General features: G+C 73.1%; 51 protein-coding genes (1 of these 51 running past the window's edge). 29 read left to right on the forward strand and 22 right to left on the reverse strand.

Features of this window, described 5'->3' with window-relative positions; all coding sequences use genetic code 11:
* Positions 1-65 precede the first annotated feature (65 nt).
* Positions 66-659 (reverse strand): hypothetical protein, encoded by a 594-nt coding sequence (locus AB0J71_RS07345; RefSeq protein WP_364413254.1) that lies wholly within the window; start codon positions 657-659, stop codon positions 66-68.
* Positions 660-832: 173 nt separating this feature from the next.
* Positions 833-1,360, reverse strand: coding sequence for a hypothetical protein (locus tag AB0J71_RS07350; RefSeq protein ID WP_352324199.1), 528 nt, complete (start codon positions 1,358-1,360; stop codon positions 833-835).
* Positions 1,361-1,592: 232 nt separating this feature from the next.
* On the opposite strand from AB0J71_RS07350, the gene AB0J71_RS07355 reads away from it, so the two are divergent.
* The gene (locus AB0J71_RS07355) at positions 1,593-3,068 is read left to right on the forward strand and encodes an alpha/beta fold hydrolase (protein WP_364413256.1); all 1,476 of its coding nucleotides are present in this window, start codon (positions 1,593-1,595) and stop codon (positions 3,066-3,068) included.
* A gap of 190 nt (positions 3,069-3,258) precedes the next feature.
* Here AB0J71_RS07355 and AB0J71_RS07360 read toward each other — a convergent pair whose 3' ends face one another.
* A complete protein-coding gene (locus tag AB0J71_RS07360; protein ID WP_352324201.1) occupies positions 3,259-3,825 on the reverse strand; it encodes a histidine phosphatase family protein in 567 nt (188 codons plus the stop codon).
* 346 nt (positions 3,826-4,171) lie between these two features.
* Between AB0J71_RS07360 and AB0J71_RS07365 the strand changes: the two genes are divergently transcribed.
* Together AB0J71_RS07365 and AB0J71_RS07370 are read left to right on the forward strand one after the other, a co-directional pair.
* On the forward strand, positions 4,172-4,924 hold the full coding sequence (locus AB0J71_RS07365; RefSeq protein ID WP_352324202.1) for a peptidylprolyl isomerase: 753 nt from the start codon (positions 4,172-4,174) through the stop codon (positions 4,922-4,924).
* Between the two features lie 145 nt (positions 4,925-5,069).
* Positions 5,070-5,825, forward strand: coding sequence for a PASTA domain-containing protein (locus tag AB0J71_RS07370; protein WP_364413258.1), 756 nt, complete (start codon positions 5,070-5,072; stop codon positions 5,823-5,825).
* 224 nt (positions 5,826-6,049) lie between these two features.
* Here AB0J71_RS07370 and AB0J71_RS07375 read toward each other — a convergent pair whose 3' ends face one another.
* Both AB0J71_RS07375 and AB0J71_RS07380 read right to left on the reverse strand, forming a co-directional pair.
* On the reverse strand, positions 6,050-6,412 hold the full coding sequence (locus AB0J71_RS07375; RefSeq protein ID WP_352324204.1) for a DUF1622 domain-containing protein: 363 nt from the start codon (positions 6,410-6,412) through the stop codon (positions 6,050-6,052).
* A gap of 433 nt (positions 6,413-6,845) precedes the next feature.
* Positions 6,846-7,454 (reverse strand): TetR/AcrR family transcriptional regulator, encoded by a 609-nt coding sequence (locus AB0J71_RS07380; protein ID WP_364413260.1) that lies wholly within the window; start codon positions 7,452-7,454, stop codon positions 6,846-6,848.
* Between the two features lie 270 nt (positions 7,455-7,724).
* Between AB0J71_RS07380 and AB0J71_RS07385 the strand changes: the two genes are divergently transcribed.
* On the forward strand, positions 7,725-8,087 hold the full coding sequence (locus AB0J71_RS07385) for an STAS domain-containing protein (RefSeq protein ID WP_352324207.1): 363 nt from the start codon (positions 7,725-7,727) through the stop codon (positions 8,085-8,087).
* 54 nt (positions 8,088-8,141) lie between these two features.
* Here the strand turns inward: AB0J71_RS07385 and AB0J71_RS07390 are convergent, their stop codons facing one another.
* The gene (locus AB0J71_RS07390) at positions 8,142-8,522 is read right to left on the reverse strand and encodes an STAS domain-containing protein (RefSeq protein WP_364413262.1); all 381 of its coding nucleotides are present in this window, start codon (positions 8,520-8,522) and stop codon (positions 8,142-8,144) included.
* A 343-nt stretch (positions 8,523-8,865) separates the two neighbouring features.
* Between AB0J71_RS07390 and AB0J71_RS07395 the strand changes: the two genes are divergently transcribed.
* The 3 genes from AB0J71_RS07395 to AB0J71_RS07405 all read left to right on the forward strand — a co-directional run bounded on the left by AB0J71_RS07395 (position 8,866) and on the right by AB0J71_RS07405 (position 12,584).
* Positions 8,866-9,312: an ATP-binding protein gene (locus AB0J71_RS07395; protein WP_352324209.1), complete on the forward strand. Its 447-nt coding sequence runs from the start codon at positions 8,866-8,868 to the stop codon at positions 9,310-9,312.
* 156 nt (positions 9,313-9,468) lie between these two features.
* Positions 9,469-10,314, forward strand: a complete 846-nt coding sequence (locus AB0J71_RS07400; RefSeq protein ID WP_364413264.1) for an SDR family oxidoreductase — start codon at positions 9,469-9,471, stop codon at positions 10,312-10,314.
* 77 nt (positions 10,315-10,391) lie between these two features.
* Positions 10,392-12,584 (forward strand): SpoIIE family protein phosphatase, encoded by a 2,193-nt coding sequence (locus AB0J71_RS07405; RefSeq protein WP_364413266.1) that lies wholly within the window; start codon positions 10,392-10,394, stop codon positions 12,582-12,584.
* A gap of 75 nt (positions 12,585-12,659) precedes the next feature.
* Here AB0J71_RS07405 and AB0J71_RS07410 read toward each other — a convergent pair whose 3' ends face one another.
* A complete protein-coding gene (locus AB0J71_RS07410) occupies positions 12,660-13,370 on the reverse strand; it encodes an NAD(P)-binding domain-containing protein (RefSeq protein WP_352330333.1) in 711 nt (236 codons plus the stop codon).
* A gap of 290 nt (positions 13,371-13,660) precedes the next feature.
* Here AB0J71_RS07410 and AB0J71_RS07415 point away from each other — a divergent pair, with 290 nt between their 5' ends.
* Positions 13,661-14,203: a carboxymuconolactone decarboxylase family protein gene (locus tag AB0J71_RS07415; RefSeq protein WP_364413268.1), complete on the forward strand. Its 543-nt coding sequence runs from the start codon at positions 13,661-13,663 to the stop codon at positions 14,201-14,203.
* Positions 14,204-14,227: 24 nt separating this feature from the next.
* On the opposite strand, the gene AB0J71_RS07420 is transcribed toward AB0J71_RS07415, so the two are convergent.
* Positions 14,228-14,620, reverse strand: coding sequence for a nuclear transport factor 2 family protein (locus AB0J71_RS07420; RefSeq protein ID WP_352330337.1), 393 nt, complete (start codon positions 14,618-14,620; stop codon positions 14,228-14,230).
* A 139-nt stretch (positions 14,621-14,759) separates the two neighbouring features.
* Between AB0J71_RS07420 and AB0J71_RS07425 the strand changes: the two genes are divergently transcribed.
* Positions 14,760-15,332: a carboxymuconolactone decarboxylase family protein gene (locus AB0J71_RS07425; protein WP_364413270.1), complete on the forward strand. Its 573-nt coding sequence runs from the start codon at positions 14,760-14,762 to the stop codon at positions 15,330-15,332.
* Positions 15,332-16,867 carry an NAD(P)-binding domain-containing protein gene (locus AB0J71_RS07430; protein WP_364413272.1) on the forward strand — a complete coding sequence of 512 codons (1,536 nt, stop codon included), beginning with the start codon at positions 15,332-15,334 and terminating at the stop codon, positions 16,865-16,867. The genes AB0J71_RS07425 and AB0J71_RS07430 overlap by 1 nt, the downstream gene beginning before the upstream one ends.
* 59 nt (positions 16,868-16,926) lie before the next feature.
* Here AB0J71_RS07430 and AB0J71_RS07435 read toward each other — a convergent pair whose 3' ends face one another.
* Positions 16,927-18,069 carry a glutamate--cysteine ligase gene (locus AB0J71_RS07435; protein ID WP_364413274.1) on the reverse strand — a complete coding sequence of 381 codons (1,143 nt, stop codon included), beginning with the start codon at positions 18,067-18,069 and terminating at the stop codon, positions 16,927-16,929.
* A gap of 185 nt (positions 18,070-18,254) precedes the next feature.
* On the opposite strand from AB0J71_RS07435, the gene AB0J71_RS07440 reads away from it, so the two are divergent.
* Positions 18,255-19,526: a cytochrome P450 gene (locus tag AB0J71_RS07440; RefSeq protein ID WP_352330495.1), complete on the forward strand. Its 1,272-nt coding sequence runs from the start codon at positions 18,255-18,257 to the stop codon at positions 19,524-19,526.
* Positions 19,527-19,551: 25 nt separating this feature from the next.
* Here the strand turns inward: AB0J71_RS07440 and AB0J71_RS07445 are convergent, their stop codons facing one another.
* Positions 19,552-20,403 carry a DUF72 domain-containing protein gene (locus AB0J71_RS07445; protein ID WP_364413276.1) on the reverse strand — a complete coding sequence of 284 codons (852 nt, stop codon included), beginning with the start codon at positions 20,401-20,403 and terminating at the stop codon, positions 19,552-19,554.
* A gap of 78 nt (positions 20,404-20,481) precedes the next feature.
* Here AB0J71_RS07445 and AB0J71_RS07450 point away from each other — a divergent pair, with 78 nt between their 5' ends.
* Positions 20,482-21,339: an NAD(+)/NADH kinase gene (locus AB0J71_RS07450; RefSeq protein ID WP_364389647.1), complete on the forward strand. Its 858-nt coding sequence runs from the start codon at positions 20,482-20,484 to the stop codon at positions 21,337-21,339.
* Between the two features lie 6 nt (positions 21,340-21,345).
* Here AB0J71_RS07450 and AB0J71_RS07455 read toward each other — a convergent pair whose 3' ends face one another.
* Positions 21,346-22,659: a YibE/F family protein gene (locus tag AB0J71_RS07455; protein WP_364413278.1), complete on the reverse strand. Its 1,314-nt coding sequence runs from the start codon at positions 22,657-22,659 to the stop codon at positions 21,346-21,348.
* Positions 22,660-22,729: 70 nt separating this feature from the next.
* Between AB0J71_RS07455 and AB0J71_RS07460 the strand changes: the two genes are divergently transcribed.
* A complete protein-coding gene (locus tag AB0J71_RS07460) occupies positions 22,730-23,443 on the forward strand; it encodes a DUF72 domain-containing protein (protein ID WP_364413280.1) in 714 nt (237 codons plus the stop codon).
* Entirely contained in the window at positions 23,443-24,411 is a 969-nt protein-coding gene (locus AB0J71_RS07465; protein WP_352328873.1) for a magnesium transporter CorA family protein, read from the forward strand. Before AB0J71_RS07460 ends, AB0J71_RS07465 begins: the two co-directional genes overlap by 1 nt.
* Positions 24,412-24,428: 17 nt before the next feature.
* Here the strand turns inward: AB0J71_RS07465 and AB0J71_RS07470 are convergent, their stop codons facing one another.
* Entirely contained in the window at positions 24,429-25,031 is a 603-nt protein-coding gene (locus AB0J71_RS07470) for a His/Gly/Thr/Pro-type tRNA ligase C-terminal domain-containing protein (protein WP_364413282.1), read from the reverse strand.
* Between the two features lie 563 nt (positions 25,032-25,594).
* Between AB0J71_RS07470 and AB0J71_RS07475 the strand changes: the two genes are divergently transcribed.
* Positions 25,595-26,569, forward strand: coding sequence for a LuxR C-terminal-related transcriptional regulator (locus tag AB0J71_RS07475; RefSeq protein WP_352328875.1), 975 nt, complete (start codon positions 25,595-25,597; stop codon positions 26,567-26,569).
* Here AB0J71_RS07475 and AB0J71_RS07480 read toward each other — a convergent pair.
* Positions 26,523-27,023: an ATP-binding protein gene (locus AB0J71_RS07480; protein WP_352328877.1), complete on the reverse strand. Its 501-nt coding sequence runs from the start codon at positions 27,021-27,023 to the stop codon at positions 26,523-26,525. The two genes, AB0J71_RS07475 and AB0J71_RS07480, sit on opposite strands and share 47 nt — an antisense overlap.
* 206 nt (positions 27,024-27,229) lie before the next feature.
* On the opposite strand from AB0J71_RS07480, the gene AB0J71_RS07485 reads away from it, so the two are divergent.
* From AB0J71_RS07485 to AB0J71_RS07495, 3 genes are all read left to right on the forward strand, one after another.
* Complete coding sequence (locus tag AB0J71_RS07485; RefSeq protein ID WP_352328879.1) at positions 27,230-27,697, forward strand: adenylyltransferase/cytidyltransferase family protein; 468 nt, start codon at positions 27,230-27,232, stop codon at positions 27,695-27,697.
* Between the two features lie 73 nt (positions 27,698-27,770).
* Positions 27,771-28,355, forward strand: coding sequence for a hypothetical protein (locus tag AB0J71_RS07490; RefSeq protein WP_364413284.1), 585 nt, complete (start codon positions 27,771-27,773; stop codon positions 28,353-28,355).
* Between the two features lie 40 nt (positions 28,356-28,395).
* Positions 28,396-29,139, forward strand: a complete 744-nt coding sequence (locus AB0J71_RS07495) for a DUF427 domain-containing protein (RefSeq protein ID WP_364389652.1) — start codon at positions 28,396-28,398, stop codon at positions 29,137-29,139.
* 44 nt (positions 29,140-29,183) lie between these two features.
* On the opposite strand, the gene AB0J71_RS07500 is transcribed toward AB0J71_RS07495, so the two are convergent.
* From AB0J71_RS07500 to AB0J71_RS07525, 6 genes are all read right to left on the reverse strand, one after another.
* On the reverse strand, positions 29,184-29,783 hold the full coding sequence (locus AB0J71_RS07500; RefSeq protein WP_352330995.1) for a TIGR03086 family metal-binding protein: 600 nt from the start codon (positions 29,781-29,783) through the stop codon (positions 29,184-29,186).
* Between the two features lie 136 nt (positions 29,784-29,919).
* The gene (locus AB0J71_RS07505; RefSeq protein ID WP_352330993.1) at positions 29,920-31,182 is read right to left on the reverse strand and encodes a M20/M25/M40 family metallo-hydrolase; all 1,263 of its coding nucleotides are present in this window, start codon (positions 31,180-31,182) and stop codon (positions 29,920-29,922) included.
* Positions 31,179-33,050 (reverse strand): prolyl oligopeptidase family serine peptidase, encoded by a 1,872-nt coding sequence (locus AB0J71_RS07510; RefSeq protein ID WP_364413286.1) that lies wholly within the window; start codon positions 33,048-33,050, stop codon positions 31,179-31,181. Before AB0J71_RS07510 ends, AB0J71_RS07505 begins: the two co-directional genes overlap by 4 nt.
* Before the next feature lie 6 nt (positions 33,051-33,056).
* Complete coding sequence (locus tag AB0J71_RS07515; protein WP_364389656.1) at positions 33,057-34,091, reverse strand: C39 family peptidase; 1,035 nt, start codon at positions 34,089-34,091, stop codon at positions 33,057-33,059.
* A gap of 120 nt (positions 34,092-34,211) precedes the next feature.
* Positions 34,212-35,324 carry a DUF5925 domain-containing protein gene (locus AB0J71_RS07520; RefSeq protein ID WP_364389658.1) on the reverse strand — a complete coding sequence of 371 codons (1,113 nt, stop codon included), beginning with the start codon at positions 35,322-35,324 and terminating at the stop codon, positions 34,212-34,214.
* Positions 35,325-35,380: 56 nt separating this feature from the next.
* Positions 35,381-37,051, reverse strand: a complete 1,671-nt coding sequence (locus tag AB0J71_RS07525) for a serine/threonine-protein kinase (protein WP_364413288.1) — start codon at positions 37,049-37,051, stop codon at positions 35,381-35,383.
* A gap of 94 nt (positions 37,052-37,145) precedes the next feature.
* Between AB0J71_RS07525 and AB0J71_RS07530 the strand changes: the two genes are divergently transcribed.
* The 5 genes from AB0J71_RS07530 to scpA all read left to right on the forward strand — a co-directional run bounded on the left by AB0J71_RS07530 (position 37,146) and on the right by scpA (position 44,752).
* Complete coding sequence (locus tag AB0J71_RS07530) at positions 37,146-39,011, forward strand: potassium transporter TrkA (protein WP_352328328.1); 1,866 nt, start codon at positions 37,146-37,148, stop codon at positions 39,009-39,011.
* A 42-nt stretch (positions 39,012-39,053) separates the two neighbouring features.
* Positions 39,054-39,992 carry an S-methyl-5-thioribose-1-phosphate isomerase gene (gene mtnA, locus AB0J71_RS07535; protein WP_352328327.1) on the forward strand — a complete coding sequence of 313 codons (939 nt, stop codon included), beginning with the start codon at positions 39,054-39,056 and terminating at the stop codon, positions 39,990-39,992.
* A gap of 78 nt (positions 39,993-40,070) precedes the next feature.
* Positions 40,071-40,850: an N-acetylmuramoyl-L-alanine amidase gene (locus tag AB0J71_RS07540; protein ID WP_352328326.1), complete on the forward strand. Its 780-nt coding sequence runs from the start codon at positions 40,071-40,073 to the stop codon at positions 40,848-40,850.
* A 45-nt stretch (positions 40,851-40,895) separates the two neighbouring features.
* On the forward strand, positions 40,896-42,611 hold the full coding sequence (locus AB0J71_RS07545; protein ID WP_364413290.1) for a methylmalonyl-CoA mutase family protein: 1,716 nt from the start codon (positions 40,896-40,898) through the stop codon (positions 42,609-42,611).
* Positions 42,608-44,752, forward strand: coding sequence for a methylmalonyl-CoA mutase (scpA, locus tag AB0J71_RS07550; protein ID WP_364413292.1), 2,145 nt, complete (start codon positions 42,608-42,610; stop codon positions 44,750-44,752). The genes AB0J71_RS07545 and scpA overlap by 4 nt, the downstream gene beginning before the upstream one ends.
* 90 nt (positions 44,753-44,842) lie before the next feature.
* Here the strand turns inward: scpA and AB0J71_RS07555 are convergent, their stop codons facing one another.
* Positions 44,843-46,453, reverse strand: coding sequence for a serine/threonine-protein kinase (locus tag AB0J71_RS07555; RefSeq protein WP_364413294.1), 1,611 nt, complete (start codon positions 46,451-46,453; stop codon positions 44,843-44,845).
* 101 nt (positions 46,454-46,554) lie between these two features.
* On the opposite strand from AB0J71_RS07555, the gene meaB reads away from it, so the two are divergent.
* The 5 genes from meaB to AB0J71_RS07580 all read left to right on the forward strand — a co-directional run bounded on the left by meaB (position 46,555) and on the right by AB0J71_RS07580 (position 52,780).
* Positions 46,555-47,523 (forward strand): methylmalonyl Co-A mutase-associated GTPase MeaB, encoded by a 969-nt coding sequence (gene meaB / locus AB0J71_RS07560; protein ID WP_352326784.1) that lies wholly within the window; start codon positions 46,555-46,557, stop codon positions 47,521-47,523.
* A gap of 147 nt (positions 47,524-47,670) precedes the next feature.
* Positions 47,671-49,758: a CehA/McbA family metallohydrolase gene (locus tag AB0J71_RS07565; RefSeq protein WP_364413296.1), complete on the forward strand. Its 2,088-nt coding sequence runs from the start codon at positions 47,671-47,673 to the stop codon at positions 49,756-49,758.
* Between the two features lie 155 nt (positions 49,759-49,913).
* The gene (locus AB0J71_RS07570; RefSeq protein WP_352326786.1) at positions 49,914-50,534 is read left to right on the forward strand and encodes a TetR/AcrR family transcriptional regulator; all 621 of its coding nucleotides are present in this window, start codon (positions 49,914-49,916) and stop codon (positions 50,532-50,534) included.
* A complete protein-coding gene (locus tag AB0J71_RS07575) occupies positions 50,522-51,607 on the forward strand; it encodes an acyltransferase (protein ID WP_364413298.1) in 1,086 nt (361 codons plus the stop codon). The genes AB0J71_RS07570 and AB0J71_RS07575 overlap by 13 nt, the downstream gene beginning before the upstream one ends.
* Positions 51,608-51,712: 105 nt before the next feature.
* On the forward strand, positions 51,713-52,780 hold the full coding sequence (locus AB0J71_RS07580; RefSeq protein WP_352326788.1) for a glycoside hydrolase family 19 protein: 1,068 nt from the start codon (positions 51,713-51,715) through the stop codon (positions 52,778-52,780).
* A gap of 18 nt (positions 52,781-52,798) precedes the next feature.
* Here AB0J71_RS07580 and AB0J71_RS07585 read toward each other — a convergent pair whose 3' ends face one another.
* Positions 52,799-53,200, reverse strand: coding sequence for a MerR family transcriptional regulator (locus AB0J71_RS07585; RefSeq protein WP_352326789.1), 402 nt, complete (start codon positions 53,198-53,200; stop codon positions 52,799-52,801).
* An 86-nt stretch (positions 53,201-53,286) separates the two neighbouring features.
* Between AB0J71_RS07585 and AB0J71_RS07590 the strand changes: the two genes are divergently transcribed.
* Positions 53,287-54,177: an NAD(P)-binding domain-containing protein gene (locus tag AB0J71_RS07590; RefSeq protein ID WP_352326790.1), complete on the forward strand. Its 891-nt coding sequence runs from the start codon at positions 53,287-53,289 to the stop codon at positions 54,175-54,177.
* Between the two features lie 85 nt (positions 54,178-54,262).
* Here the strand turns inward: AB0J71_RS07590 and AB0J71_RS07595 are convergent, their stop codons facing one another.
* On the reverse strand, positions 54,263-55,555 hold the 3' portion of the coding sequence (locus AB0J71_RS07595; RefSeq protein WP_364413300.1) for a long-chain fatty acid--CoA ligase. Its footprint extends 477 nt past the window's final position; only the last 1,293 of its 1,770 coding nucleotides appear in the window; its start codon lies beyond the right edge, outside the window — the gene reads right to left on this strand; its stop codon occupies positions 54,263-54,265.

Here is a 55,555-nt window from a genome sequence, read left to right on the forward strand (position 1 = left end):
GCGTCCGATGAAGGTAATCCCACCGGTGGTGCTGGGTTTCCCCTGCGGCTCTCGATGCGCGCCCTCTAGGCGGCGACCGTCAGAACCACGATCGCCACTCCGAGCGTCAGGTCGAGCGCTGCGCAGAACTCGGCCATGGAGCGGGCCACCACCTTGTTCCTGAGCCAGAGGACCACGTCCAGAACGGCATGCCCGACCAGGCCCGCGGCGACCAGGCAGCCCCCGGCCGCAGGCGACAGGGACAGCGCGGCCACCGACGCCGCCCCGAAGACCAGCATCGCGGGAACCTGCGCCGCGACGAGCGCCGGCCTCTTCGCCAGCCCGGCCGCCAGGCCGACGACGGCGACGCACACCGCACCCCCGACCAGCCCCGGCCACGGCTCCAGCCCGAGCACCCGCAGCACCGCCACCGCCACCACGGACGCCCCGAACAACGGCCAGACCACCTCCGGCCTGCCGGTCACCGCCGTGGCGAGGTAGATGAGCGCGGCGAGGAACACCACAAGGGCCGCGTCCCGCCCGTCCTCCAGCCCCAGGACATTGAAGACCATGAAAGCCAGGCCCAGCCCCGTGGGCCAGCGACGTGCGACGGCCATGAGCACCCGGCCGGTGGGGGAGCGCCTCTGCGAGCCGCCTTGCGCGGACGACATCTCAACCATGCCCCGACTCTCCCGCGCCACCTCCGCCCACCTTGCGACCGAACACCCCGGACGTCCGGAATCCTGCGATTCCTGTCCAGCCATCACACATTCACCCCGCCGGCCGCCCGTGAAGGGAAGGCTGTCCGACGTCAGGCCGGGCCGACCGTCTGTGAGGGGAAGGCTGTCCGACGTCAGGCCGGGCCGACCGACCGCAGCCAGACCGCCGCCGAGTACGGGCTGGTGAAGCGGAGCACCCGCAAGGGAGCGAAACGCGGATCACGGGTGCGCCGCCGGATCTCCGCCCGTCGCGCCGCGTGCTGCGACCAGGCCCACCACGCCGGATGATCACTCTGGAACCACCCGGCGACCGTCTCCCGATTGCCGTTGAAGACGGATTCGCGCAGAACCGTCCTGCGCAGCGAACGCCGCAGCACCCGCGGCATGACGACCCGGCGCGGATAGTCCAGCCAGACGATGGTGTCGGCGCGTTCCCACAGCAGGTCGCGCACCTCCGGGTAGCCGAAGGAGTCGAAGATCCACGCCGGGGTCCCGGCGATCTCGGCGACCCGCTCCTGGAACGCCTCGTCCACGGCCCAACCGGGCCCGGCGAAGTACAGGCCGTCCATCTCGTGACAGGGCACGGCGATCCGGCTGCTCAATGCGCGCGCCAGCGTCGACTTGCCCGCCCCGCTGATGCCCGCCACCAGAATCCGCCGCATCCCGGCAGGCTAGCGCAGCCGTACCCGCCGAGCCCGCGGTGCTGCCGGCCCATGCGAACGCGTACGACGCCTTCCCCAGTGACACGGGTTCAGATCGTGCAGTGACACGAGCTTCAGATCGTGCGGGACACCCGTCAGACCACGGTCTGACAACCCGTGGTAGGACTTCCCCGCTCCAAGACCAGCCCCTGGTCCGACGCGCTCCCGAACCCCGCGCCGCAATCATGACCGCATGCTGAAACCTCTCGCCACGATCCTTGCCGCCCTGCTGGCGATCACGGGCCAACCCGCCATAGCCACCGCCACCGCCACCCCCAGCGCCGAGACCCGACCCGGCAGCGAGAGCACAGTCCGTCCCTCCTCGGTCACTCCGTCCGTCGTGACCGCCGGATCCTCACTGACCTGGCAGCCCTGCCCCAACGACAAGATCGGCATGGAGTGCGCCGACCTCCAGGTCCCGGTCGACTGGCACAAGCCCGACGACCGCAAGATCACACTGAAGCTGGGCAGGCTGAAAGCGACCGGCGCCTCCGAAGGGTCGGTCCTGGTTGCCTACGGCGGCCCAGGAGGCCCCGGCATCGCCACCACCGCAGCCGTCCCCGACTGGTGGGCCCGGCTGCGCGAGCGCATGGACATCGTCACCTGGGACACCCGCGGCTACGGCGAGCAGTTCGGCGGCCTGAGCACCGGCCTCGCGTGCGTCTGGACCCGCATCCCCATCCCGGAAGCCCCGCGTGACGACGCCGGCTTCGGCCGTCTGTCCGACACCAACCGCGGCTTCGCCGAGGCATGCCGCCACCAGGACCCCCAGCTGTTCGCCAACATGAGCTCGGCCGGCCAGGCCAGAGACATGGAGGCGATCAGAAAGGCCCTGGGCGGCGCGAAGCTCAACTACTATGGCGCCTCCTACGCTGGCTTCTACGGCCAAGACTATGCCCGCCTCTTTCCCGACCAGATCCGCACGATGGTCCTCGACGGCACCTGGAACCACAGCCCCGCCGACTGGTCGCGCGAACTGGAGGAGATGGCGAAGTCCAACGAGCAGTCCATGCGGCGCTTCTTCACCTGGTGCGCCGTCCACGACTGCCAAGACATACCCGGCCTCTGGCACAACCTGACCGAACGAGCCCGCCGCAAGCCCATCCCCACCACGACGGCCAACATGGCCTACAACGCCCGCGACCTGCAGTCCCTCGCCCTCTTCATGGCCCGCCAAGGAGCCCCCGCCTGGCCCGCCCTGGCACGCGCGATCCGCAAGGCGGCCGGCCAGGGCGACGCCTCCGACTTCGTCCCGGCCCGTGGGGCCCGCTACCCCGACCAGACCACCCCCGTCACCGAATGCCTCGACTGGCCGCGTCCCACGACCCTCAAGGAACTGGCCGGCACCGACGCCCGCCTCCGCAAGATCGCCCCTCTCACCGGCACCGCCAACACGCTGGCCTCGGCGACCCTCACCTGCATCGGCTGGCCCGCCCCGGTCACCAACCCACCCGCTCCCCTCCCGAAGGGCGTGCCTCCCGTCCTGGGAGCAGGCGCCTGGGGCGAGTCGGACGCGGTCGAACGTGTCCTGGCCGCCGTCCCCGGCAGCGTCACCATCCGCCACGACGGCCCCGGTCACACCCTCTACGGCTTCAACCCTTGTGCCCGCGACCTGATGAACCGCTACTTCACCGACCTGACCCTGCCGCCGCCGAACACCCATTGCTGACCACCTCGACCCGGCCGACGGGCAGCCATCCGGGCGGACGAGAACGTCTTCGTCCCACGCTTCAATCGACCCGATTTCGGCTTCCGAGCACGAAGAGCCCAAGTGCATGAAGCCCGAGCACGAGAAGCCCGCGCGCGTAAGGAAGGACCGGACCTTGCTGGGCCAGTACGTCAGCCGCAGTCGGCGATCCTCAACTCGGCCGGATGGGGCTCTGCGGCGCCCGGTGGAACTCGACACTCACGAACCGACCGTCGGCGAAGCCCAGGCGCGCACCGTCGCAGTGCGCGAACGGCGTCCCCCAGGAGTCGTGCGAAGCGTCCGGAAAGCACGCCGCCAACGCCAGCTCGATCGCCCCTCCGTGCCCGACCAGGAGCGCCGAGCAGCCCTCCGCGACGTCGCGGACCGTGTCCACCCAGATCGCTCGGTGGGTCTCGGCCACGGTCGCCGTGTCCTGGCCCTCCCGGATGATCTCCGCGAGCCGCCGGTAGGGCTCGGTCCAGCCCCACTGCGCGTGCCGAGCGATTTCTCCCGGCACATAACCCGACGGCATCTCCACGGTGTAGTCGACGGCGAAACCCATCGCAACAGCGGTCTCGACGGCCCGAGGAGACGAACTGGTGACCACGCGCTCGTAGGGGCCGACCCCGGAGCCGATGAAGCGGGCGAGGGCGATGCCGTCGGCCGACAGGTGTGATCCGCGGCCACGTGCCGCGCCCTTCTTGGTCAGGCTGTGTCGGCGCACGTCGAGCCAGCGCACTTGGCGTCCTCCTGCAACGGTGTTCCGGTGGGCAAGGGCAGAGACGCGTGCGGCCACCGGATCACCCGAGCGGTGTGGTGACGATCAACGATCATGTGGCGGCCGCAGGCCACAGCGTAGCCGTGCCCGTCCGAGCAACGACGGCGAAGGGCGAAGGGGGAGGCGGTGAGGGGGAGCTGTCACGCCGGCCTCGGCAGTGCCCTCGACGTGCCGACCAGGGGTGGACCTCGGCTGCCGCGGAAGTCGTGCAAGGGGGGCCGACCACGTGCGGCCACGGCCTTGACTGGGCGGGTCAGATCGACTAGACCACAGGAAGCCCGGCGATCATCACGCAGTGGAGGACACGATGTCCGGCAGAGCGTTGGTACGACTCGCGGCCCGCGCCGCGTTATCCGCAGTCACGACGGGCGCGCTGGTCGCGGCCGCCGCGATGCCGGCCTCCGCGACGGTCCTGGACCGGCCGCCGCGGACGACCAAGGGGCCGTGCGCGTACACCGAGACCCCCGACGACCCGGCCGTGCGCAAGGTGCCGCTGCCGCCGGACCCGCGGCACACCCCCACCCGCCCGGTCTCGGCGGTGCTCAGGACCAACCACGGCGACATCGGGCTCACCCTCGACCCGGCCAAGGCGCCGTGCACCGTGCAGAGCTTCGTGCACCTGATCCGTCATCGTTTCTACGACGTCACCTCCTGCCACCGGCTCACCGCGTACGACCGGCTGAAGGTGCTGCAGTGCGGCGACCCCAGCTTCACCGGCGAGGGCGGCCCCGGCTACCGGTACAAGGACGAACTGCCCACCGACCTGCCGCCGTGGCCCGGCGACCCGACCGGGGTGCGCAAGACGTACGCGCGGGGCGTGCTGGCCATGGCAAACGCCGGGCCCGCCACCAACGGCAGCCAGTTCTTCCTGGTCTACGGCGACTCGGGCCTGGCGCCCAACTACACGGTGTTCGGCACGGTCGACGCCGCCGGGCTCGCCGCGCTCGACCGTATCGCCGCCGGCGGCATCCAGCCGGAGCCCGACGGGCCCACGCCGCCCGTGGACGGCAAGCCCGTCCTGCCGGTCGACATCCGAGACGCCCGGGTCTGCCGGAAGTAGGCGTCACTCCCGCTCCAGCGCCGCCCCCGTCCTCGATGCGGTGGAAGGGCTCCCGTCCCGCCTGCCGGTGGAACGGGGGCGGCACGGTCTGGAACGCCCTCAGGGCGAGGGCTCCGACCGAGGAGCCGGGAGCAGGGAGAGACACATGAACCTGAGACGCGCGTTCGGCACGGTGGCGGGGCTGGCGCTGGCCGCCGCGGGGATGGTGGGGCTGAGCGGGCCCGCGTGGGCGGCGCTGCCCTTCGTCACCCCGACCACCTGTACGTTCCAGACGTTCAACACCGGGAACTACCTGACGGCGGTGGGCGGCGGGGGCCGTACGACCGATGTGATCCACAGCGACGCGACCGTGGCCCGCTCGTGGGAACGCTTCACCCTCGTGGACGCCGGCGACGGCGTGCACGTCGGCATCAGGACGCTGACCGGCAACTACCTCACCGCCGTGAACGGCGGCGGCCTGCAGACCGACGTCATCCACTCCAACGCCACGCTCCTGCAGGCGTGGGAGAAGTTCGCGCTGGTACGCCAGGGCGGCGACGGCTTCGCCATCCAGACGGTCGACGGCCACTTCCTGACCGCCGTGGGCGGCGGCAACCGCACCACCGACGTGGTGCACAGCGACGCGACCCAGGTGCGGTCGTGGGAGCTGTTCCGGGTGCAGTGCAACCTCACCACCGTGCCCAACGTGCAGGGCTTCGACGACGGCAGCGCGCGGAACTCCATCACCGGGGCGGGCCTCACGGTCGGCGGGGTCACGTTCGACAACACCTGCGTCGACGTTCGCGGGACCGTGTTGTTCAGCAGCCCGGGTGCGGGGGCGACCGTGCCGCGCGGTTCGGCGGTGAACCTCACCGAGTCCAGCGGGGTGGACCGCAACGGGCGGCCCTGCATCTTCAGATGACAGCGGCGGTCCGGCCGCCCGGGGCGATCTCGCCTCCTCGGGCGGCCGGACGCCTTTGCAGCGGACGGCCGCTTCGCTCCGGATCGGGCGTTCTTTCGAGGCTGGCGACTTCGAGCGAGGTGGCCGACTTCGTGTGATTTGTCGCGGTCGGGCGGGTCGGGGGCCGCCTGGCTGGGCGGGTCTGGCGGGTCGGGCGGGTCGGGGGCCGGGCCGGTCGGGCGGGTTCAGCCGGGGGTGTCGGTGCTGCGCCGTGGCTGCCAGGGCAGGCGGTTCTCCAGCTCGACCTCCAGCGAGAAGCTGAGGAAGGTCCGTACGAGCACGATGAGCGCGAGCACGCCGACGCTCACGAACGTCGGCGCCACCGCGACCGTACGGATGATGTCTCCCGCGACCAGGAATTCCAGGCCGAGCAGGATCGCCCGTCCGAGGCCCTGGCGGTAGGCGCGGTAGACGTCGTGCGGGGCCTGTCGCTCGCGTAGCCGCAGCACGAAGGACACGGTGGCCGTCAGGGCGCCCAGCACGATGATCGCCACGCCTGCGAGGTCGACAGCCTGGCCGATCGCCTCCACGATCCGCGCGAAGTCCATGACCACCCTCTTTGTCCCGCCCTCAGCAAGGATCAGCGCCCCACGCCCCACAGACCGCCCCGACACGCCGCTCCAGCCCGCCTCTTTGCCAGGCCACCACACAGGGACTCGAGCGGGGAGGGGGGCGGGCTTTGCGTTAGAGCCACGCGACCAGACGGGGAGCGGGAGGCCGTGTGTCGTTGGACGGGCGCGTACGTCGGGCGGGAGGCCGTGCGCGATCGGAGGGTAAGGGGCGGGGCTTCGGAGGAGGGGGTGGGCCTCGGGCGGAGGCTTTGTGCGCGATCGGAGGGCAGAGGTCGGCCGGGGATGGGGGTGTGCGCGACTCGGGGTGTCGACGGTGCAGCTTCCCGCCGGGGCGGGGCTTGGGGAGGAGGCTGGGCCGTCCAGGTGGTGTCTGGACGGCGGGGGGCTTCGTGGACGGCGGAGGGTGAGGTCAGTTCGTGGGGGGAGGGGGGTTGGGTGGGAGGGAGTCGAGCCAGTCGGTCAGGCGGGTGCCCTGGCGGGTCATGATCTCGGGGTCGCGCAAGGCGTTGGCCAGCAGCGACATCCCCTGGTACGCGCCGACGAAGGTGAGCGCGAGATCGTCGGCGTCCGGCCGGCCGAGGTCGCGGAACTGGCGTTCCGACCAGTCGAGGAGCAGCCGTATGACCCGGCCCGCCTCGACGTCGAGCCCGCCCTCCGCACGTTTGTCCAGCTCGACGGCGAGTGTGCCGGTGGGGCAGCCGTAGCGGGCGGCGCTGTCCCGCTGGCTCACCCAGGCGTCCACCATGGCCTTGAGGCGGGCGCGCGGGTCGGGGAGCCGGTCGAGTTCGGCGGTGAGCTCGGCCAGGTGTCCGGCGTGCTCGGACAGCGCGGCCAGGACGAGTTCGTCCTTGGTCTTGAAGTAGTAGTACACGTTTCCCACGGGCACGTCGGCGGCCTCGGCGATGTCGGCGATGGTCGTCCGCTCGACGCCCTGCTCGTGCAGGACGCGGGCGGCGGCGGCCATCAGCCTGCGCCGCTTGTCGGCCCCCCGGGCCCGTGTCCTCGTTGAGTCAGTCACCCAACTGACTATACGTCGGAGACAGCGCTTCCACGCACCGATCGCCGCCGCGCGGCGCGGCGGGTGGTGTGAGGACGCGGCGAAGGCGCACCGCCTGAGGCGGCATGCTGGAAGGCGGCCACCCGGATGGTGGCGGGTGAGCCACATCGTGCTTACCCGGGGCGCGGGGAAGAGCAAGCCTGCCGCTGAGGGGTAGGAGCGGGCGATGTCCGATGTCGCCGCCGATGTGCCGGATGTGGACAGGGGTGGCGCTGAGCTCGGGATCCCCTCATGACAGAGTTAGCGATCAACGTCCAGCGTCTGCCGGGCTGCCACGTGGTGCACCTCGACGGCGAGCTCGACCGCCTGACCCGCATGCCGCTGGCCCGTACGCTCGCGGAGCTTCTGGAGGCCGAGCGTCCGAAGATCGTGATCGATGCCACCGACCTGACCTTCTGCGACTCGTGCGGCCTCTGGGCCCTCATCGTCGGCCAGCGGCAGGCCGAGCAGCGCGGCGGCACCGTCCGGCTGGTCGGGGTGCACGGGCCCCTGGCCCGTCTGCTGGACATCACCCGTCTGTCGCGCCTGTTCCCCTCGGACGACGGTCCGGCCGAGGCCGCGAGCTGGGCCAGGCCGCGCGGCTGGCCGTCCTGACCCCGGACGGACGGTGAGGGCGGCGGCACCGCCCCTCAGGGCCAGGGGATCAGGTCAGGACGGCGGGGAGGGGGCCGGGTCCGGGCCGTGCGGATGGGACGCGTTGATCATCCGGTACAGCTGATCCTCCGGCCCCAGCCGCCAGCCGAGCAGTTCCAGCAGCTCGCGTACCGTCGGCGAGGCGTTCTGGAGCACCAGCCTGCGCGGCGGCGGCAGGTCGGCGGCCGTGCTGATGATCAGCCGCAGCCCGCCGGCGTCGATGAAGGTAAGCTCGGACAGGTCCAGATGGACGTCGGTCTCGCCGATGCGTAACGCCCACGCCAGCGCTCGGGCCAGCGCGGGCCGTCCATGGTGGTCGATCTCGCCGCGTACGCGCAGGCCGAAGGGGTGCACCATGGGCAGCACATCGGCAGGGTCGCCGGTCTGGTCGGTCATTTGAAATCACACCAATGCGGTCGTCCAGGGCAGAGCCGAGCCGCGCCACGTTCCCTAGCGAGGGAAGGTGCGGGCGCCCCTGACAGATCGCCGAAAACAAGAGGGCCCGGCGCGCCGCGCGTCCATACAGCGTCGGCACATCGGGCAGAGGGAGAGGCAGATGTCGGGCGATCAACCCTTTCCGCCAGGCATTGCCCAGGTCACCATGGCTTCGGCCGCCGGTGAACTGGACAGGTGCGCCCGTGGCGCGCCCGGCTCGGCTCGTTTACTCGGTCGCCTTTCTCCCTGCCCTCGATCGAGCGCTTTACGCCGCCGTAACCCCCGTACCCGGTAGGGGCAAGCGATGCAAGCACCCTTCCACCTGCGGTGCACCATCACCAACAATCTCGCGCTCACCCGCGATCTGGTGCGCGTCTACGCCACCCACGCGGGGCTGTCCGGCGCGCGGCTCGACCACCTGGTGCTCGCCGTCAACGAGGCCGCCGCGAACGTCCTGGAGCACGGTGGCGGTCGCGGCACGGTGACGGCCTACACCGACGCCGCCGTCCTCACGGTCGACGTCTGCGACACGGCCGGACGCCTTCGGGCCGAGCATCTGGCCGACGCCCGGCTCACGCGTCCCTCGCCGTCGGGGCGGCGCCTCGGCCTGTGGCTGATCCACCGTCTGTGCGACGAGGTCGGCATCGACCATCCGCAAGGAGGCAGCAGGCTGCGGCTGCGCATGCGTCTGCCCCTTGCCACCCACCTGCGTCCCTGGCAGGGCGGCGACTCCTCGCCCGCGGCCAGCTAGCCACGGTGCTCCGCCCGCCCGTCTCTGCTCTCAGGCGGTTGGTGAGCCGTCCTGATGAGCGGTGAGCCGCCGGTGAGGACGCGGTGAGCCGCCCCCGCCACTGTTGACCTGTCTCCGCGACCGCGGAGCAGAGGCCACACACGTGGGGAGCGGACAATGGGCATGCTGACCGGCAAGACGGCGCTGGTGACGGGCGGTTCCCGGGGCATCGGCCGGGCGGTGTCGCTGCGGCTGGCCGCCGAGGGCGCGCTGGTGGCCGTGCACTACGGCGGCGACGACGAGGCGGCCAAGCAGACCGTCACCCTGATCGAGGAGGCCGGGGGCCGGGCGTTCGCCGTGCGGGCCCGCTTCGGCGCGAAGTCCCAGAAAAGTGCGGAGAGCGCGGAGAGCGCGGAGGGCGCGGAGGGCGCGGAGGGCGCCAAGGTGGCGGTGGGCGTCAAGGGGGCGGTGGAGCGGTTGTTCGAGGGGCTGGCCGACGGGTTGGCCGGGCGTGGCCTGGACATTCTGGTCAACAACGCCGGCATCGCCTCGACCGCCCCGATCGCGCACCTGACCCCGGCGGAGTTCGAGCGGGTGATGACGATCAACGTCACCACCCCGTTCTTCGTGATCCGGCGCGCGCTGCCGCTGCTGAACGACGGCGGCCGCATCATCAACATGGGCTCGACGGCCAGCCGGTTCGCCGTCACCACGCAGATCGGCTACACGATCAGCAAGGCGGCGCTGGCGGCGATGGCCCCGACGCTCGCCAACGAGCTGGGACGGCGCGGCATCACCGTGAACACGGTCGCGCCCGGAGCCGTACGGACCGACATGACCGCGGGTTACACCTCGATCCCCGAGGTGGTGGCCGCGCTGGAGTCGATCACCGCGCTCGGCCGGCTCGGCGAGCCCGAGGATGTTGCCGACGTGGTCGGCTTCCTGGCCGGTCCGGCGGGCCGGTGGGTGACCGGCCAGACCATCGACGTCTCCGGTGGCACGTACCTCGGGCCGCTCGCCTGACGGAGCCTTGGAACACTTTGCCCATCCATTACGGACAGTGCATATTCCCGTACAAGGAGCTTGCATAGCCTGATTTCATGGGTGATATCCCCCACGCGCCACCACCACCTCCCGGCCCGGCCGACGGCGATGACGGCCGGGCCCACGACGGCGGCCCGACGAGCGACGGCGGCCCGGCGAGCGACGGCGGCTCGGGGGGCGACGCGCACGTCGACAGGCTGCTGCTCGGCGCGGCCACCAGCACGCGGGCGCACGTGTGCGTGCTCTTCGTCCTGGCCGAGGACGGGCGCGTGCTGATGATGGACGCCGAGTCAGGGCTTCCCGAGCCCTTCTCGCGCTCATGGGTGCTGATCAGGTCCACCGACCAGTCACCGGTCGCGGTGGCGGTGCGGCAGCGGCGGCTGGTGTGGGTGCCCGACCGGGAGGCCATGGCCCGCGAGTTCCCGCTCGTGGCGCTCGCCTTCCCGTACGGGTTCGCGCTGGCCGTCGCGCCTCTGGTCGACCGCGACGGCGAGGTGCGCGGGGCGATGATGCTGCTCTGGCCGCCCGCCCCGGCCCGCCGTCCCACCCGGCACCAGCTCGACGTCCTGACCGCCACCTGCGCCGACCTGGCGGAGATCGTGCCGAAGGGGAACCGGCCGGTGCCGCCGGGGCACCAGCCGCGGGTGCTGACCAGGCAGCCGCCCGGCGACGACGACCTCCTGCTGACCTGCCTCAACCGGCTGCCCGAGGGCTACTGCATGCTCGACGTCGAGGGGCGGCTCACCCTGGTCACCGCGCCCGCCGAGGAGCTGCTGCAGGCCGAGGCGGGCGAGCTGACCGGCAAGCGTCCCTGGGACGCCCTGCCCTGGCTGGGCGAGCCCGCCTACGAGGACCGCTACCGCGCCGCGGTCGTCAGCCAGGAGGTCACCTACTTCACCACCCGCAACCCGGGCGGCCAGTGGCTGGCCTTCCACCTCTATCCGGGCCTGGCCGGCGTCACCATGCGGGTCACGCCGAGCACGATGGCCCGCGACCCGCGTCCGGTCATGCCCGACCAGCTCGTCGCCGCCGACCGGCCGCCGCGCCTGGTCGCGTTGCACGAGATGCTGCACCTGGCCACCACCCTGGCGCGGGCCGTCACGGCCCAGGAAGTGATCAACCTGGTCGCCGACCACGTGATGCCCGCCTACCACGTGCAGGCCCTGGCCATCCTCACCTCCAGGGGCGGGCGCATGCAGGTGGCCGCCTCGCGCGGGTACAGCGAGAAGGCGATCGAGGAGTACGACGGCCAGCCCCTGCTGCACCTGCCGCCCGGTCACCCCCTGGCCGCCGGCGCGCCGGCGTTCTTCGGCACCTGGGCCGAGCTGCGCGCGACGTACCCGGAGGCGATCAGGTCGGACGACATGTCGGCCTGGGCGTTCCTGCCGCTGACGGCCGGCGGGCGGACGGCGGGCATGTGCATCCTGGCCTACGACCGTCCCCATCGCTTCACCACCGACGAGCGGGCCAGCCTGACGGCGCTCAGCGGGCTCATCGCCCAGGCGTTCGAGCGCGCCCGGCTCTACGACGTCAAGCACCAGTTCGCCCAGTCGCTGCAGTCGAGCCTGCTGCCGCGCACCCTGCCCGGCGTCCCCGGGCTGGAGGTGGTCGCCCGCTACCTGCCCGCCACGCCCGGCATGGACATCGGCGGCGACTTCTACGACCTGATCCGGCTGGAGGAGAAGGTGGCCGCCGCCGTGATCGGCGACGTCCAGGGGCATGACGTCACCGCCGCCGCGCTGATGGGCCAGGTGCGTACGGCCATTCACGCCCACGCGAGCGCGGGCGCCAACCCCGGCAAGGTGCTCGCGCACACCAACCGCCTGCTCAACGAGCTGGCCCCGGACCGGTTCACGAGCTGCCTGTACATCAGCGTCGACCTGGGGCGGAGCACGGCGTGCGTGGCCAGCGCGGGCCACCTGCCGGCGCTGCTGCGCCGGCCCGGCGAGCCCGCCCAGGTGGTGGAGCCCGCCCCCGGCCTGCTGCTCGGCATCGAACCCGGCACCGAGTACGCCACCACCCAGCTCGCCCTGCCGCCCGGCTCGGTGCTGGCCCTCTACACCGACGGGCTCATCGAGGTCCCCGGACAGGACCTCGGCGAGGCCATCGGCCGCCTGGCCGCCCGGTTCGCCCCGGCGCCGGACCAGCCGCTCGCCGACGTGGCCGAGGACATGATCGCGGCCGCTGCGGCCGTCGAGCACCGCGCCGACGACATCGCCATGCTCCTCCTGCGCACCGGCCCGGCCTGAGCAGCGCCGGCCCGGCCTGAGCAGCGCCGACCGGGCCTGAGCTGCGCCGGTCGCGGTCAGACATGCCAGTGGCGGTCAGGCGCGCCACTCGGGGGTGCGTTCCTGGCGGGCCTGGGCCAGGGCCTCCCTGACGCCCGCGGCGTCCTTGTCGGTGGTGTAGACGGGGCTGCCGGGCTGCTGCCGCCACGACTCGTCGAGGCCACCGGCGTCCACGGGGTCGAAGCCGAGAGCGTCCACCAGGCCCATCACGATCTTCTTGCCGCGCTCGTCGTCGGCGGCCACGGGCAGGGCGATGCGCCCGGGGGTGCCGGAGGGGCGGCCGCCGTGGGCGAGGTGGTCGGCGAAGATGTTGTTGAACGCCTTCACCACCGGATGGCCGAGCTGCTGCTCGACCCACCGGCTCTCCGGCATGCCGGCCTCGATCTCGTCGATCCGGCCGTCGCGCTGGGGGTAGTAGTTGCCGGTGTCCACGACGGTCAGACCGCCGGTGACGTCGTCGAACAGGTCGTCGGGCAGCTCGGGCACCTTGCCCTGGGGGATCGTGACCACGACCAGGTCGGCTCCCTGGGGCGCCTCCTCGACGGTCACCGGCGTCGCCCCGGTCTCGCCGGCCAGGTCGGTGAGCGTCTGGGGGCCCCGGGAGTTGGCCACCGCCACCTCGTGGCCCAGCTCGGTCAGGCGCCGGGTGAGCGTGCCGCCGATGTTCCCCGCGCCGATGATGCCGATCTTCATGCTCCGCCCCCGGTTGTGCGCCTCAGCTACTGCTCGCCAGGATATCGTCACCACGCGTTATCGCTGGTCGGAGGCCATGTCGGCGCGCCGGAGCAGCGCCGGACCGGATTCCGGGCGGAGGGTTCCGACGGCGCAGCTGGCATCAAGTGGTCACCGGCACGCAACTTCCTGGCCGTTCTCCGGCGGAATCTCCGCGCGACGAACCCGCACACTGGATGCCATAGGCAGGCAAACGGACGTTGGAGGGCCGAATGGGAAATTCAGCATTACGTTCCGTCTCACGCGACGCTGAGCGGCGTGAATTCGTCAATCACGCGGGCGGGACGCGTCCGCATATCCAGCTGGTGTCCGACGAGCCGGGCATTCGAGGGTTGTTCCGTTATCGTCCCGAGGCGGCCGAACCGCTGACCCTGCTCTCCGAAGTGCTGCTGTGCGGGGACAGCCCGCTGACCCGGGGCGAGCGCGAGCTGATCGCCGCGTACGTGTCGTCGCTCAACCGGTGCCGCTTCTGCTTCCACACCCACGCGGCCTTCGCCGCCGTCCGCGTGCCGGACGGCATGACGCTGGTCGACGAGACCTGCGCCGACCCGGCGGCGGCCCCGCTGTCCGGCAAGCTCAAGGCCCTGCTGGCCATCGCCGGGGCGGTGCAGCGCGGCGGACGGGAGGTCACCGACGAGCACGTGCGCGCGGCCAGGGCCGAGGGCGCCACGGACCTGGAGATCCACGACACGGTGCTGATCGCGGCGGCCTTCTGCATGTACAACCGGTACGTGGACGGCCTGGCCACGCTGGCCACCGACGACCCCGCCCACTATGCCGACAGGGCCCGCCTGACCAGCGGATACGTGAAGGTGTGGAACGACGAGGCGCTGGACGAGGCCGGCTGAGCGGCCCCGTCCGGCGGGGCGTGATCAGCCGAAGAACTCGTCCACCGAATAGGGGTCGAGCGGGAAGCTCCAGCGCTCGCTGATCTTCCCGTCGGTGATCCGGAACAGCTGCATGCCGCGGTCGTCGAGCGAGCGGCCGTCGCGCTCACCGCGGATGCGCAGGACGGCGGCGACCTGGTCGCCGCCGACGAGGTAGGACTCCGGCTCCAGGCGCAGCGTGCCGGTGGTGGACTTCAGCAGCTCGGCCAGGTAGCCGAGCACGGCTTCCTTGCCGGAGTAGTCGCGGGCCATCGGTCCGCGACCGGGGACGTGGAAGATCACGTCGTCGGCGAGCAGCCGGCGAAGGTCCTCCAGGTCGCCCTTGGCAATGGCGTCGTAGGTGTTGCCGGCAACGGTGATGTGGGGATGCTCATCCATGACGACCGCCAGTCACAAACGGGGTTTAGGTGGCGTCCGTGACATTACGCGCGTCAGTTGCAGGAGACAAGAAGGAGGCGCATTTAACGAGATCTTGCGCAATTGGCGAGAGTGTGCAGACTAGGAGAAAACCGCATCGATGGGAGCTTGCGTGCCCCATATTGCCCTCGATTCCGATGAACCAGGAATCCGCGGACTTTTCCAGTTCAGCCCTGAGACAGCCGCCCCGATGAACGCGCTGGCCGAGGTTCTCCTGCGTGGCGACAGCACACTGAGCCGCGGCGAGCGGGAGCTGATCGCGGCCTACGTGTCGGGGCTCAACGAGTGCCGGTTCTGCACGGCCTCGCACGCCGCGTTCGCCGCCGCCCAGCTCCCCGAGGGCATGACGCTGGTGGACCAGGTCCGCGCCGACCCCGGCACGGCGCCCGTCACGCCCAAGCTCCGCGCCCTGCTCGCCATCGCCGCCGCCGTGCAGCGCAGCGGCAGGGACGTCACCGACAAGCTGGTGGCCGCGGCCCGGGCGGAGGGGGCCACCGACAAGGAGCTGCACCACACCGTGCTGATCGCGGCCGCGTTCTGCATGTTCAACCGGTACGTCGACGGCCTGGGCACTCACGCCCCCGACGACCCCGCCGGGTACGAACTGGCCGCGCAGCGCATCCTGACGCACGGCTACACGACCGTCCCACCGGCGGCGGGACCGCAGGACTGATGGACGCGGAACACCACCGGTTCGTGATCATCGGTGCGGGACCCGGCGGGCTGCAGCTCAGCTACTTCCTGCAGCGCGCCGGGGCCGACTACGTCACCCTGGAACGCGAGGACGCGCCCGGCGGCTTCTTCCGCGCCTACCCGCGCCACCGCCGGCTCATCTCGCTGAACAAGGTGCACACCGGCGAGAAGGAGCGCGAGATCCAGCTCCGCTGGGACTGGAACTCCCTGCTCAACGACGAGCCCGACCTGATGTTCCCGAACTACTCGCGCGAGTACTTCCCGCACGCCGACGACCTGGTCCGCTACCTCGCCGACTTCCAGCGCGTCCACGGGCTGCGGGTGCGGTACTCGACGGCCGTCGAGCGCGTCGAGAAGGACGGCGCGGGCTTCGTCGTCCACACCGGTGACCGGGTTCTCCGCGCCGACTGCCTGATCGTCGCCACCGGCTGGGGCGGCCCGCACGTCCCCGACATCCCGGGCATCGAGCTGGCCACCGGCTACGAGGACGTCCCCGTCAACGGCGAGGACTTCGCCGACCAGCGCGTCCTGGTCATCGGCAAGGGCAACTCGGCGTTCGAGACCGCGCAGGCGCTGCTCCCGTACGCCGCGGTCATCCACCTGGCCAGCCCCAGCCCCGTCCGCCTGGCCTGGACGAGCAAGCACCCCGGCCACGTCCGCGGCCAGTACGGCGCCTTCCTGGACAGCTACTGGTTCAAGACCCTGCACGGCGTCCTGGAGTGCACCGTCGACCGCCTCTGGCGCGAGGGCGGCGGGATCAGGGTCGCGATCACCTACACGCTCGCCGACGGCGAGCAGGCGCTGCTCGACTACGACGCCGTCCTGCGCTGCACCGGCTTCACCATGGACACCGGCCTGTTCGGCGACTCCTGCCGGCCCGCGCTGACCCCCGGCGGACGGATGCCGGCGATCCGCCCCGACTTCCAGTCGGCCGACGTCGACGGCCTGTACTTCGCCGGCACCCTCATGCAGGCCCGCGACTTCAAACGGGCCTCCTCGGCGTTCATCGACGGCTTCCGCTACAACCTGCGCTCCCTGACCGCCCTGCTGCTCGAACGCTACGAGGGCCGGCCGCTGCCGGTCCGCGAGCTGCCCGCCGACGCCGACGTGCTCACCGGGTCGATGCTCGACCGGGTCAACCACAGCTCGGCGCTGTGGACCCAGTTCGAGTACCTGTCCGACGCGTACGTGCTCGGCCCGGACGGCGTCGTGCGCCACTACGAGGACCTGCCGGAGGACTACGCCCGCGAGCGCTTCGCCGCCGCCGGGCTGTGCCTCACGCTGACCCTGCGGTGGGGGCCGCGCGACCGCGCCGACGTGTTCGCCATCCAGCGCCACCCCACCCCCGAGCGGGCCGACGAGTGCGCCTTCCTGCATCCCGTCGTCCGGGCCTGGCGGCACGGCGAGCCGGTCGCCGAGCAGCACCTCCTGGAGGACCTCCAGGCCCGCTGGCGCGACCCCGTACGCCACGTCGAGCCGCTGCGCGCGTTCCTGGCCGACCGGCTTGAGTCGTAGGAACCGACCGGCTTCAGCCGTAGGAGCCGACCGGCTTCAGCCGTAGGAGCCGACCGGCTTCAGTCGTTGGAGGCGAAGCGGGCCACGAGATCGTCGACCACGTCGGCGAGCGCCCCGCGCCGGGCGTGCGCGGCCCGCTGGCGCTCGGCGCCCCCGCCGTTCTCGCGCAGCAGCCGCCACCCCTCCGCGGCCGCCTCCAGGTCGCCGGCCGCGGCCAGCGCGGGCCCGACGTGCTCCAGCAGCCGCGCCACCAGCTCGGCGACCGGCCGCGCCGCCCCCGTGAACGGATCGACGCCGGACCCGCCCAGCCCGTCCCTGGCGGCCCGCCAGTAGGCCACCCGCAGCAGCTCGGCGGGCACCTCGGGGCCGGGATCGCCGTCCCGCACCCGGTGCAGCGACGTGGTGACCAGCGCCCGCACCACCAGCGCGAGGAACACCGACTCGCGCGTGGAGGCGGGCACGTCGGCCACCCGCACCTCCACCGTGGGCAGCCGGGCCGACGGGCGCACGTCCCAGAACAGCGTCCCCGGGTCGACCAGCGCGCCGCTGCCGGTCAGCGCCGCGACCGTGCGCTCGAAGTGCTCCAGCGACCCGAAGTACGGCGGCGGCCCGGCCACCGGCCACTTGCCCCAGGCCAGCACCCGCCAGCCCGCGTAACCGGTGTCGCGGCCGGCCCAGAACGGGGAGTTGGCCATGAGCGCGAGCAGCACCGGCAGCCAGGGGCGCACGTGGTTGCAGACCAGCACGGCCTGCTCCCGGTCGGGCACGTGGATGTGCACGTGACCGGCGCAGATGGCCTGCTCGTCGTGCAGGGCGCGGTAGTTGTCGATGCCGACGCCGTAGCGGGGGTGCGTGGTGATCGGCGGCGGGACGACGTCGCCGATCACCGGCGTGCCGGAGGCGACCACCGCCAGCCCCTCGGCGCGCGCGGCGGCGGCCACGACCTCGCGCATCCGCCGCAGCTCCGCCGCCAGCTCGGCCCGGCTCGCGCAGGGCGTCGTCTTGGCCTCCACCTGGAACTGCGTGATCTCCGTGCAGACCCGGTCGCCCAGCCCGGCCGCGGCGCGGTCGACGACGGCCGCCGCGCCGGGGGCCACGGCGCGGGTGGCGGGATCGACCACCAGGTACTCCTCCTCGACGCCCATCAGGCGGGCGGTCACGCCGCCGGAGGACTGCCCTAACGACTCGGCGGTAGCCGTCATGTGCGCTCCACTCCACTGCTCGACTCGACTGCGGGGACACCGCGGGGACACCGCGGGCACACCGCGGGGACGCTGCCATCCGATCTTGCCCTGCCGGGGGCCGCCGCAGGGCCGAATGGCGCACTCGCCCCGGGGGAATGGCTCTTCTGGCCGCATCACCCCCGCATCCAGAGGAGGGCCCGCCCGTGACCGCGACCATGTCCGTGGAGGAGGCCGGGCACGTGTTCGCCACGCCCGCCGCGTACGCCGACGAGACCCGGCTGCACGAGGCCCTGGCGCTGCTGCGCCGCGAGTCACCGGTGCACCGCGTGGAGGTGCCCGGCTACAACCCCTTCTGGGCCGTCACCCGGCACGCCGACCTGCTGGAGATCGAGCGGAACAACGCCCTGTGGCTGAGCGCGCCGCGCCCGGTGCTGCGCAGCGCGGAGATCGACGCCCGGCTGGCCGAGCAGCGGGCGCGCGGCACCGGCCTGAAGACGCTCGTCCACATGGACGACCCCGAGCACCGCGTCGTGCGCGCGGTCGCCGCCGACTGGTTCCGGCCCAGGGCCATGCGCGCCCTGGAGGTGCGCGTCCGCGACCTGGCCCGCCGCTACGTCGACCGCATGACCGCCCACGGCGGCTCCTGCGACTTCGCCCGCCAGGTCGCCGTGCACTATCCGCTCTACGTCATCCTGTCGCTGCTGGGCCTGCCCGAGTCGGACTTCCCGCGCATGTTGCGGCTCACCCAGGAGCTGTTCGGCCAGGACGACAACGACAACCGGCGCGGCGGCACCGCCCAGGACCACACCGCCGTGCTGGCCGACCTGCTGGGCTACTTCCGCGAGCTGACCGCCGCGCGCCGGGCCAGGCCCACCGGCGACCTCGCCTCGGAGATCGCCAACGCCCGCGTGGACGGCCGCCCGCTGAGCGACCTGGACGCCGCCTCCTACTACGTCATCATCGCCACCGCCGGGCACGACACCACCAGCTCCACCATCGCCGGCGGCCTGGAGGCGCTCATCCGGCACCCCGGCGAGCTGCGGCGGCTGCGCCGGGACCCCGGGCTGCTGCCGCTGGCGGCCGAGGAGATGATCCGGTGGGTGAGCCCGGTGAAGGAGTTCATGCGCACCGCGGCCGCCGACACCGCCGTACGCGGCACGCCGGTCAGGCGGGGGGAGTCGGTGCTGCTGTCGTACCCGTCGGCCAACCGGGACGAGGAGGTGTTCGCCGAGCCGTTCCGCTTCGACGCCGGCCGCGACCCCAACCGGCACCTGGCCTTCGGCTCCGGCGTGCACTTCTGCCTCGGGGCCGCGCTGGCCCGCATGGAGATCCGGGCGCTGTTCGCCGAGCTGCTGCCCCGGCTGGAGAGCGTGGAGTTCGACGGCGAGCCCGCCTGGGTGGCCACCACGTTCGTGGGCGGCATCAAGCACCTGCCGATCCGCTACACGCTGCGCGACCGGCCGGCCGGGGCGTGAGCCCGCCCGCGCGCCCGGCGGCCGGTCAGAACAGCGTGGGGGGCTCGGCCGGCATCGGCTCGGGCAGCGGGCGCAGCCCCGGCACCCGGGCGCGCACCTCGTCGTGGAAGCGGCGGGCGAGCATCGGCGCGTCGGCGTTGTCGGGCGTGTGGACGAACACGGTGGGGGAGCGGCCCTCGCGCAGCCACCCGGCGACCGTGTCCACCCACTCCCGCCAGCCCTCGACCGTGGCCTTGACGGAGTCGCGGCCGAGGTAGCGGACGATCGGATGGCCGGTGAGCGCGCGGGTGCGGCGCGGCACGCGCGGTTTCTTCGTCCACGCGTCGCGTTCGGCGTCGCTGGTCGGCGGGGTGCGGAACAGCGTCACCGTGTCGAAGGGCACCCATTCGGCGCCGGCGGCGGCCAGCACCCGTTCGAGCTGGCCGGCCTGGCGGGCGTCGTCGAAGAAGGCGCGGTGGCGGACCTCCACGGCGTAGCGGTGGGAGCGGGGCAGGCGGCGCAGGAAGGCCGCCAGCGTGCCGAGGTCGGCGGGGCCGAAGCCGGGCGGCAACTGCACCCACAGGGCGTGCGCGCGCGGCCCGAGCGGCTCGACGGCGTCGAGGAAGGCGTGCAGCTCCTGCTCGGCGCCGGTCAGGCGGTGGTGGTGGGTGATGGCCTTGGGCAGCTTGACGACGAAGCGGAAGTCGGGGTCGAGCTGCCGGGCCCACGACTCCACCGTGGCGCGGGCGGGGGTGGCGTAGAACGTGGTGTTGCCCTCGACCGCGTCGCACCAGGTGGCGTAGGCGCGCAGGCGCTCTCCCGGCGGGAGCGGATGGGGCAGGAAACGTCCGTTCCACGGTGTGTGCGTCCACATCGCGCATCCCACATGAAGCCGCATGCCTCCGACGTTAGCGGAGCCGCCGGACGCCCGGGGCCGCCGCAGATGTCCGGGAACGCCACCGTTTAGGCTGGTCGCATGGGCATGGTCGGGACGGTCGGGCTGGTACTGCATCCCCAGCGCGACTCCAAGAAGGCGATCGACACCATCCTGCGCTGGGCCGCGGACAAGGGGGCGACCGTCCTCGGGCTGCCCGAGGAGGTCGGGCGCATCGACTGCAGCGCGGTGCCGGTCGACGCGGTCGCCCTGGTCGAGCGGGCCGATCTGCTGGTGGGGCTCGGCGGCGACGGCACGATGTTGCGGACCATGCGGCTGCTGGCCGGCCGGCCCACGCCCATCCTGGGGGTGAACCTGGGCAAGCTCGGCTTCCTGGCCGAGATCGACGTGGACGAGCTGGCCGGCACGCTGTCGGCCATCGACCGCCACGAATACACGATCGAGCCGCGGATGGCCATCAGGAGCGTGGTCGCCGGGGTCCCGGTGACGGCGTTCAACGACATCGCGCTGGTCCGCATCCCCGGCGAGGGGCTGGCCGGGGTGTCGGTCACCCCGTCGGGCAGCCCGTTCGTGAGCCTGTCCGCGGACGCGGTGATCGTGGCCACCTCCACCGGCTCCACCGCCTACAGCTTCTCGGCCGGCGGGCCGATCGTCTCGCCCCGCGTGGAGGCCGTCCTGGTGGTGCCCGCGGCCGCCCACTCCTCCTTCAACCGGGCCCTGGTGCTGCCCGCCGACGAGGAGGTGACGCTGGAGGTGCTGCCCGCGAGCGGCAGGCTCGCCGTCGAGGTGGACGGACGGGTGGTCGGCCACCTGTGCCCCGGCGACACCGTCACGGTCACCGCCTGGCCGGGGGCGGCGAAGGTGGTCCGCGTCGGCACCACCTTCTACGAGCGCGCCCGCCGCAAGCTGCGGGTGGACGGCAGCGCCGAGGTCGGCTGACCCCGCTCAGCGGCGGTGCCGCGCGGGCCTGGTGAGCGGCCCGCCGGCCCGCACGGGCCTGGTGGACGGCTCGCCCTCCGGCGCCTGCGCGGGCCGCGCGCCGCGGGCGGCTACCAGCGCCGACAGCGCGGTCGTGATCGGCACGGCGGCGATCAGCCCGAGCGTGCCCACGACGCTGCGGACGATCTCCTGGGTCACGACCGGCGTGGTCAGCACGTCGCCGAGCGGCTGCGCGCCGATGCTGAACAGCAGCAGCAGCGGCAGCGACGCCCCCGCGTACGCCAGGATGATCGTGTTGATCACGGAGGCGATGTGGGCCCGCCCGACGCGCCCCGCGGCCCGGTACAGGCGGGCGAAGCCGTAGGAGGGGTTGGCCGCGGCCAGCTCGCCCACCGTCACCGCCTGGGTGACGGTGACGTCGTCGAGCACGCCGAGCGCCCCGATGATGATGCTGGCCAGCAGCAGCCCCTCGGTGTCGATGGACAGGCTCATGCCCAGGGTCAGGGCGGTGTCGTCGGTGACGCCGTTGAGCCGGGCCAGGCCGATCGCCCCGTACGACAGCAGCCCGGTGAGCGCGAGGCTGGCCAGCGTGCCCAGCACGGCCATCGAGGTGGTCAGGGAGAAGCCGTGGGTGAGGTAGAGCACCGTCAGCATGATCGCGGCCGAACCGACGACGGCGACCAGCATCGGCGGCTCGCCCGCCAGGACGGCCGGGATGACGAACGTCAGCAACAGCCCGAACGTCACCGCCAGCCCCACCAGCGCCGTCACCCCGCGCCACCGCCCGAACGCGATGACCGCCAGCGCGAACGCGCCGCCCAGCAGCCACAACGTCGTCGACCGGTCGTGGTCGGAGAGCTGGTAGGCCCCGTCGGCGGCACGCAGCAGCAGCACGTCGTCGCCCGCCGTGAACCGCTGCGCCCCCGGCCCGCCCGGCAGCCGCAGCGTGACGTCGCGGCCGGTGTCGGGCCCCGAGCCGACCCGTACGGTGGCGTTGCCGCAGGTGGCCGGGTCGGGCGCCGGCATGCCCTCCTGGACGGCCGGGCAGCGCCTGAGCGTGATCGAGGTGACCGTGCCCTCGACCCGTTCGACCGCGGGCCCCTCCCGCCCGTCCTGGCCGTCCGGCGCCGCCTGCGCCGCGGGCCAGAGCCACACCAGGCAGGCCAGCGTCGCCAGGGCCAGCGGCACCAGCACGGCCAGGCTCGCCACGACCGCGCCGCGCGACGGCGGCGCGGCGGGCCCGCCGTGGGAATGGCCGTGACCGTGACCGTGACCGTGGGAGGGGCCGGCGGAATGGCCGTGGAACTGATCGGCGCCCATCGCGTGAAAGATCCTCCTCGGCTTCCTGGACTGCGACAGTAACGCACCCGGCGCGGGGTAGGAGCCGGGTGTGGCGACGCTGGTGGGCACCTCCGGATGGCAGTACAAGGACTGGCGCGGCGTGCTGTACCCCGAGGGGGTCCCGCAGCGGTTGTGGCTGGAGACGTACGCGGCCGAGTTCCCCACGGTCGAGAGCAACAACGCCTTCTACCGCCTGCCGTCGCCGGAGACGTTCGCCGCCTGGCGGGAGCGCACCCCCGACGGGTTCGTCATGGCGGTCAAGGCCAGCCGCTACCTCACCCACATCAAGCGGCTGACCGGGCCCGAGGAGCCGGTCGCCCGGCTGATGGCGGCCGCCGGGGCCCTCAAGGAGAAGCTAGGCCCGATCCTGCTGCAACTGCCGCCCACGCTGCGCGCCGACCCCGCCCTGCTCGACCGCTGCCTGGGCTGCTTCCCCGGCGGCGTGCGGGTGGCGGTGGAGCCGCGGCACGACTCCTGGTGGACCGGCGAGGTGCGCGAGGTGCTGCTCGCGCGGGGTGCCGCGCTGTGCTGGGCCGACCGCCTCGGCCGGCCGCTGACGCCGCTGTGGCGCACCGCCGACTGGGGGTACGTGCGCCTGCACGAGGGCCTGGCCGCCCCCCGGCCCTCCTACGGCGCGGCGGCGCTGAAGAGCTGGGCGCGGAGGGTGGAGCAGGCCGGGTGGCGGGACGTCCACGTCTACTTCAACAACGATCCGGGGGGAGCGGCCGTGCGCGATGCCCGGCGATTTGCCAGACTCACCTGATGCGCACGCGTCTGTACAGGAACGGCGTCCTCGAGAAGGAGGGCTTCCCCGTCGAGGAGGTCTCCGACCACGTCGGCGACCCCGAGGCCGTCGTCTGGTTCGATCTGTGCTCGCCCACCCCCGAGCAGCTCAACCAGGTCGGCGAGGAGCTCGGCCTGCACGAACTGGCCGTCGAGGACGTCCTCAGCGACCACCAGCGCCCCAAGGTGGACGTCTACGACAACCACCTGTTCATCACCGTGTACGGCATCCACCTCGACGAGGGCCGCCTCGTCCCGGTCGAGGTGAACGCCTTCGTCACCCGCAACGCCCTGGTGACCGTGCGGGAGAACGCCTGCTTCGACATCGACGAGGTGGTCAGGCGCTGGGACGCGACCTCCCGCCTGGCCGCGCACGGCGTCGCCTTCCTGCTGCACGGCCTGCTCGACTACGTCGTGGACAGCCAGTTCGACCTGGTCCAGGACCTCGACGCGCGGGCCGAGGCCATGGAGGAGTCGCTGTTCGACGACGCGCCCCGCGACGGCAGGCAACTCCAGCGCGCCATGTACGTGCTGCGCAAGGACACCGCCAGGCTCCGCAAGATCTCGATGCCGATGCGGGAGGTGCTCGGCACGCTGCTCCGCCGCGACCAGGAGATCGTCGCCGACCCGGTGATGGCCCCCTACTACGAGGACGTCTACGACCACGTCCAGCGCGTCGCCGAGTGGGTGGAGGCGATCCGCGACATGCTCGCCAACGTCCGCGAGACCCGCCTGGCCCAGCAGGGCTTCCGCCTCAACGAGATCATGAAGCGGGTGACGAGCTGGGCCGCCATCATCGCGGTGCCGACCGCCATCACCGGCTTCTACGGCCAGAACGTGCCCTATCCCGGCTCCGGGCAGATCTCGGGTTTCTGGGTGTCGTCGGTGCTGGTGGCGGTGGCGTCCGTGGTGCTGTACGCGGTCTTCAAGAAGAAGGACTGGCTCTGAACCCTGGCGACAGGCCGTCAGAAGCGCGGCCGGCAGTCCTCGGCCAGCCGCTCGACCGGCACCGGGCCCGCCTGGCGGCCGTCCCGCAGCCGGACGGCCGGCACGCCGTCCGAGACCTCGCGCGGCCCCACCACGAGCTGGTACGGCACCAGCCGGTGCGCCCGGATCCTGGCCCCGAGGCTGCCCCGGTCCGCGGGCGCCAGCTCGGCCCGCAGCCCGGCGGCCACCGCCCGCCGCAACACGTCCTCCGCCGCCGGGAGCTCGGCGTCCGACAGCGGCAGCACGACCGCCTGCACGGGCGCCAGCCACGCAGGGAACGCGCCGCCATGCACCTCGATCAGGTGCGCGACCAGGCGCTCGATCCCGCCGACCACGCTGCGGTGCACCATGACGGGACGCCGCCCGCCCGCGTACGACAGGTCGAAGCGCTCGGGCTGGTACAGGTCCACCTGGACGGTCGACAGGGTGCTCTCGCGGCCCGCCGGGTCGGCGATCTGGATGTCGATCTCCGGGCCGTAGAAGGCGCCCTCGCCGCGTTCCTCGTCGTAGGCGCGGCCGCGTTCCTGTAGCACCTCGCGCAGCACGGCCTCCGAGCGCGCCCACATCGCGGGGTCGTCCACGAACTTGCCGCCCTCGCCGCGCTGCGCCCGCGCGAGCGGTAGATCAGCGCGTGGTGCGGGCAGAGGCTGGGCCGCAGCACGAACTCCTCGCCGCCCACGTTCATGGGCGGGAACATGTCCTCGGCGTAGTGCGCCCAGTGGCCGGAGCGTTCGTACAGCTCGCGTTTGCCGAGCACGGGGGAGTTGACGTGCACGTAGCCGTGGCGGCGTTCGAGCTCGTGGACGTAGTCCTCCACGGCCTTGCGCACGGCGGCCCCGGCGGGCAGCCAGTAGGGCAGCCCGGAGCCGATCAGCGGGTCGGTGCCGAAGATCAGCGGGTCGGTGCCGAAGATCTCCAGTTCGCGGCCGAGCCTGCGGTGGTCGTTCATGATCGTCCTTTGCGGTGAAAGGGCGAACGACCAGCTCCCGGGCGCCCGCCCGGGATGCATGGAATCAGCGCGCCGGGACCGTGTCCGGCGTCGTGGTGACGAGAGCGCGCTGCATGCTGCCACCGTAGCACTGCGGCGGACGTGAAGAAAATCTTCAACAACCGGTCAAGGAATGGCAAATGATATAAAAGAGCCGTGGCTGAGATCACCTTGAGCGTCCGCCAGTTGCAGGCGTTCGCCGAGGTCGGCTACCAGGTCGCGGGCGGTGGCGGCGCGCACGCGGCGATGGCGGCGCTGCGCCAGGTGGTCCCGCTCGACGCCTACGAGTTCGTCGCCTTCGACCCCGCCACCGGCCGGCACCACAGCGTCGTCTCCGACGGCCACCGCCGCATCGACCGCGACGCCGCCGAGGAGTACGCCGCGCTCGACGCCTGCCGCGAGGCCATCGCCGGGCGGCGGCCGGTGCCCATGCCGCAGCCGGGCACCGAACGGTACTTCCGCCGCCACCTGGCCCCCTACGGATGGCGGGCCGGCCTGACCGCGCCGCTGTTCCTCGCCGACGGCGGCCGCTACACCGGCCTGCTGCACCTGGCCGCCAAGGACGCCTTCCCGCTGCTGGCCGGCGCCCTGGTCGCCGCCGTGAGCCCGATGCTCGCGCACGTCACCGACCTGACCCGGTGCGTGATCGACCCCGCCGGGCTGCCGCCCGACTTCCGCGCCGTCGCCTTCGACCGGCTCGGCGAGCGCCGCGCGGTGCCCGGCCACGAGGTCTCCCGCGAGCTGTGGGACGACCCCGCCATGGCGGCCTTCGCGCGCGCGTTCATCGACTCGCGCGAGCTGAGCCGGCGCGGCCTGTGGCTCGACGGCGGCGGCCGCTGGCACGAGGTGCGGCTGCTGCGGGCCGGCGTCGGCTACCAGGGATCGCTGCAGGGCGCGGTCGCCGCCGAACGGCCCTGCCCGCTGCCCTACGACCTGACCGGCCGCGAGGTCGACGTGCTCACCCGGGTCGCGGCCGGCGACTCCAACCCGCAGATCGCGGCCTGCCTGGTGCTGAGCGTGCGGACGGTGACCACCCATCTGGAGCACATCTTCGCCAAGCTGGGCTGCGACAGCCGGACCAGGCTCACCACGAAGGCGCTGGCCGAAGGGTTGTGCCGGCTCGACCTGTGACGCACGGCTCCTGCCCGCCGGGCACGCGGGCCTGCGTCAGCTCGAACCAGACGGTCGTCGAGCCCCCTTCGCGGACGAACCCCCAGCGGTGGCTGAGCGCCTCGATCAGCGGCAGCCCCCGGCCGCTGGTGGCCTGCGGAGCGGTCCGGCACACGCACGGCGGGCCGTCCGCGCCGCCGTCGGCCACGCACACCCGGACCGTGGTGTCCGAGCTGAGCACCGACACCGTGAACGAGCCGCCGTCCCCGGACCTTGAGTGCAGGATCGCGTTCGTGGCCAGCTCGCTGGTGAGCAGCACCACGTCGTCATGGAACGGATGATCGCGGCCGAGCGCGGCCGTCACGAGCCCCCTGGCCCGCGAGACCTGGGACGGAACTCCGGGAAGCCGCACCGCGAGGTCGCGGAACCCGGGCGTCTCACCCCCGTCGGCATGGTCTGAGTCCCTCGGCGCCACGGCGACCTCCCCCGAATCAGGTGACGTCATGAGACGCGCGGGCAGGGGGCGAGAGATTATCGCGAAAAGGTAGGAATGCTCTTTCCAAGGTCGCCTGCACGACCTGCCGCGGCGACCGAGTACGCTGCGATCGACGAGTCGTCTAGGCCCGTGGGGGAGCAAAGCGTGCACAGCAGCCTACTCGCCCGGCCGTCGGAGGAGGTCGCGTGAGCAGCCTGGAGGCCGTCTGGGTGGAGCCGTACGACCGGCCCGGGGCGGCCGTCGTGACCGGCGTCTTCGACATCCTGCACGTCGGCCACGTGCGCTACCTGGGCGCCGTGGCCGCCCGCGGGCTGCCCCTGGTGGTCGGCGTGGAGGACGACCCGCGCGTGCGGGCGTGGAAGGGGCCCAGCCGGCCGTTCAACCCGGCGGCGGAGCGGGCCGAGGTGCTGGCCGCGCTGCGCTGCGTGTCGGGCGTCTTCGTGGTCGCCGGCCCGCCCGAGGCCCACGGCCCCGAGGACTACATCGACCTGCTCGCGCCGATGCGGCCCGGTGCGCTGGCCCACACCGCCGGCGACCCGCACGCGGGCGCGCGCGCCACGGCGGCGGCCATCCTGGGCGCGGAGTGCTGGGAGATGGCGGCCATCCCCGACCGCTCCACGACCCGCATCGTGAACGCCGCCGGCAAGGGCTGACGAGCCGCCGCCCCGGAGCGGCCGGGGCGTCGCTGAAACGGGCAGCGGCCATGATCGCGTAATCTTTCATGCCATGATGGCCGACCTGGTGGCGAAGCGGGTGACGAACCTGCTGGCACCGCAAGTGCTGGTGATCGTCATGCCGCCCGCCGTGGGCCTGCTCGCCCAGGGATGGACCGGCGCGGCCTGGGGGCTGGTGGCCTCGGCGTTCTGCGGCGGCGTGCCGGCGGCGGTGATCGCGCTCGGCGTGCGCTCGGGGCGGCTCGACTCCCACCACATCGTCGACCGGGCCCGCCGCACCGGTCCGCTGCTGGCCGCCGTGGCCGCCGTGCTGGCCGCGCTCGCGCTGCTGGTCCTGCTGGGCGCGCCGCGGCTGCTGGTGGCCACGGTGACCGCGATGCTGGTCGCCCTGGCGGTGACCGTGCCGATCACCACCCGCTGGAAGATCTCCTTCCACGCCGCCGTCTCGGCGGGCACGGTGGTGGTGCTGGCGCACGTGCTGCCCGCCGTGCCGGTGGCGATCGCCGGCGCGGCCGTGGTGGCGCTGGTGTGCTGGGCCAGGGTCCGTCTCGCCCATCACACGTGGGCGCAGGTCGCGGCGGGTGCGCTCACCGGCACGGCCACCACGTGGGTGACGCTGGCGCTGTTCGGGGTCTGAGCGCCGGAATAGCACCGCCGCCACGCGGGTTGGCGGGGACATGGATGCCACGAACCGGGGCCGGGTCCGCGTCGAGCGGTCGGCCAAGCGCGTGCGGACCTACCTGGGCGGCCGGCCGATCGCCGACACGACCCGGGCCCTGCTGGTGTGGGAAGGCCCCTTCTACCCCACCTACTACTTCCCCCTCCAGGACGTCGAGCAGGCGGCGCTCAAGCCGACCGGCGCGTCCAGGCACTCCCCGAGCAGGGGCGACGCCGCCGTCCACACGGTCACCTCGGGCGCCGCGCAGGCCCCCGAGGCGGCCCTGGTCTACGACGACTCGCCGCTGGAGGAGATCCGCGGGCACGTGCGCTTCGACTGGGACGCCATGGACGCCTGGTTCGAGGAGGACGAGGAGGTCTACGTGCACGCCCGCGACCCGTACACGCGGGTGGACATCCTGCCGAGCTCGCGGCACATCCGGGTGGAGGTCGACGGGGTCACCGTGGCCGACTCGCGCAACGCCCGCATCCTGTTCGAGACCGGCCTGCCGGCCCGCTACTACCTGCCGAAGACCGACGTACGGCTCGACCTGCTGGAGCACACCGACACCGCCACCCACTGCCCGTACAAGGGCACCGCGGAGTACTGGTCGGTCAACGGGAAGAAGGACCTGGCCTGGTCCTACCGCACGCCGCTGCCCGAGAGCGAGCGCGTGGCGGGGCTGATCGCCTTCTACAACGAGAAGCTGGACATCTTCGTCGACGGCGAGCGCGAGGAGCGTCCGCAGACCAAGTTCTCCTGAGCCAGGCCCTGCGCCCCGCCGCTCGGGCGGGGCGCACGCGGGCCTCAGGCGGCCGGCGCCCAGTGCGGGTCGCGGCCCAGGTAGCGCAGCAGGGCGGCGACCTCGTCGCCGGAGGGGTCGTCCGGGAGCGCCTCGGCGTAGGCGCCCCACGGGCGCAACGGGTCGGCGATCTGCCGGGCGACCTCCAATAGCGGCCCGGCCATCTCCGGCGTCAGCGGCGAGGGCTGACCCGTGGCCACGGCGATGTCCCAGGCGTGCACGGCCGCGTCGAGCGCGCACGCCGTCGAGCCCGCCCACGGCGACATCTTGTTCGGCGGCACCGGGGTGGGCACCTCGGCGGCATCGCGGTCGACCGCGGCCCACGCCCTGGCCGAGCGGGTCAGCGCGTCGTCGAGCTCGGCCGCCGGGTCGGCGCCCGGCTCGGCAGGCGGGTCGAACGGGTTGAACGCCGGCCCGGGCTCGCCCGTGAGCGTGGCGGCGAAGCCGATCTGGTCGCCCACCGCGTGCTTGAAGACCTTGGTGACGCTCCACTCGGAGCACGGGGTCGGCAGGCCCCAGCCGCCGGCCGGGATGCCGCTGACGGCCTTGCGCAGCGCCTCGTGCGAGGCGTCCAGAACGTCCCAGCCGCTGATGATGTCGCCCATGTGGAGCTCCTTTCGAGATGACTCCATAATAGCAGAACGGAATGCTTTGTTCCACTAGTTTGCGAGAGCGGCCTGGAGGAGGCGCTGACCGCCTGGTTCGGCCCGGCGGCAGGAGGGCGTCGCCGGGCCGGGACGCTCAGGTGAGCAGGCGGGTCAGCACGCGGGTGCCGAACTCCAGGCCCTCCACCGGCACCCGCTCGTCCTTGCCGTGGAACATGCCGAAGTAGTCCAGGTCGGGCCGGAGCATGAGCGGGGCGAAGCCGTACCCCTGGATGCCGATGGTGGCGAAGGACTTGGCGTCGGTGCCGCCGCTCATCACGTACGGGACCGGCCGCGCCCGCGGGTCCTCGGCCACCAGCGCCCCCGCCAGCTCGTCGAAGAACGCCGACGGGTACGGCGCGGCGGGCGCCTCCTCCAGGTTCACGAACTCGCGGGTGATCTTCGGCCCGAGCAGCTCGTCGATCGTCGCGAGGAACTCCTCCTGCAGGCCCGGCAGGTACCGGCCGTCCACGTGCGCCGAGGCCGTCGAGGGCACCACGTTCACCTTGTACCCGGCGTCCAGCATCGTCGGGTTCGCCGAGTTGCGGATCTGCCCGTGGAACAGCTCGCCGAGCGGGCCCAGCCGGGCGGCCTCGGCGTCCAGCCGGTCCAGGTCGATCGGCCGGCCGGTGATCTCCGACAGGCTCTCCAGGAGCGCGGCGACCGACGGCGTCAGGCGCACCGGCCACTGATGGGCGGCGACCCGCGACAGGGCGTGGGCCAGCGTGGCGACGGGGTTGTCCACGGCGGGCCGCGAGCCGTGGCCCGCCACGCCGTGGGCGGTCACCTTCATCCAGGCGGTGCCGCGCTCGCCGACGGCGATCGGGTAGACCCGCCGCCCGCCGGACTCGACGCTGAAGCCGCCCGACTCGCTGATGGCCTCGGTCACGCCGTCGAACAGGTGCCGGTGCTCGGTCACCGCGTACCGGGAGCCGTGGTCGCCGGTCGCCTCCTCGTCGGCCAGGAAGGCCAGCACCAGGTCCCGCTTCGGCCGCACGCCGCGCGCCGTCATGTCCAGCACGGCCGCGAGCGTCATCGCGCACGAGCCCTTCATGTCCACCGCGCCCCGGCCGTACACGCAGCCGTCGGTGATCTCGCCGGAGAACGGGTGCATCCGCCACTCGGCGGGGTCGGCCGGCACCACGTCCAGGTGGCCGTGGACGAGCAGCGCGTCGGAGGAGTCGCCGTCGATCCTGGCCACGACGGTCGTGCGCCGGGGCTCGGACTCGAACACCACCGGCTCCAGCCCCGCGTCGGCCAGCAGCGTGGCCACGTACTCGGCCGCCGGGCGCTCGCCCGAGCCCGGGTTGGTGGTGTCGAACCTGATCAGGTCCGAGCAGATCTCGGCGACGCTCTTCACGCTCTCCCCTTCAGCGTCAGCGGCGGGACGCCGGGCGTCTCCAGGCCGAAGATCAGCCCGTAGAAGGCCAGCTCGGCCTCCAGCACCGCCACGATGGTCTCTTCCCTGCGCCAGCCGTGCTGCTCGCCGGCGAAGGTGAGCAGAGCCCACTGTTTGCCGTGCTTGTCCAGTTCGGCGGTGAATCGCTCGGCCTGGCTCACGTCCACGATCGCGTCCTCCAGACCGTGCAACATGAGGCATGGGCCCGATGCCCGGGCCGCGTTCAGGAGCGGCGAGCGGTCGGTGTACCGCTGCCGCGTCTCGGGCAACGGGCCCACCAGGCCGTCGAGGTAGCGCGACTCGAAGTCGTGCGTCTCGGCCGCCCAGCTCTCCGGGTCGGTGATCGCGTAGTGCGCGACGCCGCCCGCGAACACGTCGCTGTGCACCAGCGCGGCCACCGTGGTCCAGCCGCCGGCGCTGCCGCCCCGGATCGCGATCCTGGCCGCGTCCGCCAGGCCGAGCTGCACCAGCCCGCGCGCCACCTTTGCGCAGTCCTGGACGTCCACCACGCCCCACTGGTGCCGCAGCCGCTCGCGGTAGGCCCGGCCGTAGCCGGTCGAGCCGCCGTAGTTCACCACGGCCACGCCGATCCCACGGCTGGTGAAGTAGGCGACCTCCAGGTCCAGCACGACCGGCGTGTTGCCGGTCGGGCCGCCGTGCACGAAGATCACGTACGGCGCCGGCCCGGCGACCCCGGCCGGCGGGTGGAGATGGGCGTGCACGCCCTCGATCGTCACCGCCTCCGGCGTGGGCAGCAGCGCCCGGTCGGGCAGCGGCTTGGGGGCCGAGACGACCTCGTGCCCGCCGGTGGCGAGATCGACCAGGGTGACCTCCAGCGGCGTGTACGGCGTCGCCCCCACCGCCGCCGCCTTGCCCCCGGCCGCCGACACCGTCGAGGCCCAGTACGTGTGCTCCGCCCCGCCGATCTCCCGCAGGTCGCCCGTCGCCGGGTCCAGCACGCCCAGGCGGCGGTGGTCGGCGGTGCCGTACACGACGACCAGCCGCTCGCCCGCCGGGGCCAGGCAGGCCAGGCCCGGCTTCCAGGCCGCCGCGCCGAACTCCAGCTCCACGGGGGTGAGGTTGCGCGAGGGGGAGCCGTCGAGGTGCACGAGGTGCACGTTCCACCAGCCGGTCGGGTCGGTGACGGCGTACAGGGACTCCTCGTTGCGCCACTCGGCCTGCGTCACCGACTCCTCGGGGCCGCCGGCCACGACCCGGTGGGGGCCCGCGACGCCGCCCGGGGACAGGGGGGCCACGCACAGCTCGGTGCCGTCCCAGGGCATGTCGGGGTGGTTCCAGCCGATCCAGGCGATCCGGGTGCCGCCGGGGGACAGGCGGGGGTTCATCAGGAAATGGTGGGCGCGGGCGACGACCCTGAGCGGGCCGCCGTCCAGGGGGACCGCGACCAGGTCACGCGCGTCGTCGATCTCGCGGACCGCCCACACCTCGTCGCGGCCGGGCGGCAGGTAGAGGTCGCCGTACCGGGCCGGGCCCTCGGGGGTCAGGGCGACCGGCTCGGCGGCCGTCCCCGAAGCGCCGTCCAGGCGGTAGAGCCGCTGGTCGGCCCAATGGGTGAAGACCAGGCCGCCGCCCGGCAGCGGGCGCCAGGAGCGGCCGCCGTACTCGACCAGGCGGTTGCGGGCGTTCCAGCCCGGAGGCAGCGCGTCGGCGCGCGAGCCGTCGGGCAGGCGGCGCACCACACAGCGCCTGCCGCCCTCGTGCGGGCGCGGCTCGTCCCACCACACCTCCACGCCCTCGGGCGTGGCGACGGCCTCCACCCACTGGGGGCCGCCGTCGGTACGCGCCACATCGATCGGTCGAATACTCATGAAAGATCACCAATTGCCGTTGGTACAGGGAGGCAGCGGGTGCCCGGGCGGGTGGAGGACGTACACGATGCCGCCGCTGCCCGAGCTCCTCAGCCACACGTTCTCGAACGCTGCCCGCGGGTAGATCCGCCGAACCTCGCCGTCCGCGGGCGCGGCGGGGTCGTTGACGACGACGTCGCCCCCGGCGGTGAAGCCGGTGACGACGAGGATGTGCCCGTTCGTGGAGTAGCCGGCGCCGGGCAGCTCGTGGGCCCGGAACGACAGCGAGGCGATCACCGGGATCCCCGCCAGCACGAACGCCTCCAGCTCGGCCGCCGACAGCAGCCTGGTCACGAAGCCGGTCAGCCCGTAGCGCCCGGCGTAGGCCACGTTGAACGGCCAGTTCCCGGTGCCCTGGTAGCCGTCGTCGTAGGTGCCCATGGCCGCGTGGTCCACCGCCGGGGCGGGGTCGTCCGCGCCCACCCAGGCCAGCTCGCCGGGCCCGGGGCCGCGGCCCCAGAAGGCCAGCACCATCGCCACCGAGGCGGGGCTGCACCAGTTCGCGCCGCCGCCGTCCCAGTGCGGGTGGTGCCCGGCGTGCGCGTACTGGGAGTGGCCGGGCACGTCCAGCTCGACGTGCCCGGCCACCCCTGGCGTGCTCACCGTGACCGGACGCTGCGGCAGGGCCGAGGCCAGCACGCCGAGAGAGGTCATCCGCGCGCCCTCGCCGCGCGCGGTGACCCTCAGCTGGAACGCCACGACCGGCCGCCTGGCCACGAACGTGTCCACGGCCACGTCGCCGTCCTCGTCGCCCTGGCCGGGAACCGAGGTGCGCGGCCCGTGCTCGGACCACCGGCCCATGACGTACCACTTGGTCAGCGTGCCCGCCCCGGTCCTGGCCCGCAGCTCCACCTCGACCCCGCCGCCGGGCGGGGTGCGCGCGGTCCACGAGGGCACGAGCTGGGTGGCCGCGAAGCCGACCCGGTGTTCCTCGCTGGTCCACGTGCCTCCGGGCACGGTGAGACGGGTGAAGGCGACGCGCGCCAGATCGACGGTGAGCACCAGCCATATTGTGGTTTCACACCCGGTGTCGCACATCGGTTGGTTTACGTACCAGCCCGGACGTGCCCCCTCAGCGCGCGGGACGCCGGGGACGCGCGCGGCGCCCCCGGCGGGGCCGGATCAGAGGTAGAGGCCGGTGGACTCGTCGGTGCCCGCCGGGGCGATCGCGCGCCCGGCGCGCAGGGCGTACAGCTCGGCGAGGGTCGCCCCCGAGGCGCCCACACCCTGCGACGACCCCAGCCAGGCGACGGCCTCGTCCCTGGTCAGCGGGCCCACCTCGATCTGCGCCAGGCACCGGCCCGGACGGATCACGGCCGGGTGCAGGCGGGTCAGGTCTTCGTTCGTGGTGATGGCCACCAGCACGTCGCGGCCCTGGCCGAGCAGGCCGTCGGTGAGGTTGAGCAGCCGCGACAGCCCCTGCCCCGCCTGGGCCTTGGCGCCCGAGCTGATCAGCTCGTCGCAGTCCTCCAGCACCAGCAGCCGCCACCGCTGCGTGTCGTCGTCGGTGTCGTAGCCGACCGCCACCTCCATCAGGTAGCCCGGGTCGTTGAACAGCCGCTCGGGGTCGAGCACGCAGTCGACCTGGCACCAGTCGTGCCACTGCTTGGCCAGCGTGCGCAGCAGCGTGGTCTTGCCGGTGCCCGGCTGGCCGTGCAGCAGGATGAGCCGGCCGTTGACGTCGGCGGGCGTGGTCGCCATCAGGCGGCCGAGCGCCGGGCGCACCTGCGCCGAGTAGTTCGTGCCGATCTCGTCCCACGGCTGGGCGGTGATCGGCTTCTCCGACCGGTTGCCGCCGTGGGAGCCGCGCCACCAGAAGCCCATCTCGACGTGGTCGGCGTCGGGCATCGGCTCCTCGGCGCCGTCGATGCTCTCCTTCAGCACCGAGGCGGCCAGCTCCTCGCTGGCCGCCGTCACGCTCACCGTGGCGGTGCGGTTGCGGTGCCGCACGACCCGCAGCGTCCAGCCCTCGCCGCAGATGAGCCGCGACTCCGAACCGTCCTCCACCTGCGCGGTGCGCAGCACCCGGCCCTCGGCCGGCTGCAACCGGGCGTCCGGACGTACGCGCTCCAGATTGGCCAGCTTGGACCAGGGCTGGACGCCGGTCGCGAACGGCGACAACGCCAGCGCGTCGATGACGTCGATCGCTGAGTCGGCGTCGTCGATCCAGATGTTCATCGGCAGTTCGGACGAGGAGTCCGCACTGGGGAACGGCACCTCCCTGATCACAGACATAGGTAAAGGATCTCCTTCGTGGGCTCGGATGTCGAAGGGTTATGCGGGTGGTTCGGTCACTTCTTGGTGAGATTGCCGGTCTGGGTGACCATGCCCAGGCCGGGCACGTCCCGCCAGGTGTAGGTGAGAGTGTCGCCTTCCAGCTCCAGCCAGACAGTACCCGGGATGCAGCCGCCCGTGGACGTCCCGAGGGAGAAAGTCAGCCGGTCCGGGCGCACCTCGGTCAGGGTGATCGTGGCGGCGCAGTCGACCTGGGAGTCCTTCTCCTTCCAGGCCGCCCGTGACTGGCCGGCCTTCAGTTCGACCGTGTTCTCGGCCCCGTCGGGGTCGAGCGGGTTGGTGGTGTCGGTGTGGCCCGACCAGGTGCCGGCGAAGGCCGCCGGGATCTTCAGGTCGCCGGTGCGGCCGGTGGCCGGCGCCGTAGCGGCCGGGGAGGTGGCGGCGGGCGTGGCCGGGCCGGTGGCCGTGGACGGCGGCGCGGACGGAGGTGCGGACGGCGGGCTGGACAGGGCGGCGGCCGTGGACGGCGGCGGGGTGGACCGGGTGGCGGTCGAGCCGGGCGTGCGGGTGGTCAGCAGCACCACGCCGCCCGCCACGGCCAGGGCCAGCAGGGCCGCTCCCGCGCCGACCAGGGCGCGGCGTCCCCGATTTCGGGCCGCGCGGCTCTCGCGCGTGTCGGCCGCCCCCGGATCGAGCCTCGGAGACCGCGTTCCCCGCCCTGCTCCCGGCCCCATCTCCGGTCCCGGCCCCGTTCCCGGTCCAGCTCCCAGGCCCGGTCCCGGTCCCGGTCCTGGCCCGGCTCCCGGCGCCGATCCAGGTACCGCGCCCGGGCCCGCGCCCGGGCTGGGGGAGACCAGGGTCATCAGGAGGGCGGCGGCCGTCGGGCGGTGGGCGGGGTCCTTGGCCAGGGCGCCGGCGACCGGCCCGCGCAGCCGGGGCGGCAGCGCCGACAGGTCGGGCTCGGCGTGCAGCACCCGGTGCAGCACCGCCGGCACGGTGTCCGCCCCGAACGGGCTGACCCCCGTGGCCGCGTAGACCATGGTCGCCCCCCACGCGAACACGTCGGAGGCCCCCGAGGCGGGCGAGCCCGCGATCTGCTCCGGCGACAGGTACGCGGGCGTGCCGACCAGCCCCGAGGTGTGCGTCGCCGCCCCCTCGGCCCTGGCGATGCCGAAGTCCACCACCCGCGGCCCGTCCGGCCCGAGCAGCACGTTGGACGGCTTGAAGTCACGGTGGACGACCCCGGCCGCGTGGATGGCCGCCAGCGCGGTGGCCGTGCCGACCGCCAGGCGTTCCAGCTCCCCGCCGCGCAGCGGGCCGCGCCCGGCGGTGCTCCCGGCGGTGCTCCCGGCGGTGCTCCCGGCGGTGCTCCCGGCGGTGCTCCCGGTCGTGCCCCCGGCGGTGCCAGCGGCCGACCGCCCGGCCACCCGGTCGGCCAGCGAGGGCCCGTCCACGAACTCGCTCACCACGTACGGCCGCGAGCCCCGCGTCGAGACGTCGAGCACGCGGGCCGTGCAGAAGGAGGCGATCGACTCCAGCGCGTCGAGCTCGCGCGCCAGCCTGGCCCGGGTCTCCTGGTCACCGGCGTTGAGCAGCTTGACCGCGACCGGCTCCCCGGAGGCGGAGTGGGCCAGGTAGACCACGCCCTGCCCGCCCTCGCCCAGACGCCCGGCCAGCCGGAAATCGCCCAGGAACGCCGGATCGTCCGGTGTGAGGGGGATCACCATGGCGGCTACGTTACCGCTCGCCATGCGGAAGCCAAGATCGCCCGGTACCTTGTGACGTCGGTTAAATCACTCCTTACACGGAGGTATCGGGGAAGTGTCGAGGATCACGGTCCGCGAACGGGCGCGGTACTGGTTCGACAACACCATGTCCAGGGGGACGGCCTCGCTCATCGGCTGGCTCGCGGTGGTGTCGGTCGCACTCATCCTCGTGGTGGCCGCGCTCACGCTCTGGCTCGCGCCCCACGAGCCCGACGGCGTCAGCGGCCCCGGGCAGGTGTTGTGGATCGCCCTCATGCACGCCCTCACCCCCAGCAAGGTCGCCAGCGACAAGGGCTCGTTCGGCTACATGACCGTCATGTTCGCCGGGTCGCTGGGCGGCATCTTCATCGTCAGCATGCTCGTCGGCCTGCTGTCCAACGGCCTCAAGCAGAAGGTGGACCGCCTGCGCAGGGGCCGCTCGCGCATCGTCGAGTCCGGCCACACCGTGGTGCTCGGCTGGTCCGACCAGGTGTTCACGATCGTCACCGAGCTCGTCAAGGCGCACGCCAGCCAGAAGAACTCGGTCATCGCCGTCCTGGCCGACCGCGACAAGCTCGCCATGGAGGAGGACATCCGCGAGCACGTCGGCGACCTCGGCAGGACCCGCCTGGTCTGCCGCACCGGACGTCCCACCGAGCCGCGCGACCTCGGCCTGATGAACCTCACCGCCGCCAGGTCCGTCGTCGTGCTCTCACCCGAGGGCGAGGACCCCGACGCGCACGTCATCAAGATCCTGCTCGCCCTGGCCAAGCGGCACGGCTCCCACCCGCCCGTGGTCGCCGCCCTCGCCTCCGCCCGCAACCTGGCCGCCGCCCGGCTGGCCGGCGGCGCGGACGTGCACCTCGTGGACTCCGACGACACCGCCTCGCGGCTGATCGTGCAGTCCTCCCGCCAGTCCGGCATGTCCGTCGTCTGCATGGACCTGCTCAACTTCGACGGCGGCGAGATCTACCTGCGCGCCGACGAGGAACTGGTCGGCGCCACCTACAGCCAGGCCCTGCACGCCTACGAGACCGCCGCCGTCATCGGCTTACGCGGCCCGGCCGGCGTCGTGCTCAACCCGCCCATGGACACCGTCATCACGGCCAAGGACCAGATCGTCGTCATCGCCCACGACGACTCCCACATCAGGCTCGCCACCGGCGAGCCCCCGATCGACGAACAGGCCGTCATCACCGCCGCCGCCCCGAAGCCCGAGCCCGAACGCACCCTCCTGCTCAACTGGAACGGCCGCGCCGAGCAGATCGTGCGCTACCTGGACGGCTACGTCTCCACGGGCTCGGTCCTGGACATCGCCGCCGACCACCCCAAGGCCGGCGCCGGCCTGACCGGGCTGCGCACCCTCACCGTCAACGTCAAGGACTGCGACACCACCGACCGGTACGCGCTGGAATCCCTCGGCGTCGGCCTCTACCAGCACGTCATCGTCCTGTCCGACGACCGCTTCGACCCCCACCACGCCGACACCCGCACGCTCATGACCCTGCTCCAGCTCCGCGACATGCAGAGCACGCTCGGCGAGCACTACTCGATCGTCAGCGAGATGCACGACGAGGGCAACCGGGCGCTGGCCGAGGTCACCGAGGCCGACGACATCGTCATCAGCGACACCGTCATCGGCCTGCTGCTGGCCCAGCTCGCCGAGAACCGGCACCTCGCCGACGTGTTCGGCTACCTGTTCGACTCGCACGGCTCGGAGATCTACCCCCGGCCCGCCGCCTCCTACGTCGAGACCGGCGCCGAGGTCACCTTCGCCACCATCGTCGAGGCGGCCCGGCGCAGGGGCGAGACCGCGATCGGCTACCGCGACAACGTCTCCAGGAACGTCCCGCCGCACTACGGCATCGTGCTGAACCCCGCCAAGAGCGACACCGTCGTCCTCGGCCGGCAGGACTCGGTGATCGTCCTGGCCGAACGCTGACCCCGCGGCCCGGCCCGGGAGCCGTGGGCTACCGTGTGCGGCGTGAGGACCATCGACTGGGCCGGCGACGCCGTCGAGCTCGTGGACCAGACCCTGCTGCCCGGCCGGTGCGTGCGGCTGCGCGTGGAGACCGTGGCCGAGCTCGTCGCGGCGATCAGGCGGCTGGCCGTGCGCGGCGCCCCCGCGCTCGGCGTGGCCGGCGCGCTCGGCGTCGTGCTCGCCGACGGCGACCTCGGCCAGATCGCCGAGCTGCGCGCGGCCCGCCCGACCGCCGCCAACCTGGCCTGGGGCGTCGACCAGGCCGCCGCCCACCTGGACGAGGGCAGGCAGGCGGTGCTGGCGGCGGCGCTGCGGATCCGCGACGACGACATCGCCGCCTGCCTGGCCATGGGCGAGCGCGGTGCCGCCCTGCTGGAGGGCGACCGGCTAAGGATCATGACCGTGTGCAACACCGGCGGCCTGGCCGCCGTCGAACGCGGCACCGCCCTCGGCGTCGTCCAGACCCTGCACGAACGCGGCCGCCTGGCCGAGGTGCTCGCCCTGGAGACCCGCCCGCTGCTCCAGGGCGCCCGGCTCACCACCTGGGAACTGGCCAGGATGGGCGCGCCGCACCGGCTGGTCGCCGACTCGGCGGGGCCGTACCTGCTGGCCAAGGGCGAGGTGGACGCGGTGCTCATCGGCGCCGACCGCATCGCCGCCAACGGCGACACCGCCAACAAGATCGGCTCGTACGCGCTCGCGCTCGGCGCCGAACGGGCCGGCGTGCCGTTCATCGTGGTCGCGCCCGAGTCCACCATCGACCCCGCCACCCCGACCGGCGACCACATCGAGATCGAGGACCGCGACCCCGAGGAGATCCTCACCGTCGGAGGTGTACGCCTGGCGCCCGAGGGCACACAGGCGCTGAACCCCGCGTTCGACGTGACGCCGCACGATCTGATCACCGCGATCGTGACCGAACGGCGGGTGATCAGACCGTGAAATAACGCGATCCCCGGACCTGCTCACCTCGCTGGCGTTACGCTCGGTCGTCCCGATATCTACTCTCGGAGAGCACTCGTGGACATCGATCTGGTGTTACGCCGCGACTGGCAGGCACGCGCGCCCCGCGGCGCCTACACCCAGCTTGACTCGACCAAGGGCGTCAAGGTCCACTACACCGGCGGCCGGGTCGAACCCGCCATCCTGTCCGACCACGCCGGCTGCGTCTCCCTCGTGCGGTCGATCCAGGCGTACCACATGGACGGCAACGGCTGGATGGACATCGGATACAGCTTCGTCGCCTGTCCGCACCGGAAGGTCTTCGAGGGGCGGGGGCTGCACCATCTGCCGGCGGCCAACGGTCCCGGGCTCAACAGCGGTCACTACGCCGTGCTCGGTCTGGTCGGCAACGCCGGGCTCGTCCAGCCGCCCGACGCGATGCTCGACGCCGTCCTCGACGCCGTCCAGTACGTCCGCGACCGGGGCGGCGCGGGCAAGGAGATCAAGGGCCACCGCGACGGCTACTCCACCGACTGCCCCGGCGACCCCCTGTACGCCTGGATCAGGCGCGGCGCGCCCCGCCCCGGCGGCGGCACCACCCCGCCCCCGCCCAAGGGCGCGCCGCCCTTCCCCGGCCGGCTGCTGAAGTACCCGCCGGTCATGGAGGGCGAGGACGTGCGCACCTGGCAGCGGCAGATGCACAAGCGCGGCCACGACCTGACCGTCGACGGCGCGTACGGCGCCCGCTCGCGCGACGTGTGCCGCACGTTCCAGCGCGAGCAGGGCGTCGAGGACGACGGGATCGTGGGCCCGCTCACGTGGAGGCTGGCGTGGGAGGCGCCGCTCGCCGACGGGTAACCCCCGGATTACTGCGGCGGCCGGGCAGCGCCTACTATCCGTTGCATGGAACTGGCAGCGGGCTTTCCTCCCACCACTCGCGACGACTGGCGGGGGCTGGCGGTCGAGGTCCTGCGCAAGTCGGGGGTCGAGGCGGGCTCGCCCGAGGAGGCGCTGTCCAGCCCGACCTACGACGGCGTGCCGGTCGCGCCGCTCTACGACGCGGGTGACCTGCCGGGCGATCCGGGGCTGCCGGGCGCGCCGCCGTTCACGCGGGGGGCGCGGGCGCGGCCCGGCTGGGACGTCCGCCAGCGGCACGCCGTGGCCGACCCCGAGGCGGTGCTGGCCGACCTGGAGAACGGCGTCACCTCGCTCTGGCTGGTCGTCGGCGACGGCGCGATCCCGGTGGGCGCGCTGCCCGCCGTGCTGAAGGACGTCTACCTCGACCTGGCCCCGATCGTGCTGGAGGCGGGGGAGCACACGCGGGAGGCCGCCGAGGCGCTGTTCGGCCTGGCCGCCGCGCAGGGCGTCACGCCCAGCGGCAACCTGGGCGCGAGCGGCGTCGAGGGGGCGGAGCTGGCCGGGCGGTGCGTCGCGGTCCCGGGGCTGCGCGCGGTCATGGTCGACGCCACGCCGTACCACGACGCGGGCGCCGCCGACGCCGAGGAGCTGGGCTGCTCGATCGCGCGGGGCGTGGCCGAGCTGCGCACGCTCACCGGCGCCGGCCTCACGGTTGAGCAAGCGCTAGGCCAGATCGACTTCCGGTACGCCGCCACCGCCGACCAGTTCGCCACCATCGCCAAGCTGCGCGCGGCGCGCCGGTTGTGGGCCAGGGTGGCCGAGGTGTGCGGCGCCGCCGAGCACGGCGGCCAGCGCCAGCACGCCGTCACCAGCACGGCCATGATGACCGCCCGCGACCCCTGGGTGAACATGCTGCGCACCACGCTGGCCTGCTTCGCGGCGGGCGTCGGCGGGGCGGAGGCGGTCACCGTCCAGCCGTTCGACGCCGCGCTCGGCCTGCCCGACGCCTTCTCCCGGCGCATCGCCCGCAACACGCAGTCGCTGCTGCTGGAGGAGTCGGGGATCGGGCGGGTGGCCGACCCCGCCGGCGGCTCCTGGTACGTCGAGCGGCGCACCGCCGACCTGGCCGAGAGCGCCTGGGCGTGGTTCCAGGAGATCGAGGCCGGCGGGGGCGTGGCGGCCGCCGGCGAGCTGATCGAGCGGCGCGTCGCCGCCACCCGGGCCCGCCGCGCCGACGACATCGCCCACCGCCGCTTCCCGATCACCGGCGTCAGCGAGTTCCCCGATCCCGGCGAGAAGCCGCTGCGCCGGCCACCCGCCCCCGCCGGGCGGCCGGTGGCCCGCTACGCCCAGGAGTTCGAGGCGCTGCGCGACGTGGCCGACGCCCTGCCCGAGCGTCCCAAGGTGTTCCTGGCCACCATCGGGCCGGTCGCCGCGCACACCGCGCGGGCCACCTTCGCCGCCAACCTGTTCCACGCCGGCGGCCTGGCCACCGAGACCGCCGGGCCGGGCGCCGACCCCGAGCAGATCGCCACCGCCTTCGCCGTGAGCGGCGCCGCCGTCGCCTGCCTGTGCTCCACCGACAAGCTCTACGCCCAGCACGCCCGCGCCGTGGCCGCCGCCCTGCGGCACGCGGGGGCGAGACGCGTCTGGCTGGCGGGGAAGGGAGACTACGAGGGCGTGGACGCCTGCCTCTACGCGGGGTGCGACGCGCTCGCCGTGCTCCGTCAGACGTTCGAGGACCTGGAGGTGCTGCGATGATCCCCGACTTCTCGGGCGTCCCGCTCGGGCCGGGGGCCGGCTCCGGCGCGGCGGCCGTTCCCGGGGGCGAGGTGTGGGAGACGCCGGAGGGCATCGGGGTCAAGCCGCTCTACACGGCCGCCGACCTCGACGGGCTCGACTTCCTGCACACCTATCCCGGCGCGGCCCCGTACCTGCGCGGGCCCTACCCCACCATGTACGTCAACCAGCCCTGGACGATCCGCCAGTACGCGGGCTTCTCCACGGCGGAGGACTCCAACGCCTTCTACCGGCGCAACCTGGCGGCCGGGCAGAAGGGCCTGTCGGTCGCCTTCGACCTGGCCACGCACCGGGGTTACGACTCCGACCACCCGCGCGTGGCCGGCGACGTCGGCATGGCCGGGGTGGCGATCGACTCCATCTACGACATGCGGCAGCTCTTCGACGGCATCCCGCTCGACCGCATGTCGGTGTCGATGACCATGAACGGCGCGGTGCTGCCCGTGCTCGCGATGTACATCGTGGCGGCCGAGGAGCAGGGCGTCGCGCCGGAGGAGCTGGCCGGGACCATCCAGAACGACATCCTCAAGGAGTTCATGGTCCGCAACACCTACATCTATCCGCCGGCCCCTTCGATGCGCATAATTTCGGATATTTTCGCTTATACGAGCGAGAAGATGCCGAAGTTCAACTCGATCAGCATTTCTGGGTATCACATCCAGGAAGCCGGGGCGACCTGCGACCTCGAACTCGCCTACACCCTCGCCGACGGCGTCGAGTACCTGCGCGCCGGGATCGCCGCCGGCATGGACGTCGACCGGTTCGCCCCCCGGCTGTCGTTCTTCTGGTGCATCGGCATGAACTTCTTCATGGAGGTCGCCAAGCTGCGCGCCGCCCGGCTGCTGTGGGCCAAGCTGGTGTCGCGGTTCGGGGCGGCCAACCCCAAGTCGCTGAGCCTGCGCACGCACAGCCAGACCTCCGGCTGGTCGCTCACCGCCCAGGACGTCTTCAACAACGTCGCCCGCACCTGCGTCGAGGCCATGGCCGCCACCCAGGGCCACACCCAGTCGCTGCACACCAACGCCCTCGACGAGGCGCTCGCGCTGCCCACCGACTTCTCGGCCCGCATCGCCCGCAACACCCAGCTCCTCCTGCAGCAGGAGTCGGGCACCACCCAGGTCATCGACCCCTGGGGCGGCTCCTACTACGTCGAGCGGCTCACCCACGACCTCGCCGAGCGCGCCTGGGCCCACATCGAGGAGGTCGAGGCGGCCGGCGGCATGGCCAGGGCCATCGAGGCGGGCCTGCCCAAGCTGCGCATCGAGGAGGCCGCGGCCCGTACCCAGGCCCGCATCGACTCCGGCCGCCAGCCGGTCATCGGGGTCAACAAGTACCGCGCCGCCGACGACGAGCCCATCGAGGTGCTCAAGGTCGACAACAGCGCCGTACGCGCCCAGCAGCTCGACAAGCTGGCCCGCCTCAGGGCCGAACGCGACGGCGAGGCCGTGCAGCGCGCCCTCGACGCGCTCACCAAGGCCGCCGAGAACCCCGCGCCGGGCCTCGACGCCAACCTGCTCAAGCTCTCCGTGGACGCCGCCCGCGCCAAGGCCACCGTCGGCGAGATCTCCGACGCCCTGGAGCGGGTGTTCGGCCGGCACGCCGAGCAGGTGCGTACCATCTCCGGTGTGTACCGCGACGAGTCAGGGCCGGCCGAGGCCATCGAGCGCGTCCGCGAGGCCTGCGCCGACTTCGAGCGGAACGAGGGCCGCCGCCCGCGCATCCTGGTCGCCAAGATGGGCCAGGACGGCCACGACCGGGGCCAGAAGGTGATCGCCACCGCCTTCGCCGACCTGGGCTTCGACGTCGACGTCGGCCCGCTGTTCCAGACGCCGGAAGAGGTGGCCAGGCAGGCGGTCGAGGCCGACGTGCACATCGTGGGCGTCTCGTCGCTGGCGGCGGGGCATCTCACGCTGGTGCCCGCGCTGCGGCGCGCCCTGGCCGACCTCGATGCCGCGGACATCATGATCGTGGTGGGCGGCGTCATCCCGCCGGGCGACCACGACGAGCTGCGCGCCGCCGGCGCCGCCGCCATCTTCCCGCCGGGCACGGTGATCGCCGACGCCGCCCTCGACCTGCTCCGGACGCTCACCGGCCGCCCGTAGCCCGGCGGGTCACCGGCCGCCCGTGACCCGCCGGGCGGCTCGCCGGGAAGGTCGCCGGCCGCCTGTGACCCGTCGGGCGGCTCGCCCGGGTCAGAGGGCGTCGTCGCAGACGGTGACGGCGACGGTGCGCCGGCGGGCGACGGGCGCGGTGATCTGGAGCGTGACGCTGTGGGGGCCGGCGTCCGTCAGCGCGGTCGGCGAGGTCAGGTGCCGGGGGGCGTCCTCGGTGACGGTGGCCGAGGCGCGGGCGGTGACCGTGCCGTCGACGATCCAGGTGTAGCGGAGGGTGACCGGGGCGCCGGTCCTGGTCACCGCCGCCTGGAGCCGTACCGCGCCGTCCCAGCAGTCGCCGTTCCTGGTGCCGCCGGACGGGCGCAGGGGGGCCAGGGTGAGGCGGTCGGGGGACGGGGTCGTGCTGGAGGTGCTCTCGTCCTGCGGGCCGGGGACCGGGGCGCGGGTGTGCCGGGGACGTCGCGTGGGGGAGGTCGCGGTGCCGGGGGTGGGAGCGGGGGTGGGGGCGGTGGTCACGTCGGCCACGTGGGTGGCCTTGGGCGTGGGCGTCGAAGGGGTGAGCCACACGATCGCGCCCGACAACACCAGCACGGACACCCCGGACACCCCGGCCACCACCGCCGTCTTCACCCGCCGCCGCACCCGCACCTTGGGCGCTGCCCCCGGCTTGGCGGCCTGCGCTGCCATGGCCGGGGTGGGGGCCGGGGCCGGGGTCTGCGGTCTGGGCGGCCCCCCTTGGGGAAAGGGCGGCGTGCCCGCCACCAGGCGCAGCCCGGTCGTCCCGGACGCGGCCTCCGACGCCCCCGAGGGGGCCGAACGGGCCGCCGCCGCGGCAGGCGCCGGGCGGGCCGATGTCCCGGAGGGGGTTGGGTGGGGCGCGGTTGCCGAGGGGGGCGGGCCGGGGGCGGGGGTGGTGAGCAGGTGGCGGAGGACGTCGGCCATGGGCGGGCGGCGGGCGGGGTCCTTGGTCAGGCAGGCGAGGACCACGCCGAGCAGCGGTTGCGGCAGGTCGCCGGTGCGGGGTTCGTCGTGCAGGATGCGGTTGATCACCGCCGGCAGCGAGTCCTCGCCGAACGGCGGCATCCCCGTCGCCGCGAACACGATCACCGACGCCCACGCGAACACGTCCGCGGGCGCGCCCGCCTGCTGTCCCGAGAGCTGCTCGGGCGCCATGTACGCGGGCGTGCCCGTGATGGCGCCGGTCGGGCTCACCCCCGTCCCGAACGCCGCCGAGACGCCGAGGTCGGTCACCCGCGGACCGTCCGGCCCGAGCAGCACGTTGGACGGCTTGAAGTCGCGGTGCGCGACGCCCGCCCGGTGCGCCTCGGCCAGCGCCGTCGCGGTCGTCACCGCCAGCCGCCGCAGCTCGTCCGCGCCGCGCAGGGGGCCGGCCTCCTGGAGGGAGGGCCCGTCCACGTACTCGGTCACGACGTACGGCCGGCCCCTGACCGAGGCGTCCAGCACCCGCGCGACGCAGGACGGCTCCACGGCACGCGCGGCGGCGAGCTCCCTGGCGAACGGCTCACCGGCGGTGACGCCCTCGGCGAGCACCTTGACGGCCACCGGACCGCCGTCGCGCCCGCGTGCGAGGTAGACGACACCGTGGCCGCCCGCGCCGAGCCGCCCGGCCAGCCGGTAGGGTCCCACCGCCGCCGGGTCGCCCTCGCGGAGGGGTTCGACGTTGGGCATGAGGGGAGTGACTCCTGTGACGGCTGTGATCAGAACTCCAGCACCTTACTGGCAAATAACCGGACTTGTCAGAAGTTAGGCTGATCAATGAGAAGAAAGAGGTGAACCGGGTGCGCTCGCTGGAGGACTACGCCCAAGGCGTACGGGCAGGCTCCCGTACGTGGATCGCCCGCGCGATCACCCTGGTCGAGTCGACCAGGCCGGACCACATGGCGCTGGCCCAGCGGCTGCTCGTCGAGCTCACCCCGCTGTCCGGCCGGGCCCGCCGGGTCGGCGTCTCCGGCGTGCCCGGCGTGGGCAAGTCCACGTTCATCGACGCGCTCGGCACGTACCTCACCGGCCAGGGGCACCAGGTGGCCGTGCTGGCCGTCGACCCCTCCTCGACGAGGACGGGCGGCAGCATCCTTGGCGACAAGACCCGGATGGCACGGTTGTCGACCGATCCGGCGGCGTTCATCCGCCCGTCGCCGACCTCCGGCACGCTCGGCGGCGTCACGAAGGCGACCAGGGAGGCCATGGTCGTGGTGGAGGCCGCCGGGTTCGACGTGGTGCTGGTCGAGACCGTCGGGGTCGGGCAGTCGGAGACCGCCGTGGCCGACATGGTGGACACGTTCCTGCTGCTCACCCTGGCCCGAACCGGCGACCAGCTCCAGGGGATCAAGAAGGGCGTGCTGGAGCTGGCCGACGTGATCGCGGTCAACAAGGCCGACGGCGAGTACGAGCTCGCGGCCAGGAAGGCGGCCAGGGAACTGGCCGGAGCGCTGCGCATGCTGCGGTCGGACGCCGGGCCGCCGCCCGTCCTGACCTGCAGCGGGCTCACCGGGGACGGCCTGGAGGAGTTGTGGCGGCGCATCCTGGCCCATCAGGGCTCGCTGGACCTGGCCGCCAAGCGCCGCCGCCAGCAGGTCCAGTGGACCTGGACGCTGGTCCGTGACCGCCTGCTCGCCGAGCTGCGTCACGACCCCGAGGTGGCGGCGATCACGGCGGAGGTCGAGCGGGAGGTGCTGGCGGGGGAGCTGACCCCGGCACTCGCCGCCGACCGCCTGCTGTCGGTGTTCAAACGGCCCTGACGTCCGGCGGCCGGGGGCTCTCCACTCCCCGGAGGAACAGACTTGCGCCCGGGGGAGAAATATCCGTATCCGCAGCGTCATCTCCGATCCGACGGCTTGAGCGGGACATGTCACGATGTCGCGCAACCGACGTGGGGAGAAGCGCAGATGGGTGCGGAACCGATGCTGCCCGGAACGGTGGCGGCGGCCCTGGAGGAGTACGGCCGCCTGCTGGCCGGGCACGGCATCACGTGGGGCGAGCCGGAGATCCACTACGTGAAGTTCTTCGCCCGGCGCAGGGTGCTGCCGCCCTCGTTGTTCGGCACGTTCTGGCGGCTGGCCTTCGAGGAGGCCGCGCGGCTGCACCCGGGGCAGCCGATCGACCGGCTGGCCGCCCACCTCGCCGAGCCCGACTACGACCGGGTGCTGCGCGACACCCTGGCCGGCGAGCTGCCGCCGCACCTGGCCGCGCTGCGCGTCGGCCCGGACGGGATCGAGCTGCGGGGAGCGCCGGTCACCGTCCTGGCCCCCGGAGAGCCGCCCTCCGGGCGCGGCGCGGAGAAGATCTTCCTGCTCGTCGACTCCTCCCGCGACACCCCCTGCCCGGTCAGCGTGGACGACGCCCGCCGCGAGCTGGCCCCCCGCGGCGCCTGGCTGGTCGAGGCCGAGGCGGGCAGCGTGGTCGTGGCCGACGGACAGCGCGTCCGGCTCGACGCCCTGCTGCGCCCGGTCCCCGCCGCCCGGCTCACCCTGGTGGCGGGGCAGCCGTGCCGGTGGAGCGTCGCCTCCCGGGACGGCCGCGGCTGGTACCCGCCCGGCGTCCCGGCCCGCCACGACTACCACGGCAGGCCCTACTTCCACGGTGACGGCCGCACCCTCGACGTCCCGGCCGGACCGCTGACGATCACCGTCACCAGGGGCATGGAGTACGCCGAGTCCGCCCTGGACGTCACCATGGCCCCGGGCGAGGAACGCGTGGTCCGGCTCACCCCGGAACGCCTCTACGACGCCGCCGCCCGCGGCTGGTACGGCGGCGACCTGCACGTCCACCTCAACTGGGCCGGCGACCTGGTGGGCCTGCCCGCCGACGCGGCCGCCGCCCAGCTCGGCGAGGACCTGCACGTGCTCAACCTGCTCGCCGGGAACGTCTCCGGGCCGCGCGTCTACGACCGGGAGGCCCTCGACCACTGGGCGGGGGAGGACCTGCCCTGGTCCGACGCCACCCACCTGGCCCGCATGGGCGTCGAGTACCGCAACGACCTGCTCGGCCACGTCTACGCCTTCGCCCCCGAACGCGCGCCGGGCCGGTTCCACACCGGGTTCGCCGGCGACGCCGACTGGCCGCCGAACGCCGAGGGGCTGCGCGAGCTGCGCGGCCTCGGCGCGGTCCTCGGCTACAGCCACCCCTTCGCCACGCCGCTGGCCGACGGCGACCCGCCCAGGGCCGTCGTCTCCCCGGCGCCGCGCAACTGCGCCGCCCGCGAGCTGGTCGCCGACGCCGCGCTCGGCCTGGTGGACAGCCTCGACGTGCTCACCCACGCCTCGATCCCGTCCACGGCCGCCGTCTACCGGCGGCTGATCGGCGCCGGCAACCGGCTCGCCGTCACGGCGGGGACCGACTCGATGATCTCCTTCACGCGGGCGGACAACCAGTCCAGCCCGCCCGGCTGGGCCCGCGTCTACGCCCGGGTGGAGGGCGAGCTGACCGCCCGCGCGTTCGCCGACGCGGTACGGGCGGGCCGCACGTTCGCCACCACCGGCCCCTGGCTGGAGCTGACGGTGGACGGGCACAGCCCCGGCCACGTCATCGACGCCCGTCCCGGCGACCACGTCCGCGTCACCGCCACCGCGATCGGCCCGGAGGTGGCCGCCGTGCGCGTCCGTACGGCCGAGGGCGTGCGCGCGGGCGCAGAACGGCTCCCGGCCGGCGAGCGGCGCCCCGGCGGCGAGGAGCGGCTGACCGTGACGGCCGACCTGCGCGTGGACGAGCCGACGTACGTGCTGGCCGAGGCCGTGTGCGACCCGCACCCGCGCACCATGACCGGCACCGGCTACGCCCTGACCAGCCCCGTCCACGTGGACCTGGCCGGCCGCCGGGTGGCCAGGCGCGAGGACGTGCGCTGGTGCCTGGAGTGGCTGGACCTGCTGGAGGAGCTGATCAGGACGCACGCCCGCCTGACCACCCCCAGCCAGCTCGCCGACCACGTCGCCCTGCTGGACCAGGCCAGAGAGGTCTACCGCGGCCGCCTGTCCTGACGGTTCCCGACCTCCGGCGGCCCCTGGCTCCTCCCCGCGTCCCTTGCTCCTCCCACGCCCCTTGCCTTCCCACGGCCCCTGAACTCCCACGGCCCCTAACCTCCGTACGATCCAAGCCCTCTTACGATTCTGGCCGCCTGTGCTAGATTTTGGCCATGCGGTCAGAAAATCAGTCGGGCGGCCAAAAGGCGCGCTCGTTCATCGAGGAGGCCAGGCGGGCGCAGATCATCGCCTCGGCCGTGGAGGTGATCGCCGAGGTCGGGTTCGGTCAGGCGTCGCTGGCGCGCATCGCCCAGCACGCGGGCATCAGCAAGGGCGTCATCTCCTACCACTTCGCCGGCAAGGAAGAGCTGATGGAGGAGGTGGTCAACAGCGTCTACGGCGAGATCGCCGCCCACGTCATGGCGCGGATCGAGGGCGTCGAAGGCCCCACCGCGATGGTGCGCACGCACATCCTCGCCGTCGCCGAGCACATGCGCGAGCACCGCACCCGGCTCAAGGCCCTCGGCGAGATCTTCTACAACCTGCGCACCGCCGACGGCGAGCCGCGCTACGGCGTCAACGCCAACGACGAGCTCTACCAGGCGATGGAGCAGATCTACGCCTACGGCCAGTCCACCGGCGAGTTCCGCGACTTCGACCGCCGCGTCATGGCCATCACCCACTTCTCCGCCATCGACGACATGTTCGCCTACTGGGTGGCGAACCCCGACCACGACCTCGACGCGCACGCCGCGGAGCTGGCCGACCTGTTCGAGAGGGCATGCAGACGATGAAGACCGAGACCGGCGCCAGGCTTTTAGCCGTCGACAACCTGCGCGTGCTGCTGACCGTGCTGGTCGTCGCCCATCACGTCGCCGTCACCTACGGCAACATCCCGCTGTGGTACTACACCGAGCCGGCCGCCGACCCCTCCGGGGTGGCGCTGGACATCCTGGTGGTCCTCAACCAGGCGTTCTTCATGGGGTTCTTCTTCCTCATCTCCGGCTTCTTCACTCCCGGCTCCCACGACCGCAAGGGCGGGCGCGCGTTCGTCCGCGACCGGCTGGTCAGGCTCGGGGTGCCGCTGCTGGTCTTCCTCCTGCTGCTGCGGCCGCTGCTCACGATCGGCGAGCACGGCATGCCGTTCTGGAAGTGGTACATCGTCTCGTGGGACCCGGGGCCGATGTGGTTCGTCGAGGTGCTGATCGTCTTCACCCTGCTCTACGCGTGGTGGCGGCGTGCGGGCCGGTCCGGCGGCCCTCGGGCCAGGACGCAAGAGGCCAGGGCGCCGAGTCTCAAGGGGGTCGTGCTGTTCACCCTCGGGCTGGCGGCGGCCACGCTCCTGTGGCGGATCCCGGTGCCCCAGGGCGCGTACGTGCCGGTGCTCGGGCTGCCCACGCCCTACTTCCTGCCGCAGTACGCGGCGATGTTCGCGGCCGGCGTGGTCGCCTTCCGGCGCGGCTGGTTCGAGGCGCTGCCCAGGCGGGCCGGGCGGGCCGGGTTCGTCGTCGCGGGCGTGGCGACCGTGTTGTTGCTGCCGCTCGCGGCGCTGACCACGGGCCTGGTCGCGGTCGCGGTCAACGCGCTGTGGGAGTCCGTGTTCGCCGTCGGCATGATCGTCGGGCTGGTGGTGCTGTTCAGGGAGCGGTTCGCCCGGCAGGGGCCGCGCGGCGGGTTCCTGTCCGCCAACGCCTACGCGGTCTACGTCATCCATCCGCTGGTGCTGGTCGCCGTGGCCTGGGCGGTGCGGGGGCTGCACGCGGCGGCGGTCGTCAAGTTCGCCCTCGTGCTGGCGGTGTCGCTGCCGTTGTGCTGGGGGCTGGCGTACGCGGTCAGGTCGTTGCCGGGGGCCAGGCGCGTCCTTTGACCGCGGGCTTGACTTTGGGCCTTGCCGGGCCTTCGGCCGCGTGCCACCATCGCGCTAACTCTTAGGAAACTTTCTTAAGAGATTCCGTGAAGGGAAGTGATCGGGGTGCGCCGGATCCTGACGCTGTTCGCCGCCGCGCTGCTGGTGGCGGGCGTCCTGTCGGCCGTCGTGCCGGCCCCGCCGGCCGGGGCGGCCACGTGCGCGACGCCGTGGAACGCCACGACGGCCTACAACGGCGGCGCGGTGGTGTCCCGCGGCGGGCACAACTGGTCGGCCAGGTGGTGGACGCAGAACGAGACCCCCGGCACCGCCGCCGTCTGGGCCGACCAGGGCGCCTGCGGCGGTGGCGGGACCCCGACGCCCGGCTGCGGCGACCACCCGAACTGGGTGGCCGGCCGGTACTACGCCACCGGCAGCATCGTGCGGTACACCGACGGCAACTACTACGTCGCCGTCCACGACAACCCCGGCTACGACCCCGTGATCAGCACCTGGTACTGGGACCCGTACGCGTGCGACGGCGGCGGCACGCCCACCGACCCGCCGGACCCAGGAGGCTTCGTGGTGAGTCAGGCGCAGTTCGACCAGATGTTCCCCGGCCGCAACTCCTTCTACAGCTACAGCGGCCTGACCACGGCGATCGCCGCCTTCCCCGCCTTCGCCGGGACCGGCTCGGCCACCGTCAGGAAGCAGGAGGCCGCCGCCTTCCTGGCCAACGTCAGCCACGAGACCGGCGGGCTGGTCTACATCGTCGAGCAGAACACCGCGAACTACCCGCACTACTGCGACGCGACCCAGCCCTACGGCTGCCCGGCCGGGCAGGCCGCCTACTACGGCCGCGGGCCCATCCAGCTGAGCTGGAACTTCAACTACAAGGCCGCCGGCGACGCCCTCGGCATCAACCTGCTGAACGACCCCTGGCAGGTGGAACGGAACGCGTCCGTGGCCTGGAAGACCGCGCTGTGGTACTGGATGACCCAGAACGGCCCCGGCACCATGACCCCGCACGACGCCATGGTCAACAGCCGCGGCTTCGGCGAGACCATCCGCAGCATCAACGGCAGCCTGGAGTGCAACGGCGGCAACCCGGGCCAGGTGCAGAGCCGGGTCAACGCCTACCAGCGGTTCACCCAGATCCTCGGCGTGGCCCCCGGCGGCAACCTGTCCTGCTGACCGCCTCCCGGCGCCCGGTCAGGCCGGCCGCGCTCCCGTGGGGGCCCGGCCGGCCTGATCGGCCGGCGCGCGCCGCTCGGTGGTCTCCAGGTAGCCGCGCAGGGCGTGCCGGGAGCGGGTGAGCGTGTCGATCTGCTCGTCGAGGCCGCGCAGCCGGGCGCGCAGCGTGTCCAGCAGCTCGGGGCAGGGCACCAGGTCGGGGTCGGGGCCGGTGACGCAGGGCAGCAGGTACGCGATCTCGTCGGTCGACAGCCCGGCGTCGAGCAGCTTCCTGATCTGGGCCACCGTCAGCACGGCCCCGTCGTCGTACTCGCGGTAGCCGCTGGCGCGGCGGCTGGGCTCCAGCAGGCCCTGGGCCTCGTAGTAGCGCAGCTGGTGCGGGCGGACCCCGGTCCGCCGGCTCAGGTCACCGATCAGCACGGCCGTCCCCCTTGACCTTCATACCGGTCTGAACGTTGACGATTCTCCCATAGCTGCTGAATCACCTCTTTGGGAGAGCGACTGTGATGACGAAGGAAAGCCGTACCCCCGTGACCGTCCTGGGCCTGGGGCTGATGGGGGAGGCGCTGGCCGGGGCGTTCCTGCGGGACGGCCGGCCGACGACCGTCTGGAACCGCACGGCGGCCAAGGCCGAGCGGCTGGCCGGGCAGGGCGCCGTCCCGGCCGGGTCGGCGCTGGAGGCCGTGGCCGCCGCGCCGCTCGTGGTCGTCTGCCTGACCGGGTACGACGCCGTGCGCGAGGTGCTCGACCCGCTGGGCGCCGCCCTGGACGGCCGGGTGCTGGTCAACCTCACCTCCGGCACCTCCGCCGAGGCCCGCGACACCGCCGCGCGGGTGGCCCGGCACGGCGGCGCCTACCTCGACGGCGCGATCATGACCACCCCCGCCGCCATCGGCACCCCTGCGGCCGCCCTGCTCTACAGCGGCCCGCGATCGGCCTTCGACCTGCACGAACCGGCCCTGCGCAGCCTCGGCGGCGCGACGACGTACCTCGGCGCGGACCACGGCCTGTCGGCGCTCTACGACGTCGGGGTGCTGAGCCTGATGTGGAACATCCTCAATGGCTTCCTCCAGGGCGCCGCGCTGCTCGGGGCCGCCGGGGTGGAGGCCGCGGCGTTCGCCCCGGTCGCGCGGAACGGCGTCGAGACCGTGGCCGGCTGGCTGGCCGACTACGCGCGGCAGATCGACGAGGGCGCGCACCCGGCCACCGACTCGACCCTCGACACGCACGTGGCGGCCATGGATCACCTCGTGCACGAGAGCGAGTCGCACGGGGTCGACGCCACGCTGCCGCGCTTCATCAGGGAGCTGGCCGGCCGGGCCGTCGCGGCGGGCCACGGCGGCGAGGGCTACACGGCGCTGATCGAGCAGTTCCGCAAGCCCTCCGGCCGGGACTGACGACGGCGGGCCCGCGCGCCAGGCCCGCCGACCGGCGGCGGATCCTTGCGCCCCCGCCGTCGGCCGGCGTCGTCGGTCGCCGCCGTCAGTCGGCGTAGAAGCCGTCGAGGACGTCGGCGTGGCGTTCCTCGACGGCCTTGCGCCTGATCTTCAGGCTGGGCGTCAGCTCGCCGGTCTCCACGGTGAAGTCGCCGGCCAGGATCGCGAACTTCTTGACCGTGGCGTAACTGGCCTGGTCGGCGTTGACCTGCCGGATCGCCTTGTCGACCTCCTCGCGCATGCGCGGGTGCCCGCACAGCGCCTCGGGGTCGGCCGGCAGCGACTCGGCCTCGGCCCATGGGCGCACGACGTCCATGTCGAGGGTGATCAGCGCCGTCACGTAGTTGCGGCGGTCGCCGTGCACGAACACGTGCGAGGCGAACGGGCAGGCGGCCTTGATCCGGCCCTCCAGGTAGGTGGGGGCGACGTACTTGCCGCCCGAGGTCTTGATCAGCTCCTTCTTGCGGTCGGTGATCAGCAGCCGGCCGGCCTGGTCCAGCTCGCCGATGTCGCCGGTGTGCAGCCAGCCGTCCGCCAGCGCCTCGGCCGTCTCCTCGGGCAGGCCGTGGTAGCCGCGCATGACGCCGCGCCCGCCGATGAGGATCTCGCCGTCGCCGGCGATGCGGACCTCGGTGCCCGGCAGCGGCGGGCCGACCGTGCCGAACCGCACCGACTCGGGACGGTTGAGGAAGCTGCCCGCCGACGACTCGGTCAGGCCGTACCCCTCCAGGATCGTCAGGCCGGCGCCGTCGAAGAACTCGGCCACGTCCCGCGACAGCGGCGCGGCCCCGGAGATGAAGAAGCGGATCCGGCCGCCGAAGCGCGCCCGCAGCTTGGCGAAGACCAGCCGGTCGGCCAGCGCGTGCTCGACCCGGGTGGTGAGCGGGACGGCCGCCTCGCGCTGCCGCGCCCTGCTGACCCGCAGGCCGGTCTCCCGCGCCCACTCGAAGATGCGCAGCTTGACCCCGCCCTCGCGGCGCACGGTGGCGACGACGGTGTTGTGGATCTTCTCGAAGATGCGCGGCGCGGCGGCCATCACGGTGGGGCGCAGCGCCCCCAGGTTGTCGGCGATGCGGTCGAGGCGGCCGTCGATCGCGGTCGGCACGCCGATGTCGATCATCACGACCTCCAGCAGCTTGCCGAACGAGTGGGACAGCGGCAGCCACAGGAAGTGCAGGTCGTCGGGGGACAGCAGGCCGATCTCGCGGACCGAGCCCGCCGCGAACAGCCAGTTGTCGTGGGTGAGCTCGACGCCCTTGGGACGTCCGGTGGTGCCGGAGGTGTAGATGAGCGTGGCCAGGTCGTCCTGGGCGATGGCGTCCACCATGGCGTCGTACTC

Source organism: Nonomuraea sp. NPDC049637 (assembly GCF_040675235.1).
Taxonomy (GTDB): domain Bacteria; phylum Actinomycetota; class Actinomycetes; order Streptosporangiales; family Streptosporangiaceae; genus Nonomuraea.

Bases quoted from the DNA above. Each gene is read 5' to 3' on its own strand.
- AB0J71_RS07430 (WP_364413272.1), top strand. From the start codon at position 15,332: ATGGACGCGGAACACCACCGGTTCGTGATCATCGGTGCGGGACCCGGC.
- AB0J71_RS07510 (WP_364413286.1), bottom strand. From the start codon at position 33,050: ATGAGTATTCGACCGATCGATGTGGCGCGTACCGACGGCGGCCCCCAG.
- AB0J71_RS07385 (WP_352324207.1), top strand. From the start codon at position 7,725: ATGACAGAGTTAGCGATCAACGTCCAGCGTCTGCCGGGCTGCCACGTG.
- AB0J71_RS07490 (WP_364413284.1), top strand. From the start codon at position 27,771: ATGATGGCCGACCTGGTGGCGAAGCGGGTGACGAACCTGCTGGCACCG.
- AB0J71_RS07450 (WP_364389647.1), top strand. From the start codon at position 20,482: ATGGGCATGGTCGGGACGGTCGGGCTGGTACTGCATCCCCAGCGCGAC.
- AB0J71_RS07500 (WP_352330995.1), bottom strand. From the start codon at position 29,783: ATGGGCGACATCATCAGCGGCTGGGACGTTCTGGACGCCTCGCACGAG.
- AB0J71_RS07400 (WP_364413264.1), top strand. From the start codon at position 9,469: ATGGGCATGCTGACCGGCAAGACGGCGCTGGTGACGGGCGGTTCCCGG.
- AB0J71_RS07350 (WP_352324199.1), bottom strand. From the start codon at position 1,360: ATGCGGCGGATTCTGGTGGCGGGCATCAGCGGGGCGGGCAAGTCGACG.
- AB0J71_RS07375 (WP_352324204.1), bottom strand. From the start codon at position 6,412: ATGGACTTCGCGCGGATCGTGGAGGCGATCGGCCAGGCTGTCGACCTC.
- AB0J71_RS07575 (WP_364413298.1), top strand. From the start codon at position 50,522: ATGCAGACGATGAAGACCGAGACCGGCGCCAGGCTTTTAGCCGTCGAC.
- AB0J71_RS07465 (WP_352328873.1), top strand. From the start codon at position 23,443: ATGCGCACGCGTCTGTACAGGAACGGCGTCCTCGAGAAGGAGGGCTTC.
- AB0J71_RS07495 (WP_364389652.1), top strand. From the start codon at position 28,396: ATGGATGCCACGAACCGGGGCCGGGTCCGCGTCGAGCGGTCGGCCAAG.
- AB0J71_RS07420 (WP_352330337.1), bottom strand. From the start codon at position 14,620: ATGGATGAGCATCCCCACATCACCGTTGCCGGCAACACCTACGACGCC.
- AB0J71_RS07405 (WP_364413266.1), top strand. From the start codon at position 10,392: ATGGGTGATATCCCCCACGCGCCACCACCACCTCCCGGCCCGGCCGAC.
- AB0J71_RS07590 (WP_352326790.1), top strand. From the start codon at position 53,287: ATGACGAAGGAAAGCCGTACCCCCGTGACCGTCCTGGGCCTGGGGCTG.
- AB0J71_RS07570 (WP_352326786.1), top strand. From the start codon at position 49,914: ATGCGGTCAGAAAATCAGTCGGGCGGCCAAAAGGCGCGCTCGTTCATC.
- AB0J71_RS07365 (WP_352324202.1), top strand. From the start codon at position 4,172: ATGTCCGGCAGAGCGTTGGTACGACTCGCGGCCCGCGCCGCGTTATCC.
- AB0J71_RS07545 (WP_364413290.1), top strand. From the start codon at position 40,896: ATGGAACTGGCAGCGGGCTTTCCTCCCACCACTCGCGACGACTGGCGG.
- AB0J71_RS07565 (WP_364413296.1), top strand. From the start codon at position 47,671: ATGGGTGCGGAACCGATGCTGCCCGGAACGGTGGCGGCGGCCCTGGAG.
- AB0J71_RS07370 (WP_364413258.1), top strand. From the start codon at position 5,070: ATGAACCTGAGACGCGCGTTCGGCACGGTGGCGGGGCTGGCGCTGGCC.
- AB0J71_RS07455 (WP_364413278.1), bottom strand. From the start codon at position 22,659: ATGGGCGCCGATCAGTTCCACGGCCATTCCGCCGGCCCCTCCCACGGT.
- AB0J71_RS07425 (WP_364413270.1), top strand. From the start codon at position 14,760: ATGGGAGCTTGCGTGCCCCATATTGCCCTCGATTCCGATGAACCAGGA.
- AB0J71_RS07345 (WP_364413254.1), bottom strand. From the start codon at position 659: ATGGTTGAGATGTCGTCCGCGCAAGGCGGCTCGCAGAGGCGCTCCCCC.
- AB0J71_RS07435 (WP_364413274.1), bottom strand. From the start codon at position 18,069: ATGACGGCTACCGCCGAGTCGTTAGGGCAGTCCTCCGGCGGCGTGACC.
- AB0J71_RS07445 (WP_364413276.1), bottom strand. From the start codon at position 20,403: ATGCGGCTTCATGTGGGATGCGCGATGTGGACGCACACACCGTGGAAC.
- AB0J71_RS07355 (WP_364413256.1), top strand. From the start codon at position 1,593: ATGCTGAAACCTCTCGCCACGATCCTTGCCGCCCTGCTGGCGATCACG.
- scpA (WP_364413292.1), top strand. From the start codon at position 42,608: ATGATCCCCGACTTCTCGGGCGTCCCGCTCGGGCCGGGGGCCGGCTCC.
- AB0J71_RS07555 (WP_364413294.1), bottom strand. From the start codon at position 46,453: ATGCCCAACGTCGAACCCCTCCGCGAGGGCGACCCGGCGGCGGTGGGA.
- AB0J71_RS07395 (WP_352324209.1), top strand. From the start codon at position 8,866: ATGCAAGCACCCTTCCACCTGCGGTGCACCATCACCAACAATCTCGCG.
- AB0J71_RS07525 (WP_364413288.1), bottom strand. From the start codon at position 37,051: ATGGTGATCCCCCTCACACCGGACGATCCGGCGTTCCTGGGCGATTTC.
- AB0J71_RS07520 (WP_364389658.1), bottom strand. From the start codon at position 35,324: ATGTCTGTGATCAGGGAGGTGCCGTTCCCCAGTGCGGACTCCTCGTCC.
- AB0J71_RS07390 (WP_364413262.1), bottom strand. From the start codon at position 8,522: ATGACCGACCAGACCGGCGACCCTGCCGATGTGCTGCCCATGGTGCAC.